Origin of the sequence: Streptomyces sp. NPDC050448, assembly GCF_040655295.1 — a bacterium.
Lineage (GTDB): Bacteria > Actinomycetota > Actinomycetes > Streptomycetales > Streptomycetaceae > Streptomyces.
In genome coordinates, this window is the sequence record NZ_JBFAJR010000017.1 from 55,977 (window position 1) to 111,226 (window position 55,250).

The following is a 55,250-nucleotide window of genomic DNA, read 5'->3' on the forward strand; positions in this document are numbered from 1 at the left end:
CCGCGGGCATGATCGCCGCCCATGCCGGGGCCGACGCGCGGCTGCACCACCTGGTCGCCGCGCTCGCCCTGACGGCGGCCGGCCTGGTCGCCGTACGGGGAGTGCTGGATCTGCACAGCGCCGCGGAGGCCGAGGCGCCGCCGCATTTCGCGCGGCCCCCGAAATCCGCGCTGCTGATCGGCGCGATCGGGTTCTGCGCGGTCTTCGCGGAGGGGGCGAGCCTGGACTGGTCCGCGGTCTACCTGCGGGACGTCCTGGACACGGACGCCGGGCCCGCGGCCGCCTCCACCACCGCCTTCGCGCTCACCATGGCCGCCGCCCGGCTCGCCGGGGACCGGGTGGTGGACCGGTTCGGGCCGGTGCGCACGGTCCGGGCGGGCGGGGCGCTGGCCACCGCGGGCGGGCTGCTCGTGGTGACGGTCCGCCAGCCCGCCGCAGCGATGGCGGGCTTCGGGCTGATCGGGCTCGGCATCGCGGTGGTGGTCCCGCTGGCCTTCGCGGCGGCCGCGCGCAGCGGGCCGGCCCCGGCGCAGGCCATCGCCGGCGTCGCGACGATCACGTATGCCTCGGGGCTGATCGCGCCGTCGGCGATCGGCGTGGTGGCGGACGCGACCTCGCTCGTGATGTCCTTCGGGCTGGTCACCCTGCTCGCCTTCGCGCTGGTCGCGGGGGCTGCCGTACTGCGGCAGAAGCCGGTGGCCGCGGGGCCCGTGCCCGCAGGTCGGGACGAACCAGCAGGTATCCGGCCGTAATCAGGTATCCGGCCGCAATATGGCGTCGGCCCGTGCCCGAAGTGCCGCCGGTCGCGGCCGCGATCCCGGGCGGGTTGCCGGGCCGCATCACCGTGATCCTCTGCGGGACGATCGGCCTCCTCGGCGCCCAGATCCGGATCAACGGCGGGGTGGACCTGCGCAATCCGCTGAACCCGGTGCCGGCCGCGGCGGGCACCGTCATCGGCATCGGCATCGGCATCGGCATCGGCGGGGTGAACAGCCCGCGCGGGACACGCGTTCCCGAGCCGGGTTCGCCCGAACCGGCGAAGGACACGGCCAAGTTCCCCGGATCCGCTCCGCCGGCTGCGACGCTGCCTCCCATGGAAGCGGTGCTCGCGCGGATGCGCGCCATGGACGAGCGGCTCCCCGCGCAGGACGGCGTCGCCGTCTTCAACCGGGTGTACCTGACGGTGACGGAGACGCTCCACGCGCGCATCTCCCACGGGGAGTTCCCGGCGCCGCGGCGGGCGGAGGCGCTGAGCGTGCGGTTCGCGGAGCGGTACCTGACGGCGGTGGAGGCGGACCGGGCCCCGGCCTGCTGGCGGCCGCTGCTCCAGTACCGCCGCCACCCGGGGGTCCGGCCGCTCCAGCACGCGCTGGCCGGGATCAACGCGCACATCGGGCACGACCTGGCGCTCGCGGTGGTGGCCACGTGCCGGGCGCTGGACTGCGAACCGCGGGCCCTGGAGGCGGACTTCGACCGGGTCGGCGACACGCTGGTCTCCCTGGAGGAGCACATCCGGGAGGATCTGATGCCGGGCCCGGACCTGTTGGAGGTCGCGGACCCGCTGACGCACCTGCTCGGTTCGTGGAGCCTGGACCGGGCCCGGGGCGCCGCCTGGTCCGCGGCCCGCCTGCTGTGGACCCTGCGCCGCTCCCCCGAACTGGTGGAGGAGTTCACCGACTCCCTGGATGCGGGCGTGGGCCTGGTCGGCCGCTGCCTCCTGACCCCGACGGGCTGAGGGCCGGGGCCCGATGGTCCGGCCCCATGCCCCCATGCCCCATGCCCCATGCCCCCATGCCCCATTCCCCGCCGCCCCGCCGCCCCGCCGCCGGCGGGCGGATCGGCCGCGCCTAGGGTCGTGCGCATGACCAGCTTCGCCACGCACCGGCGCCGCGTGCACGACGTGTCCCGTCCGCCGTACCGGCGGCTCTCCGCCCTGCGGACCTGCCTGACGGAGTTCGCCCCGTACGGGCTGCGCGCGACCTATCACCACCTGTGCCGCAGCGCGGGAATCCCCTCGGACCTGGAGCGGGATCCGCAGGCGCTGGTGCGGGCAGTGGAGGAGCTGCACGGCGCCCGCCAGGTGTGGCTCGCCGAGTTCCTGCCCTGGCAGGAGCGCCGCCTGGCCCAGAAGGCCGCCGGTGTCCGCGTGGCCGTCCCGCCGGAGCCGTGGCGGCTCCTGTACTGCCCCGACCCGGAGTCCCACCCGGACCTGCCGCTGCCGGCCGCGGCGGCGCTCATCGCACGGGCGGCCGGTCCGTGGCCCCCGCAGGTCTGTCCCGTCTGCGCCGAGGACCGGGGCACCACCCGGTGGCGTACCGGACACTCCGTCGAGCGCCTCTGCGCCGGGTGCGGCGTCGGCCTCGGTTCCCGGCCCACGGGGCGGGAGGGAGCCGTACTGGCCGCCCGGGCGGAGCGGTGGAAGCTGATCTGGCGGCGCCGGGCATGAAAACGGGCCGCCGCCGCGCTGTGTACGCGGGGGCGGCCCGTGGTCACGGGGCCGGAGCGGCCGGGGGTGGGGCCGCTCCGGGCGGTAGCCGGGGGAGGTCAGTCCTCCGGGAGTTCGACCGGGGCGATCTCGTCGTAGACGTCGCCCGGGCCCGGGTTGGTGCCGTCCGTGGAGCCGCCCAGGTGGTGCATGACGCCCCAGACCGCGTTCAGCGCGGTCTGGACCGCGCCCTCGGCCCAGCCCGCCGTCCAGGAGATGTCGTCGCCCGCGAGGAAGATGCCGCGCTTGTCCTCGGGGAGGCGGTCCTGCATGAAGTGGGTGAACAGGCGCCGCTGGTAGCGGTAGTGGCCCGGCAGGTTGGCCTTGAACGCGCCCATGAAGTAGGGCTCGTTCTCCCACGACACCGTCACCGGGTTGCCGATGATGTGGCGGCGGATGTCGACCTTCGGGTAGATCTCGCCGAGGGACTTCAGCATGACCTCCATCCGCTCGTTCGCGGACAGCGGCAGCCACTTCAGGCTGTCGTCGCACCAGGTGTACGAGAGGCAGATGACGGCCGGCTGGTCCGGGCCGTTGTCCAGCAGGTAGGTGCCGCGGGTCATGCGGTCCGTGAGCGTCATCGACATGACGTCGCGGCCCGTCTCCTCATCCTTGTCCAGCCAGAACGGGCGGTCCACCGGGATGAAGAGCTTCGAGCTCTCCATGTAGTGGGTGCGCTCCATCGCCGTCCAGTGGTCGATCGGGAACAGCGAGTCGTCGCACTCGATCTTGGACAGCAGCATCCACGACTGCGCGGTGAAGATCGCCGCGCGGTACGTGCGGATGTCGCCGGAGGCGTCGGTGACCGTGATGCGGTTGCCGGCCGTGCGGTGCAGGCGGGTCACCGCCGGGCGCGGGGCGCCCTCGTGCAGGGAGGACAGCGAGGTGCCCTGGGCCCAGTGGACGATCTTCTCGGGCTCGCGCTCCCACAGGCGCAGGGGCAGCTGCTGCGAGCCGCCGACAATGCCGCGGTGGTGGTCGTCCGCCTCGGTGTAGACGACGCGGAGGATCTCCAGGATGGAGTTCGGGAAGTCGGTGTCCCAGCCGCCGGTACCGAAGCCGACCTGGCCGAAGATCTCGCGCTTGCGGAAGGACTGGAAGGCCTCGGACTTGCAGAGGAAGCCGTAGAAGGTCTCGTCGTCGAGCTTCTCGACGAGCTTGGCCCAGATCTCGCGGATGCGCGGGACGTCCCGCTCGCGCATCGCGGTGTTCATGTCGGAGAAGTCGGCGCCCTCGTCGAGGCAGGCGTTCCACGCGTCGGCGACGTCGCGGTAGACCTGCGGCAGGTCGGCGATCGTCTCGGCGTAGTGGGTCTCGCCCTTGAGGTCCACGACCGTCGAGGGGGTGGCCTCGGCGAGCGGGTTCGGGAAGGGCTCGGTGACCAGGCCGACGAGGTCGATGTAGTGCTGGAGCGCCGTGGAGGAGGGCGGGAAGCGCATGGCGCCCATCTCCGCGGTCAGGCCCTCGGTGCCGGTGCCCTCGAAGCCGACGGTCCGCAGCCGGCCGCCGATCTGGTCCGCCTCGTAGACGACGGGCTTGAGGCCCATCTTCATCAGCTCGTACGCGGAGATGATGCCGGACAGACCGCCGCCGATGACGGCGACCTCGGTGCCGTGCTCGGTCGCCGGTATCTGGCCCAGGCCCGCCGGGTGGGCGAGGAAGTCGTCGTACGCGTACGGGAAGTCCGGGCCGAACATGGTGATCGGCGGCTGTCCGTCGCTGTGCGGGACGGCGGTCGTGGGCACCGTGGACGTCATGGGGTACGGCTCCTTGCGGGGGCGGGGCAGGGGGGAGGGCGCTGGCAGGGCTCAGACGAGGGAGGCGTAGAGCCCGGGGCGGCGGTCGCGCAGGTACGGGTTGGTCTCGCGCGACGCGTGCAGCAGCTCGGGATCGGCCTCGCCGATCACCAGCTCCTCGCCGCGGCCGGCCCGGGTCCGGGTCACCCCGTCGGGGCTCGCCAGGCAGCTGAGTCCGACGAACTCGAACTCGCCTTCCGGACCGGTGCGGTTGACGTACGCGATGTACATCTGGTTCTCGAAGGCCCGTACGGGGACGAGCTGTTCGGCGACGAACTGGAACGGGTGCATCTGCGCGGTCGGCACCAGGAGGAGGTCGGTGCCGGCCAGCGCGTGGGCCCGGACGTTCTCCGGGAACTCCACGTCGTAGCAGATCATGACGCCGATGCGGAGGCCGTTCAGGTCCGCCTGGACGACGGGGGTGTCGCCGGGCGTGAAGGCCTCCTGCTCGAAGCAGCCGAACAGGTGGGTCTTGCGGTAGTTCGCCAGCCGGACCCCGTCCGGGCCGACGAGCTGGGCCGCGTTGTACACGGTGTCGCCGTCCCGCTCCGGGTAGCCGTACAGGACGGCGACCCCGTGGCGGCGGGCGATCTCGCCGATGGCGCGGGCCGACATGCCGTCGGCCGCCTCGGCGAGGGTGGCGATGTCCCGGACTTCCAGCGCGTAGCCGGTCAGGAACATCTCCGAGGTCACGAGGAGCCCGGCCCCCGCCCGTGCGGCGCGGGCCGCGGCCTCGTCGAGCGCCTTCAGGTTCTCGGCGGTGTCGCCGAGCCGTCCGGAGCTCTGGAGGAGGGCGGTGCGCAGCGGGGGCATGGGCGTACCTCTGTGACAGGAGTGCTGGGGGTCCTCTTGAAGGTACGTTCGGGCGTTCGACCCCGACAAGCCGTGACCGTTGCGCTCCGCGCATCGATTCGTTGCGTGTTTCGGGGCGCGGCCGGAGATTCGTTGCGCGGGGCCCCCGTGGTTCCGTTTGCCCGGGGGTCTACGTGGCAGCGCGGAAGGCCGGGTGGGCGCGCAGTCGCCGCAGGTCGTCGAGGATATCGCCCGTGTCGTTGCCGACGATGCGGCCGCTCCAGGTGTCGCACAGGGCGGGGACGGCCAGCGTGCCGTCGTAGTGTCCGGCGGACTCGTAGGCCCGGCGCAGCGCGGTGTACGAGGCGGGCGGGCCGAGCAGGGTGGTGGCCACGGAGCGCTCCAGGCCCAGCCGGGCGAGGGCGGCCGAGACGCGCACGGAACGCGGACAGCCGGCGGACAGGTAGAGGCGGTAGCGGTGCGGTACCGGGGAGAAGCCGGAGCCGATGCGGCCGCGCAGGACGGGGGCCGGACCGGTACGGGGCAGGACCATGTGGAGCATGACTCTCCTGGGGCAGGCGCGCGAAGGCGTGGCGGACGTCCCGGCGGCGCGGCGCGCGCCGGGTCACAGGGGCCGTGCGGGAAGTCGTACGCGGCGTGGGCGGCGTGCGGCGGCGGATGCGGCGTGCGGCGTGCGGCGGCGGATGCGCCGGCGGCGCGGGCGCTGCGGGGAGGCCGTGCGCGGCGTACGGGAGGATCGGTCAGGCGCTCGGGCGCGATGCGCTGCACACGCGCAGGAGGTCGATGTGCAGGCGCCGGGTCAGCCACCAGCGGCGGAGGATCTGCGCCTCCGCGACCGCCGTCCTGGCCATCACCACCGGCTCCGTCCCGCCCTTGGGGCATAAATCCGCCCGCGACGGACGCTGACTCGGGTGACCGTCGTCACCAGCAGTCTCGTGGCGGTGCGCTGGGCCGTCAAGAAGGTGGTGGACGGCGGCCTGTGCCCGCTGCCGAGGGAAGGAGTTCGCCACCCCATGTCGCCCGACACCGACACGGCCGCACCCGGCCGCGTACTCGACGTACTCGACAATCCGGTCTGGGCCGCGCTGAACGGCCCGAGCAGTGCCTTCGCCGAGACCGGGCCCCGGGGCCTGGCGGCCCGCTACGTCGCGGCGGCCTCGCCGTTCGCCGCGCTCGCGGACCCGGACGACCCGCACGCCTGGGCCGATCTGGCCGCGCTGGCCGGGCCGGGCGCGACCGTCTGGGTCACCGGGCTGCCGACGCCGCCCGCGGGGTGGACGACGGAGGCCTCCGTACCGGGCGTGCAGTTGGACGGCGGGGCGGTACGGGCCGAGGCCGCGCCCGAAGCGGTCCTGCTGGGGCCTGCCGACGTACCGGAGATGCGGGAGCTGGTCGACCTCACGAAGCCGGGGCCGTTCCTGCCGCGCACCGTCGAGCTGGGCACGTACCTCGGGATCCGGCACGAGGGCCGGCTCGTCGCGATGGCGGGGGAACGGATGAGGCCGCCGGGCTGGTCGGAGATCAGCGCGGTGTGCACGCACCCGGACCACCGGGGCAAGGGGCTCGCGGGCCGGCTGGTCCGGGCGGTGGCGGCCGGGATCCGGGAGCGCGGCGAGCGCCCGTTCCTGCACGCGGCGGCGGACAACACGGGAGCCATCGCCCTCTACGAGTCGATGGGATTCACCCTCCGCCGCCGCCCGTACTTCATAGGCGTGCGTACCCCGGAGCAGCAGGTCTGAGGGTGCGCCGGTGCCCCGCACCGTGGGGTGAGGGCGGTCCGTACGGGCCGCCCTCACCGCGCTGTCGCTAGCCGCCCGCCGGGGCGCCCGAGTGGTGGCGGGCCGACTCCAGGGCGCGCCGGAGCCCGCGCTTCAGGAGTGCGGAGAGGGGGCGTTCGAGGAAGCGGTGGACCAGCCAGGCGGCGAGGACCATGCCGAGTGTCATCACGGTGACCAGCGCCCACGGCGAGAGGTGGTGGCGGAGCAGCCGGATGCCCGTCCAGCCGATGTGCTCGTGGAGCAGGTAGAGCGGGTAGGTCGTCGCTCCGGCCACGGTCAGCCACTTGCCGCGCACCCAGGAGAGCCGGCCGAGGGCGAGCAGGAGCATCACCAGGTAGCCGAGGGTCATCAGTGCGATCGCGGGCTTGGCGTCCATCGTCCGGCCGAGGCTGCCCGCCAGGTTGTCGTTGTACAGGCTGACCTGGCGGACCGAGAACAGCCACGAGATGCCGACGATGCCCCACAGCAGCAGGGTCGGCCGGAAGCGGTGCATCAGGTACATCGCGACACCGGCGATGAAGTACGGCGAGTACTCGGGCATGACGATGTAGTCGGCGAAGGGTGCCCGCCCGGCCGTCACCAGTACCGAGGCGATCGTCCACAGCGCGCAGAAGAGGACCACCCGGCGGTAGGTCACGCCCTTCCACACCACCAGGGCGAAGAGCAGGTAGAAGCGGATCTCGACCCAGAGCGTCCAGTACACGGCGTCCACCGAGCCGACGCGGAACGACTCCTGCAGCATGGTGAGGTTGAGCAGTACGTCCTTCATGCCCAGCGGGTGCAGGACCACCGGCCAGAGCGTGACCACCGCGGTGGTGGCCAGCACGGCGAACCAGTACGCGGGATAGAGACGGACCACGCGGGACGTGAAGAAGTCGCCCAGGCTCCGCCCCCAGCTGCTCATGCAGATCACGAAGCCGCTGATGACGAAGAAGAACTCGACCCCGGTCCAGGTGTACGAGGCCAGCCACGATGCGGTGGGGAAAACCACGTCGACCGGCTTGGCCCAGGCGTTCTTCGCTGCCTCGGAACTGCCGCCGAACCCCACGTAGTGGTGGAAGACCACCATGAGCGCGGCAAGCAGGCGCAGCCCGTCCAAGGCCTCCAGCCGTGGGCGGGGCGCGGCGGACGCGGGGGGCGGAGCAACCTCGCGCCTCGGGCCGGGTACGAGGTGGTTCAGCATGCGGCAGATGCTACTGAACGCCATCGCGCGGCAGCGGCCTGCACTTGGGGATCGCCCGGTTTGGGGTTGTTCGGGGCGCTGTCCGGTGGCCGGATTCACAGAACGGATCGCCTCCGGCTCGGCAGCGGGGATTACACGGGCGGGGAGCGGTCAGACGCGTGGGTAATCCACGGAAAGGAAATGCCATGACCGACGTCTCACATCTGCCCGGCGCAGCACACCATCACTGGCAGTGGCAGCTGCGGGCCGCCTGCCGGGATCTGGGCACCGGCCGGTTCTTCCATCCGGCCGGTGAGCGGGGCGAGGAGCGGGAGGACCGCGACGAGGCCGCGAAGCGGGTCTGTGCGGTCTGCCCCGTGCGCGCCGCATGCCTGGAGCACGCGCTGCGGACCCGCGAGCCGTTCGGGGTGTGGGGCGGGCTGACGGAGGAGGAACGCCGGGCCCTGCTGGGGCCGGCCGGCCGCACCGATGCGGCGCGCGTGAGCGCCGGGCACCGCTGAACGCCGCCCGCGGGTCCCTGTGAGCCGGCCTGGTAGGGCCTGCGACGCGGCCGGGCGGGCCTCCCGTACGTGCCCGGTGTGCGGGCCTCGCTTACGGCCCCGCCGTGGCGGGCCCTTGCGGCGGTTCTGCCGTGCGCGCCCGTACGGCAGAACCGCCCGTGGACGCGGCTGCGCCCCGGCATCGTGATGCCGGGGCGCAGGGTTGTCCGGGGTGTGCGGTCAGGCCGGCGCGCCCGAGGTGAAGCGGCGGAGCAGCGGGGAGAGCACGAGCACCGACTTGGTGCGCTCCACGAAGGGCTCGCCCGCGATGCGCTCGAGCACCCGCTCGAAGTGCCGCATGTCGGAGGCGAAGACCTGGACGAGTGCGTCCGCGTCGCCGGTGACGGTCGACGCGGACACCACCTCGGGATACCGCTCCAGCCCCCGCCGGATGTCGTCCGGCGAGGTGTTGTGGCGGCAGTAGATCTCGATGAAGCCCTCGGTCTCCCAGCCCATGGCGGCGGGGTCGACACGGACGGTGAAGCCGGTGATGGCTCCCTCGGCCCGCAGCCGGTCCACGCGCCGCTTCACGGCCGGGGCCGAGAGTCCGACCTCGGAGCCGATGTCCGCGTAGGAGCGGCGGGCATCCTCGGCGAGGGCGTGCACGATGCGTTCGTCGAGATCGTTCAGTCGCACTGCGGGTGGATCACTTCTCTGCCGTGGCCAGTCGGGAGCGGCGAATGCCGTACAGGAAGTAGACCACGAGGCCGACGGCCATCCAGACACCGAATGCGACCCACGTCGCGGCCGGCAGGCTGTACATCATGTAGGCGCAGGCGAGGAAGCCGAGGATCGGCGTGACCGGGAACCAAGCCACCTTGAAGGTGCGCGCCATGTCGGGCTTGGTGCGGCGCAGGATCACGACGGCGACGTTGACGAGGGCGAAGGCGAAGAGGGTGCCGATGCTGGTCGCGTTGGCGAGCTCACCCAGGGGGATGAACGCCGCGAGCGCGCCGCAGAACAGGGAGACGATCACCACGTTGGCGCGGGGGGCGCCGGTCTTCTCGTCGACCTTGGCGAAGACCTTGGGGACGAGGCCGTCACGGGACATCGCGAAGAGGATGCGGGTCTGGCCGTAGAGGACGGCGAAGACGACGGAGAAGATGGCGACGACGGCGCCGGCGGCGAGGACGACGCCCCAGAAGCTGTCACCGGTGACGTTGGTCATGATCTGGGCCAGCGCGGCCTCGGTGCCCTCGAAGTCCTTCCAGGGCAGGGCGCCGACGGCGACGAAGGCGACGAGCACGTACAGGATGGTGACGATGCCCAGCGAGAGCATGATCGCGCGGGGCAGGTCCTTCTTCGGGTTCTTGGCCTCCTCGCCGGCGGTGGAGGCGGCGTCGAAGCCGATGTACGAGAAGAAGAGCGTGGAGGCGGCGGCGCTGATGCCGGTGACGCCGAGCGGGGCCAGCGGGGTGTAGTTGCCGGACTTGATGCCCATGACGCCGATGCCGATGAAGAGCAGCAGGGTGACGATCTTCACCCCGACCATGATCGAGTTGACGGTGGCGCTCTCCTTGGCGCCGCGCATCAGGAAGACCATGGCGAGCAGGACGACGACCAGCGACGGCAGGTTGATGAAGCCGCCCTCGCCCAGCGGCGCCGAGACGGCCTGGGGAATCGTGACGCCTATGGTCCCGTCGAGCAGCTCGTTGAGGTACTGGCCCCAGCCGACGGCGACCGCCGCGACGGACACGGCGTACTCCAGGACCAGGCACCAGCCGCAGATCCAGGCGATGAACTCGCCCATGGTGACGTACGAGTACGAGTACGAGGAGCCGGAGACCGGCACCGATCCGGCCAGCTCGGCGTAGGAGAGGGCCGAGAAGAGCGCGGTCAGGCCCGCGATGATGAAGGAGATCGTCACGGCCGGGCCGGCCTTGGGGGCCGCCTCGCCGAGCACGACGAAGATGCCGGTGCCCAGGGTGGCGCCGACGCTGATCATGGTCAGCTGCCACATGGTGAGCGAGCGGCGCAGGGTGCCGCCCTCGCCCTGACCGCCCTCCGCGACCATCTGCTCGACCGGCTTGCGGCGCAGCAGAGGGTTCACGGGCTTGCGGGGCTCGGTGGCGAGCGGTGGCGCCTGGCCGGTTTCGAGCACGAGGGGACTCCTTTGACACTGCGGATGGGGACTGAGGCATCGACCGCAGCGGTCCGGAGCAGGACACAGACATGAGCCTGGGCATGGGGAGGACCGCCGAGCAGGCGGTCCACGCCACTCCACGTACAGCGAGTGAGCCTACGAGCTGAGTGATACCGCCCGTAATGCACCATCCTTGCACATTGCCGCACGATCGTTGCGCGGATCTGTCCTGGATGGTCCTTTGTTGCGCACGGATGATCGATCAGTGCGCACGACGCCCTGACCTCCACCATTGACACTTCGTCAGATCCGCCGCAGCATGCCGCCGGGGCCGGCCCGATCGCACAGGTGCACCCCGCGGCGGTGGAACCGGGCCCGCGCGGGGTACGGGTGAACGCGGTGGCACCGGGGGGCTGCGGACCCCCCTCCGGCACCGGCTCCCCACCTGACGACCGGAGGCGCGCAGTGAACGCCGAGAGCACCGCCACGCACTGGCTGGACCCGGGGCCGTTCCTGCGCGGAGTCGCCTGGCTCGACAAAGGGCGCCCGGTACGGGCCGACCCGGCGGACAGCATGCGGCTGCCCTGGGACACCGGCGAGCGGGCCACCCTCCCGATAGGGGTGCGTCTGGAGTTCACGGCGCACGCGGCACACGCGGTGGAAATCCGCTACCGGGCGACCGTGCCCGGCCCCACCGACGCGCTGCGCGACCTCGCGCACGGCTTCGCCCTGTGGGACCGCCACGGGGTGGTCCGGGAGGTGTGGACCGAACCGGCAGCGGAAGCCGTCGTACGCATCGAACTCCCGGGCGGGCCCGGCCCGTTCACCCTCCACCCGCCCGAGGGGCAATCCCCGCTGATCCTCGGGCTGCGCGGGGTCGGCGGGGCCGTGGCCCCGGCGCCGCCCGCACCCCGCTGGGTGGTGCACGGCGATTCGATCACCGAGGGCTGGTGGTCCACCCGGCCCGCCCACGGCTGGCCCGCGGTCGCCGGCCGGGCGCTGGGCTGGGACACCGTCAACCTCGGGTACGCGGGCGCCGCCCGCGGGGAACTCGCCACCGCCGAGCAGCTCGCCGGGCTCCCGGCCGATGTCCTCACCCTCGCCTTCGGCACCAACTGCTGGTCCCGCGTGCCCTTTTCGGCGCCCCTGCTGTACGAGACCACGCGGGCGTTCCTCGACCTGGTCCGCCAGGGGCATCCCCGGACCCCGCTGCTGCTGGTCTCCCCCGTGCTGCGGCCCGACGCCGAGCGCACCCCGAACCGGCTCGGCGCCACCCTGGGGGCCCTGCGCGATGCGATGGAGCGGGCCGCCCTCGACCGGATCGCCGCCGGGGACGACCGCCTCGCCCTGCTGCCGGGCCGCGACGTGCTGGGTCCGGAGCACCTGGCGGACGGACTGCACCCCGATGACACCGGACACCAAGTACTCGGCCTCGCTGTGGTCACGGCTCTGCGGCGCGCCGGGTTCGGTACGGGATGAGTGAAACAGCCCACACGAATCTCCTTGAACAGATCGACCCCAACAGGGCGTGTCCTTCACACAGTTGCCGACGCACCGGGGACGGGCGGCGGACACGGAGACACCACACGTGGGAGAGATCAAGATGGGCATCAAGCGCGGAACCACCCTGGCCGCCGTGGCAGTCGTCGTCACCCTCACCGCGACGGCCTGCGGCGGCGGGGACTACGCCAAGGGAGGGGACGCGAAGCCGGCCGGGGCCGCGTCCGCGGCCCCCGCTTCCGGAGCCGGCGACTACGGCTCCGACTACGGCGCGGGATCCACGGCCGGTGCGGGAGACGCCGCCGGTGCGGGTGCCAAGGGCGCCGGGCAGCTGGCGATCGCCCAGAACGAGCAGATCGGCTCCGTCCTCGCCGACAGTGCCGGCTTCACCCTCTACCGCTTCGACAAGGACACCGCCAAGCCGCCGAAGTCCAACTGCGACGGGGACTGCGCGAAGGCCTGGCCCGCCGTCCCGGCCGGCGACGCCACCGCTGCCACGGGCATGGACGCTGCGCTGCTGGGCGAGGTCGTCCGCACCGACGGCAGCAAGCAGCTGACCGTCGCCGGCTGGCCGGTGTACCGCTACAGCAAGGACACCAAGGCCGGCGAGACCAACGGGCAGGGCGTCGGCGGCACCTGGTTCGCCTTCGCCCCCGACGGCAAGAAGGCCGCGAAGGCGGCGGGAGGCTCGGGCGCCGCTCCCGCGACCGGCGCCACGCCCGCGACCGGCGCCGCTCCCGCAACCGGTGCCACGCCCGAGGCGGGCGGCGCGCAGCCGGCCCAGGGGGCTCTGACCGTGGCCAAGGACCCCAAGCTCGGCGAGCACATCGTCGACGGCAACGGCATGACGGTCTACCGCTTCAAGAAGGACACCGCCTGGCCGATGGCCTCCAACTGCACCGGCGACTGCGTCGCCAAGTGGCCGGTCGTGCCCCCGGTGGACAAGGCGAACGCCAAGGGCATCGTCGAGAAGGGCTACTCGGTGCTCAACCGCCCCGACGGCATGAAGCAGCAGGCCATCGACTGCTGGCCCGTCTACACCTTCACGGGTGACAAGAAGGCCGGCGACATCAACGGGCAGGGCGTCGGCGGCACCTGGTACGCGGTCTCCCCCGACGGCAAGCTGATCACCACCTCCTGATCGCCACCTCCTGATCCCTCCTCCCCCACTCTCGAGCCGCGCGGCCCCCTGCCCCCTCCCCCCGGCAGGCGGGCCGCGCACCGTTTCGCCGCGGCGCACTCGTCCATAGACTCCACCGCATGCTGCGCGTACTGGCCGTCGACGACGAGAAGCCGCTCCTCGAGGAACTGCTCTACCTGTTGCGCTCCGACCCCCGGGTGCTCAGCGCCGAGGGCGCCTCGGACGCCACCGAGGCCCTGCGGCGGATCACCCGGGCCCTGGAGACCGGCCCGGACGGGCCCGAGGGCATCGACGTGGTCTTCCTCGACATCCACATGGCGGGGCTGACCGGCCTCGACATCGCCCGGCTGCTGGCCGGCTTCGCGCAGCCGCCGCTGATCGTGTTCGTCACCGCGCACGAGGGGTTCGCCGTACAGGCCTTCGACCTCAAGGCCGTGGACTACGTGCTCAAGCCCGTCCGTCCGGAGCGGCTGGCCGAGGCCGTCCGGCGGGCCTGCGCCCAGCTCGGCCGGGCCGCCGCGCAGCCGGCCGAGCCCGCGGAACCGGCCGGCCCGGCCGTCCCGGTGCAGCGCCGCCCCGCCCCCGAGGTCACCGTCGCCGACCGCACCCCGGACCAGATCGCCGTCGAACTGGGCGGCGTCACCCGGTTCGTGGCGATCGCCGACATCGCGTACGTCGAGGCCCAGGGCGACTACGCCCGGCTGCACACCGACGAGGGCAGCCACCTGGTCCGCATCCCGCTCTCCACGCTGGAGGAGCGCTGGGCGCCGCGCGGGTTCGTCCGCATCCACCGCCGCCACCTCGTGGCGCTGGGCCGGATCGACGAGCTCCGGCTGGACGCCGGCACCACCAGCGTCCGTGTCGGATCCGCGGAGCTCCAGGTCAGCCGCCGCCACGCCCGGCAGCTGCGGGACCTGCTGATGCGCCAGGCGACCGGATAGCCACTCGGCCGACCGGTGGCCGCGGCGACCGTCCGGCGTGCGGGGGCGCCGTTCGTCGCACCGCGAGGGGCGTACGGCGCCCCACCGCTGCCGTCGGTCGCAGGGCGGGCGTCAGCGCCCGCAGCCGGCCCGGCCCGCACCTATCGTGGAGCCGCCGGTCCGGAAGGAACAGGCCGGAACGAGCAGGGGGTGCGGATGGCCGAGATCCAGGCGCTGCTCGACGCGCTGGCCGTACTGCCCCGGACCCGGCCCGCCGGCCCCGCCGAGGCCGAGGTGCTGCTCGCCCGGCTGCGCAGCGCCGCCGCGCGCTGGGCCGACGTACTGTACGAGGCCAACGAGGGGGTCCGGCAGCAGCTGCCGCCCCGCGCGGAGGCGGCCCTGACACTGGCCTTCCGGCGCGCCGAGGACTCGTACGTGGAGCTGGAGATCGCCCTGCGGGACTGCGCCGAGCATCGCGACCCCGCGCGCTGACCCACCTGTTTCGGCCGGTGGGAGCCCTCGGGATCGGCCGGGATCACGCCTGTTGCCCGGTCCGCGGGCGTGCGTAGACTCCGGTACCCCCTCCTCCCCCGTGCCGAAGGGACCGACCGTTGAACCAGACGTACGCGCTGACCGCGGTCACCGTCGTCGTCCTGGTCACGGTGCTGGTCGGCGCGCTGGGCCTGCGGATATCGCGGACCACCTCCGACTTCTACGTCGCCTCGCGGACGGTGGGTCCCCGGCTCAACGCGGCCGCGATCAGCGGGGAGTACCTCTCCGCGGCCTCCTTCCTCGGAGTGGCCGGGCTGGTGCTGCTCCAGGGGCCCGAGATGCTCTGGTACCCGCTCGGCTACACCGCCGGATACCTGGTGCTGCTGGCGCTGGTGGCGGCCCCGCTGCGGCGCTCGGGGGCCTACACGCTGCCCGACTTCGCCGAGGCCCGCCTGGAGTCGCAGGCGGTGCGCCGGATCGCGGTGCTGTTCGTGGTCGGGGTGGGCTGGCTGTACCTCCTGCCGCAGTTGCAGGGCGCCGGGCTGACCCTGGAGATCCTGACCGGGGCCCCGCACTGGGTGGGCGGGGTGGTCGTCGCGTTCGTGGTGACCGCGGCCGTCGCGGCCGGCGGGATGCGGAGCATCACCTTCGTGCAGGCCTTCCAGTACTGGCTCAAGCTCACCGCGCTGCTGGTGCCCGCCTTCTTCCTGCTCGCCGCCTGGGCCGGGGACGGCGCGCCCCGCGCCTCCTTCGACGCCCCGGCGGTCTTCCGCGAGCACACCGCCGTCACGCTCGCCGAGGATGTACGGCTGTCCCTGGACGCGCCCTTGGCGCTGAAGGTCACCGGGCAGGTGGACGGGCGGACCTACACTTCGGCCCCGCTGACGCTGGAGCCGGGGGAGCACTCCGTACGGGCCCGGGCGCGGCTGGAGTTCGCCGCGGACACCCGGGTCCCGCAGACCCGGGCGATATCCGGGCCGGGCGCGTCCCGCTGGTCCGAGCCGCTGGACGGGGGCCGGCCGGCGCTCGGCCTGTACGCGACGTACGGGCTGGTGCTGGCCACCTTCCTCGGCACCATGGGCCTGCCCCACGTGGCCGTGCGCTTCTACACGAGCCCCAACGGCCGGGACGCGCGGCGCACCACGCTGGTGGTGCTCGGGCTGCTCGGCTGCTTCTACCTGCTGCCGCCGGTGTACGGGGTGCTCGGCCGGACCTACGCACCGGAACTCGCCCTCACCGGGGACGCGGACGCGGCGGTGCTGGTGCTGCCGGAGCGGATGCTGGGCGGGGTGCTCGGCGACCTGCTGGGGGCGCTGCTGGCGGGGGGCGCGTTCGCGGCGTTCCTGTCGACGGCTTCGGGGCTGACCATGGCGGTGGCCGGGGTCCTGCACCAGGACGTGCTGCCGGCGCGCGGGGTGCGGACGTTCCGGATCGCGGTGCTGGTGGCGATGCTGGTGCCGCTGGCCGGGAGCGTGGCGCTGACCGACGTGCCGGTGGCGGACGCGGTGGGGCTGGCCTTCGCGGTGTCGGCCTCGTCCTTCTGCCCCCTGCTGGTGCTGGGCATCTGGTGGCGCGGGCTGACCCCGCCGGGTGCCGTGGCGGGGCTGGTCACCGGCGGCGGGGCGGCGCTGGGCGCGGTGCTGGCGACGCGGGCCGGGCTGCCGGCGGCGGGCTGGGCGCACACGCTGCTGGCATGGCCGGCGGCGTGGTCGGTACCGCTGGGGTTCCTGACGATGGTGTTCGTGTCGCTGGCCACCCGGTCGCGGATCCCGGCGGGGACGGCGACGACGCTGGCCCGGCTGCACCTGCCGGAGAGCGTGACCGGGGCGGGGGCGGGACCCGCGACCGGCTCCGGGCCCGGTTCCGGATCCGGTTCCGGATCCGGCGCCCGCGCGGGCGGTGCTCCATGACCGGAGCGGTGCTCGCGGTCCTCGCGGCGGCGGGCGCGGTCCTGCTGCCGGCCCTGGGCTGGGCCGGCGGCCGGTGGCACGCCCGGCGCGGCGAACGGGCGGCCGGCCTCGACCTCGGGACCCCGGTGGAGCGGGCCACCTTCCACACCCTGCACACCGCCTCGCTCGCCGCTCCCCCGCTGCGCGCCGGGCTCACCGAGGACGCCGCCCGCAAGGCCGCCAGACGGCTGCGCTCCCTGCTGGGCACGGAGGCCCTGTGCCTCACCGACCGGGAGGCCGTGCTGGCCTGGGACGGGCCGGGCGCCGACCACCACCAGCGGCGGGCGATGGCCCGGGTCGCCGTCATGCTGGACTCGGGGCGCAGCCAGAGCGTGCGGACCGAGTGCACACGGCCGGACTGCCCCCTGAAGTGGGCGGTGTTCGCCCCGCTCACCGGCGAGGACGGGGTGCTCGGCGCGCTCGTGGCCTACGGTTCACGGGAGTCGGCGGTGCTCGTGCGGGCCGCGACGGAGGTCGCGCGCTGGGTATCCGTCCAGTTGGAGCTCTCGGAGCTGGACCGTTCGCGGACCCGGCTGATGGAGGCGGAGATCAAGGCGCTGCGGGCGCAGATCTCCCCGCACTTCATCTTCAACTCCCTCGCCGCGATCGCCTCGTTCGTCCGCACGGATCCGGAGCGGGCCCGGGACCTGCTGCTGGAGTTCGCCGATTTCACGCGCTACTCCTTCCGGCGGCACGGCGAGTTCACCACGCTCGCCGAGGAGCTGCGCTCCATCGAGCAGTACCTGGCCCTGGCCGGGGCCCGGTTCGGGGACCGGCTGAAGGTGACCCTCCAGGTGGCGCCCGAGGTGCTGCCGGTGGCACTGCCGTTCCTCTGCCTGCAACCGCTGGTGGAGAACGCCGTCAAGCACGGGCTGGAGGACTCCACCGAGGAGTGCCTGATCACGATCGCCGCCCGGGACGCGGGCGCGGAGGCCGTGATCACCGTCGAGGACAACGGGGTCGGGATGGATCCGGCCCTGCTGCGCCGGATCCTGGCCGGGGAGCGGGGTGGTTCCTCGTCGGGCATCGGGCTGACGAACGTGGACGAGCGGATCCGGCAGGTGTACGGGGACGCGTACGGCCCCGTGATCGAGACGGGGGTCGGCGCAGGCATGAAGATCACCCTGCGGATCCCCAAGTACCGTGCGGGCGTGCACAGTTCACCGCCGGGGGAGCAGCTTCCCCGCCACTGATCGCCCCCCGGGCATGCCATCCTGGCGCGGACCGGCCGGTGAGGGTACCCCCTGGCAGCAGCCCGGGGACAGTCTGGGGAGGATCGCCGAGGTGCGGGTCGGGCGTGAACGACTGCGTGACGACTTACGGGACTGGGTGCGCGGCGGCGCACGGGGCCGCGGGGGCCGCCTGATCGTGGAGGGCGAGCCCGGCGCCGGCCGGACCGCCCATGTGCGCGAGGCGCTGGCCGAGGCGGCCGCGCTGGGCTGCCGGGTGCGCTACGGGGCCGCCGACGCCTTCACGGCGGGGCTGCCGCTGCGGGCCGCGCTGGACTGCCTGCACCCCGAGGGGGCCCGCCGGGCGGCCGTGGTCGCCCTGCTCCGGGAGGCCCGGGAGGCGGCGCAGCCCGGCGGGGCGTGGCTTGCGGCCATGGAACTGCTGGTGTCCGGGGTCGAGGAGTGGTGTGCCCAGCGCCCGCTGCTGCTGGTGCTGGACGACCTGCACTGGGCGGACCCGGCCAGCCTGCTGCTGTGGCAGCGCCTGGCCCGGGCGGTGGACCGGCTGCCGCTGCTTCTGGCGGCGACCCGGCGGCCGCTGCCCCGGCGGCCGGAGGCGGAGCAGCTATGCGTCGAGCTGGGCGCGGGGCCGCGCGGGCGCACGGTCCGGCTGGAGCCGCTGACCGGGGCGGAGTCGGCCGAGCTGCTCCGCGGAATGCTGGGCGCGCCGCCCGGGCCGCGGCTGCGGGAGGCCGCCGAGCAGGCGGGCGGCAATCCCCGGCTGCTGCGGGAGCTGACCGCGCTGCGTTCGCGGCCCCGGCGGCCCGCCGCTACAGCGGGCACCTGCTCCTGGCCCGGGCCCTGCTGGCGGAACGCGCGGGCCGCCCGGCCGACGCGGTGCGCGAACTGCTGCCCGCGCTGGCGGACAGCCCGGACGAAGCGGGGGCGTACGAGCGCCCCTGGGTGCTGTCGGAGATCGTCCGCGTGGCCCTGGAGAGCGGGGACACCGCCACGGCCCGGGGGGCGGTGGCGGCCTGCGGGCGGACGGCGGCGGCGCTGCCCGAGTACCCGGGCCCGGCGCTGGCGCTGCTGCGCTGCCGGGGCCGCCCGCGACCTGCGCCGACCGGTCGAACGGCACGCCGAACGGTCCCCGGGTGCACGGGTGACCGTCCCCGGGAACGCCGGTGGCCCCGGGCTCGTCCGCGGAGGACGGGCCCGGGGCCACCGGAAGGGGGAGCTAGCTCCAGCTGGCGTGCAGCGGCTTGCCCTCGGCGTAGCCCGCCGCGGACTGGACACCCACGACGGCCTTCTCCTCGAACTCCGCCAGCGAGCCCGCGCCCGCGTACGTGCACGAGGACCGCACGCCCGCGATGATCGAGTCGATCAGGTCCTCGACGCCCGGACGGGCCGGGTCCAGGAACATCCGCGAGGTGGAGATGCCCTCCTCGAAGAGCCCCTTGCGCGCCCGGTCGTACGCCGACTCCTCCGACGTGCGGTTCTGCACGGCGCGCGCGGACGCCATGCCGAACGACTCCTTGTAGAACCGGCCGTCGGCGGTCTGCTGGAGGTCGCCCGGGGACTCGTACGTCCCGGCGAACCAGGAGCCGATCATCACGTTCGCGGCACCGGCGGCCAGCGCCATCGCCACGTCGCGCGGGTGGCGGACACCGCCGTCGGCCCACACGTGCTTGCCGTACTTCTTCGCCTCCGCCGCGCACTCCAGCACCGCGGAGAACTGCGGGCGGCCCACGCCGGTCATCATGCGGGTGGTGCACATGGCGCCGGGGCCCACACCGACCTTGATGATGTCGGCGCCGGCGTCGATCAGGTCCTTGACGCCCTCGGCGGCCACGATGTTGCCGGCCACGATCGGGACCTGCGGGTCCAGCGCGCGCACGGCCTTGATCGCGCTGATCATCGACTCCTGGTGGCCGTGGGCCGTGTCGATGACGAGCGTGTCGACGCCCGCGTCGAGCAGCTGCTTGGCCTTGCCCACGAAGTCGCCGTTGATACCGACGGCCGCCGCGATGCGCAGCTTGCCGTTGGCGTCGGTGGCCGGGGTGTACAGGGTCGCGCGCAGCGCGCCCTTGCGGGTGAGGAGGCCGACGAGCCTGCCGTCCTCGTCGACGGCCGGGGCCAGCTTGCGGTGGCCTGCGTCGAGCTTGTTGAAGGCCTCGCGGGGGTCGATGTCGGCGTCGATGAGCAGGAGCTCCTTCGACATGACCTCGGAGAGCTGGGTGAAGCGGTCCACGCCGGTCAGGTCGTGGTCGGTGACGACACCGACCGGGCGGCCGTCGGCGTCGACGACGACACCGGCGCCGTGGGCCCGCTTGGGCAGCAGGGACAGCGCGTCGGCGACGGTCTGGGAGGGCGCCAGCGTGATCGGGGTGTCGAGCACGAGGTGGCGGGTCTTCACCCAGGAGATGACGTCGGTGACGACCTCGATCGGGATGTCCTGCGGGATGACCACGATGCCGCCGCGGCGGGCGACCGTCTCGGCCATGCGGCGGCCCGCGATGGCGGTCATGTTCGCCACGACGAGGGGAATGGTGGTACCGGTGCCATCGGGCGAGGAGAGGTCCACACCCTGGCGGGAACCGACCGCGGAGCGGCTCGGCACCATGAACACATCGTCGTACGTCAGGTCGTACGGCGGCTTCTGGTCATTGAGGAAACGCACGTGCTGAACATCCCAGTCGATCGAAGGGTCCGTCTACGGCCTCGACAGGCGGGGCAGCCGAGGAAACGCACGTACTTCATTCTCCCATGGCCCGGCATTAATGCCGCCCGGGCCGATCGTCCAGGACATACCGGGCCCCGTGGTCTGTTCCTACGGGACTTTGGTCCTCTCGCGGTGCACCGGACCGCGGCGCTGCGCCAGGGGGACGACGGATCCGCCGTACCGGACCGCCGTGAACTCGGCGGCGATGGACAGGGCCGTCTCCTCGGGGGTGGCGCCGCCCAGGTCCAGGCCGATGGGTGAGCGCAGCCGGGCGAGTGCGGCCCGCGGCACCCCCTCCTCGCGCAGCCGCTGCTCGCGTTCGGCGTGGGTGCGCCGCGATCCCATGGCTCCCACGTAGCCCAGCGGCAGCCGCAGGGCGAGTGCCAGCAGGGGTACGTCGAATTTGGCGTCGTGGGTGAGGACGCAGACCGCCGTACGGGAGTCCACCCGGCCCGCCTCCCATTCCGCGGCCAGGTGCCGGTGCGGCCAGTCCACGACCACCTCGTCGGCGTCGGGGAAGCGGGCCGGCGTCGCGAAGACGGGCCGGGCGTCGCAGACGGTGACCCGGTGCCCCAGGAAGGCCCCGATCCGGGCCAGGGCGGCGGCGAAGTCGATGGCCCCGTAGACGATCAGTCGGGGCGGTTCGGCGGCCGATTCGACGAGCAGTGTCAGCGGCTGCCCGCACAGCCCGCCCGCCGTGCCGAGTTCGGCGGTCCCGGTGCGCCCGGCCAGCAGCAGGTCCCGTATGCGGCCGGCGGCGGCCCGGTTCAGGGCCGGGCCCCCGCCCAGGCAGCCCTCGTAGGATCCGTCGGGGTGGACGGCGAGGGCCCGGCCGAGCTGCGGCGGCGGGCCGGAGACCACCCGGGCCAGCGCGGCTCTGGCCCCTCCGGCGGCGGCCTCGAGGACGGAGCCGAGGACGGGCCGCACCGGGTCGTGCCCGCGCACCGGGGTGACGAGCACGTCCAGGACTCCCCCGCAGGTCAGGCCGACGGCGAAGGCGTCGTCGTCGCTGTACCCGAAGCGGTGCACGCCCCCTTCGCCGGAGGCGATCGCGTCGAGGCAGAGCTCGTGCACGGCGGATTCCACGCAGCCCCCGGAGAGGGAGCCGAGCGCGGTGCCGCCGGCGTCGACGGCCAACGAGGCGCCCGGGCCGCGCGGCGCGCTCCCGCTGACGGCGACCACGGTGGCCAGGGCGAATTCGCGGTGCGCGGCGCACCACGCGCGTAGTTCCTCGGCGATGTCGAGCATCAGCGGATGTACTCGCGTCTCGCGCTCTGGCCGGGGATCAGCGGCCGCGGCGACAGCACCGGCGGGCCGGTGCGCGCCACGGGACCGGGCGCTCCGGTACGGGACACGGGACCGGCCGTCCCGCCGATCGCGGGCCGTCCGTGGCCGGGGAATCCGTCGGGGACCCGGCCGCGCGCACCGAGCAGCATCGAGGCGTGGGCGACACTCGCGAGCGTGGCGTGGTGGTGCCAGCCACGGAAGGAGCGGCCCTCGAAATCACGGATGCCTACGGGTTCGCAGGTCTCGGTGAAATCGAGGGATACCCGGTCGGTGAGTTTGGCGAGCAGGAAGAGCTGGGCCAGCGGCCGGTCTCCGATGTTGGTGATCCAGAACTCGGAGGGCAGCAGGGCGGCTTCGCTCCAGGCGCCGACGAGCAGCAGCGGGGTGGGCGGCAGGGGTGCGAGCCGGTCCTCGCCGGGGGTGGCGAGGATGGCGGCCGAGGTCAGCAGGGTCACTGCTCCTTCGGCGCGGCCGTGCCGGGTCCATTCGACGACGCGCCGCTGGGAGCGCAGGGAATCGATGAGTTCGCGGGCGGGTGCGGTGTGCGGCCCGGGCTTGTGGCGGCCGGCGCCGCCGAAGGAGACGGGCAGCGAGCCGTCGACCTTGAAGACGAAGGGGATGTCCTGCAGGGCGAAGGACTCGATGCTCTGCGGGATGTCGGTGTTGGCGACCTCCATCACCACGGGCCGGCGCTGGAGTTGCCAGGTGGCGGCCATCCGCTGGACGGCGTGTACGGCGTCCTGGGCGGGGGTGAGCGAGCGGGCGGTGTCGGGGATGCCGGCCCGCCGGCGGCGCAGCAGTTCGCTCGTCCAGGGCCCGGGGAGGGTGAGGGTCCATTCGACGGGGAAGCTGGCCTCGCTGGAGGCGAGCCAGATGCCACTGGCCTGCTGGCAGTTGGCGGTGCGGCCGAGCTGGGGGACGAACTGCCGGCCGACGCCGACCGAGCGGTCACCTGCCTTCTCTATGACCATGGGCTGGACCACCCAGGCCAGCGGGCGCTGGGCAGTGCGCTCGAGGTACTGGGCGAGGGAGCGGCGTACGGGGGTCCAGTCCCAGGGGGACTTGCTGATGAACTGCTGGAGGCTCTGCTCGACGGAACTGGCCCCGGTTCCGGCGATGTTACGGATTGTTTTCTTCCCACTGGTCCGCACCAGGCCGTTGAGATAAACACGGGCCCAGTTGCGCTGGTCCCGCCGGGGTAAGGATTCGAAGAAAAGAGAGATCAGGACGTCGATCAATTCGGAGATTTCCTTGGTGGAATCCTCCGGCAGAACTACGCGAGCCATCTGGGCCTCCCCCGCGACCACTAGATCCAATACCCTACTTGACCGTACAGAACGGCCGTAGGCCCCGGCGGCTACTTCCTGAGGTCGCTGGCAGATTCGAGCCGCTCTTCCTCTACCACGAGGGGGATGGGGATCTGGTTCGCCGCATAGTAGAGCGCGATGAGGAAGTGTGCGGCGAGAGTGAGCGGTGCGGAGAAGAAGGACAGGAGAACGGTCATGGGGTACGCCACGGCGCCGAGGCCGAAGCGTACGCGGGTGGCCCGGGCGCCCTCTTTGTCCACCCGTTCGTGGAAGAGGTGGCCGACGCGGGTGACGTACCACCAGAAGGCCAGGAACGCCAGCGCGTAGGCGACGGTGACCGAACTGTAAAGGATCGCGGCGGCGTTGGCGGAGCCGCCCTCCTCGACGAGGTGCTCGGCGAGCACGGTGGTGGTGTACGGAATCACCGATACCACCATCAGCACCAGGAGATTCAGGAACAACAGCGGCCGGTCCACCCGCTTGAGGTGACTGAAGATGGTGTGGTGGTTCACCCACATCACGCCGATGATGAGGAAGCTCACCACGTATGCGGCATAGTGCGGCCACTGTTCCCACACCCCGTGCCAGAAGTCCGATCCCGTTTCCTTCGGAACCTTTAGTTCCAGGACCAGAATCGTAATGACGATGGCGAATACACCGTCACTGAATGCCTCGACACGCCCGGTTTCGTGTTCCATGACCTCCCCTTTGCCATTCCACCAGCCCCGCCTCGATCTCCGGCGGGGCTTGCACGTGCGGGGAGGGCGCTGCCCTCGCCCTCCCCGCACACGCTACCCAGATATCGGTGGTCAGCCGCCGAAACCGGCGGTCTGGCGCCAGATCCGGCCATCGCGGACCACGAGCGTCCCGAACGCGTGCTCCGGTTCGCCGTTCAGGTTCATGATCGCGCGGTAGAAGATCGTGTCCTCGGTCTCGATGTACTCCTGGAGTTCCACCAGCGTCGGCTTCACCGTCAGGTAGCCCGTGAACGTCTCGCGCACGGCGTCGATCCCGACCGAGACCCCCTCGAAGCGCAGCAGCACGGCGTCGTCGGTGTAGTTCTTCATCACCGCCTCGATGTCCAGTGCGGCCAGGGCCTCCATCTGACGGACGAACACCGGGTGCAGGGTGGAGATGTCGTACTTGGCCATGTCGACTCCATTCTTTCAACTGGTGGTGGAGCGGGTGGAGGTGGGTTCATCAGGTGTTTCGGCGCAGGCGGCGGCCGCGGTGAGCGGCAGCCGGACGACCATCCGGGTCTCGCCGGGACGCGAGCGGGCCGTGATCGAGCCGTGGTGGCGCTGGGTCACGATGCGGTAGCTGAGGTGCAGGCCGAGGCCCGTGCCCTTCCCCACGTCCTTGGTCGTGTAGAAGGGCTCGAAGATCCGCGGCAGGGAGTCCTCGGGGATGCCCCGGCCGGTGTCGGCGATCTCCACGACCAGGCACACGCCCTCGGCGCGGACCCGCAGGGTGAGGGTGCCGGCGCCCTCCATGGCCTCGGCCGCGTTGTCGACCAGATTGGTCCACACCTGGTTCAACTCGCTCGGATAGCCCGTCAGTTCGGGCAGGCCTGGCTCGTACTCACGCACGATGGTGATGCCGGAGAGCTTGGCGCGCAGCACGACCAGCGTGTTCTCGAGGCCGTCGGCCACCGCGAAGCGCTGTTCGGGCGCCCGGTCGAGATTGGCGTAATCCCGGGTGGCGGCGACGAGTTGGGAGATCCTCGGACCGGCTGCGCGCAGTTCCGCGGCGAGCGAGCGGATCTCCAGCAGGGCCGCCAGGTGGTCGAGGGCCGCGGGCAGGGCCGGTTCCCCGACCCCTTCCAGCCGCTCCAGCAGCCAGCCCAGTTCCAGCCCGAGGTCCGAGATCCCCGAGCCGAGCAGCCCGGGCCGTTCGGTGCCCGCCTCCTCGGCCCAGTCGGCGATCTCCTCCTCGGCGTCGGCCTGGGCGAGCGGGTCGGTGGTGGCCGGCGGCGGCAGCTTGTCGAGCTCCTCGGCCAGCCGGTCGAGTACGGAGCGCTCCGCGCCCGTCGCGGCGGCGCCCCAGGCCTGGGCGGTCCGGGTGAGCCCCTCCAGGGCCGGTGTCAGCTCCTGTGCGGCCCGGGCCACGGCGGCCGCCGGGTTGTTCAGCTCGTGCGCGAGGCCGGCGGCCAGGGTGCCGAGCGCTTCGACGGTGGCCCGTTTGCGGGCCTGTACCTCGGAGGACTTGATCCGCCAGGCCAGCACCGGGATCAGGACGGCCGCCACCCCGTGGCAGCGGGTCAGCATCTCGAAGAACACCGGTTTCGGGTACGCGACGACGGTGGTCGCCGGCCCGCTCGCGGCGGCGGTGGCCACGTACGCGCCGTCCGTCAGCAGCGGCAGCTCGCCGGTGAAGCGGTGCGCGGCGGAGGGCTTTCCGTCGTGCTCCTCGGCGGCCGCGCTCTCCTCCTCGGTGGAGTGCCGGGTGAGCACCTCCTCCCGGCCGTCGACGACCTTGGTGACGACCAGCCCGCCCGCGAGCAGGACGTGGAAGCCGGTGGCCTCCTCGCCGTCCCGGAAGAGGACCTCCCCGTCGGCGAGCACCCGGGGCTCGGAGACGGAGACCAGCCAGTCCAGCTGGTCGTCGGTGAGCCCGGCGAAGATCTCCAGCCCGATCAGGGCCGACCGCAGCTCGGCGGTGCTCATGTCGGCAGCCTTCATGTGGTGCTCCCTTCGGCCCGGGTGCGGGCGGCCAGCCGCAGCGTGACGAGGAGGGCCAGTGCGCACACCCCGGCGACGGCGGCCATGAAGCCGACCGAGGTGCGGTGCAGGCCGTGGATGTTGGTGAGCATTCCGGCGAGCACGGCCGGCACGCTCATCGCGAGGTACGCGAAGACGTAGACGGCGGCGGTCAGTTCGCCGCGGTGCGCCGGGTCGGCCAGCGCGCTCAGCGCCCGGAAGGAGCCGAGGAACGCCGCGCCCCAGCCACCGCCGAGGACGGCCGTGCCCACGAGGAACACGGGGGCCGAGCCGAGGCCCAGCGCGAGCAGGACCAGGCCGAGCCCGGCCAGCAGCCCGCACAGGCCGAGGACGGCGGTGCGCAGGGCCTCGGTGCGGCCCAGCAGCAGCTGGGCCGCGGTGGCGGCGCCCGCCAGCAGGGCCACGGTGGCCCCGCCGACCAGGTAGTTGGTGCTGCGGAGCAGCGAGAGGGCCAGGTGCGGCCCGAGCGAGAGGTAGAAGCCGCCGACCGACCAGACGGCGACGATGGTCAGGACGAGGATCGCGAACCGGCCCCGCACGGCGGCCGGGACATGGATCCGGCGTGCGGTGATCCGCAGCCGGCCGCCGGAGCGTGCGCCGGGAGCGCTCTCTTTCATCCGGACCACCCCCACCAGCGTGACCGCGAAGGCGGCGACCAGCAGCAGGTAGCTGAGCACGGTCGGGGCGGGCGCGTACTGGACGAGCAGCCCGGCCCCGATCCCGCCGAGCCCGATCCCCACCGTCGGCCCCGCGCTGTTGACCTGGGCGCCGAGCGCCGGCCGCGAACGCGGGGTGAGTTCGAGCAGGGCGGCGCCCATCGCCCCCGTGGCCAGGCCCACCGCGAGCCCCTGCACGGCGCGGGCGGCGAGCAGCAGTCCGAGCCCCTGGGCCCCGGCGAACAGCCCCATGGAGACGATCGCCAGGACCAGGCCGACGCCCAGCACGGGGCGCCGGCCCAGGGTGTCCGAAAGGGACCCGAACAGCAGGAGCCCGATCAGCACGGTGACCGCGTACAGCGCGAAGACCACCGTGATCATGCCGGAGGACAGGCCCCATCTCTCCTGGTAGAGCACGTAGAGGGCGGACGGTACGGAGGAGGAGAGCATCAGCAGGACGAGGACCGCGCCGACCACCCAGAAGCCGGAGCCTCTGGGGGCCGCGGCCGCCTGCGCGGCCGGTTTCGCCGGAACCCCCGTGGTCGTCCTGGACAATTCGGCCACTGCGTCAACTCCCCGTGGTGGGCGGTCAGGCGAGGGCCTGGTCTGCCCTCTGCAGCGCGCGGGCGGTCAGCACCCCCGCGAGATGGCCGAGGTACTCGGCCGAGGTGCCGCGCCCGGGGACGAACAGCTCCCTGGGCTCGGCGCGGAAGGCCGCGAGCACGGCCTCCGTCGTGTACGGGCCACCGCGCAGCCGGTCCTCGACCCCGCGCAGCCGCAGCGGGCGGGCGGTGGCCCCGGTGACCGCGATGCGCGGCCCGTCGGGGGTGATCCGTACGGCGGTGGCGCACACCGGGTAGCGCGTGGCCCGGTCGGCGGTCTTCTCGAAGGCGCCGGCCCCTCCGGCGGCGGGCACCAGCAGTGCGGTGACCACGGACCCGGCGGGCACCCCCGAGGCCGCGAACTCCTCGGCGGTCACGGCCGACCGCCCGCCGGGACCGGCCAGTTCGACCCGGGCGTCGGCGGCGATGGCCGCGACCGGCAGGTCGGTGGCGTCCCCGCCGGCGGCCAGGTTCCCGCCCGCGGTGCCGAGGTTGCGGACCTGGGGGTCCCCGTTGGCCCGGGCGGCGGCCGCCAGTTCCGGGGCCTCGGCGAGGACGACCGGGTGGGCGGCGAGCTCGGCGAGCGTGGTCAGCGCGCCGATCCGGATCCCGTCGGCGGTCCGCTCGATGCCGCGGAGCTCCTCGAGGTGGCGCACGTCGACGAGCAGCCGGGCCGTGGCCTCTCCGGTGCGCAGCCCGGGCAGCAGGCTCTGGCCGCCGGCCAGCACGCGGGCGCCCCGGGTGCCGGAGAGCAGCGTGAGCGCTTCGGCGAGGCCGGCGGGCCGTACGTAGTCGAACTCGGTGAGGATCACTGGGCTTCTCCTCGCAGGCGGCGCCAGACCTTCTCGGGGGTGAGCGGCATGTCGATGTGCTGCACGCCCAGGTCGGACAGGGCGTCGACGACCGCGTTGACGACGGCCGCGGCGGGCGGCACGGTGGCGATCTCGCCGGCGCCCTTGGCGCCCAGCGGGTTGTGCGGGCTGGGCGTGGTGGTCTTGTCGAGCGTGAAGAACGGCACGTCCGCGGCGCGCGGCAGGGCGTACTTGGTCAGGTCGGAGCTGACGAGCAGGCCCTGTTCGTCGTACACGGCGGCCTCCATCAGCGCCTGGCCGAGGCCGTGCGTGATGCTGCCCTCGATCTGGCCGAGGACGATCTTCGGATTGCCGATGTTGCCGGCGTCGTCGACGGCGGTGTACGCCACCACCTCGGTCTCGCCGGTGAGTTCGTCTACCTCGACGACCGCGACGTGCGTGCCGAAGGGGTAGTTGAAGTCCGGCGGGTCGAAGTGGGTGGTCTCGTCGAGGGCGGGCTCGATCTCCGGGGGCAGCCCCCAGCCGTACCACATGGCCATCGCCAGCTCGGCGAAGGTCTTGGTGTTCTCCTCGTTGCCCTCTTCGTAGACCTTGCCGCCCGCGTAGACGACCTTGTCCTCGGGGATGCCGAGGAACACCGCCCCCGCCTTGACCAGCTTGGCCTTGAGCTTCCGGGCGGTGAGGGCGACGGCGGGCGCGGCCATGCTGTAGGAGCGCGAGCCGTAGGTGCCCTGCCCGTACGGGGCCTTCAGCGTGTCGCCCTCGTACACCTGGACCTGGGCCGGGTCGATGCCGAGCTCGTCCGCGGCGACCTGCGCGAAGACCGTGTGGTGGCTCTGGCCGGTGGAGGCGGAGCCGACGGTGACGGTGACCTCGCCGGTCGGGTGGACGCGGATGTTCGCGCTCTCCCAGGTGCCGCCGAGCATGCCCTCCTTGGACATCCGGGTGGAGGGGCCGACGCCGCAGATGGCCACGTAGGTGGCGAGGCCCACGCCGAGCCGCTTGCCGCGGGTGCGGGCCTCGGCCTTGCGGGCGGGCATGTCGGCGTAGCCCGACAGCTCCATCGCCTTGTCGAAGTTCAGCCGGTAGTCCCCGGAGTCGTACGTCCAGCCGAGGCCGTTGTCGTACGGGAACTTCTCGTTCGGCACCAGGTTCTTGCGCCGGACGGCCGCCGGGTCCATGCCGATCTCGGAGGCGTACCGGTCGACGAGCCGCTCCATCAGGAAGGCGGCCTCGGCGCGCCCGCTGCCGCGCTGGGCGCCGAGCGAGACGGTGTTGGTGAAGGCGGCGTACACCTCGCAGAAGGCGGCGGGGATGTCGTACATGCCGCTGATGGAACGTCCCATCAGGGCGGTGGCGACACCGGGGCCGATGGTGGAGGGGTACGCGCCGAGGTTGGCGTAGCTGGTGGCGCGCACGGCGGTGATGCGGCCGTCGCGGGTGCCGGCGAGCACCACGTGCTGGCGGTGGTCGCGGCCCTGGACGGTGGAGTTCATCAGGCCGGTGCGGGTGTCCACCCATTTCACGGGCCGGCCGAGCGCCTTGGAGAGCAGCAGGACCAGCGCCATGTCGGGGTAGAGGTAGCCCTTGGTGCCGAAGCTGCCGCCGACGGTCGGGGCGATCACCCGGAGCTTGTTGAACGGGATGCCGAGGACCAGCGCGGCGAGCAGGAAGCGGTGGTTGTGCGGGCCCTGGGTGGACGCGTAGAGGGTGTACTCGTCGGTGGCGGCGTTGTAGTCGCCGACCGCGCCGCGCGGCTCGATGGGGCTGTTGATGGTGCGCTGGTTCACCAGATCCAGCTCTACCGTGACCTCGGCCCCGGCGATGGCCGCGTCGGTGCGGTCCTTGTCGCCGCAGGTCCAGTACGCGTTCAGGTTGCCCGGTACGGCCTCGTGCAGCTGGGGCGCGCCCTCGGCGAGTGCCTCGTCGGCCCGGGTGACCACGGGCAGCGGTTCGTACTCGACGGCGATGGCGGCCAGCGCGGCGGCGGCCTGGCGCGGGGTCTCGGCGACGACCACGGCGATCGGGTCGCCGACGTGCCGGACGGCGTCGCCGGTCAGGACCGGGCGGGCGCCGGGAAGTCCGTAGGGGTGGGGCGGGAAGTGGCTTTCGACGCCGCCGGGGATCCAGATGCAGGGCAGCGGCATGACGTCGGCGTAGTCGGCCGCGGTGGCCACCTTCAGCACGCCCGGCATCTGCTCGGCGGCCTTGGTCTCGATGGAGAGGATCTTCGCGTGGGCGACCGGGCTGCCGAGGATCGCCATGTGGGCGGTGCCCGGGAGGTCGATGTCGGCCACGTACGTGGCCTCGCCGCGCAGCAGCTGCGGATCCTCGCGGCTGTCCAGCGGCTGTCCGAGCACGCCCGATCCCTGGAGGGGAGCCTCCCCCGTCACTGCGGTCATGTCCCTCACACCTCCTTGCCGGACGCGGACGCCGCGGCGGACCCGGACCCGGACGCGGCGGCGGAGACCGCGGCGCTCTCGCCGATCTCCTCGGGGATCTCGGCCCGGGCGGCGGAGCAGGCGCGCTGCACGCCCCGTACGACGCTGTGGTAGCCGGTGCAGCGGCACAGGTTGCCGGTGAGCCACTCGCGGATCTCGGGCTCGGAGGGCGCCTCGCGGTCCGCGGTGTTCTCGACGAGCTCGCCGAGGGCCATCACCATGCCGGGGGTGCAGAACCCGCACTGGGTGCCGTGCTCCTGGCGCAGGGCCTCCTGGAGGCCGGTGAGTTCGCCGCCCCGTGCGGTGACCCCCTCGATGGTGGTCACCCGGGAGCCGGCGGCCGACGCGGTGAGGATCAGGCAGCTCTTGACGGACCGGCCGTCGAGCTGGACGACGCAGGTGCCGCACTGGCCGGTGTCGCATCCGACCTTGGTGCCGGTCAGCCCGAGGCCGTCACGGAGCCGTTCCACCAGCAGTTCGTTCGGCTCGGCCGAGAACTGCTCGGGTCTTCCGTTCACGTTCAGTGAGAGATCCATGCCAGCGCCTGCGCTTCCGTGAGCGGCCGGTTGAAAAGGGGCCCGCCGGGCTGCTGGAGAATTCCTCCGGAGTGCAGCGAGCCGGTGTCGACGGGGGCGAATCCCAGATCCGTGATGATTCCCGCGACGATTTCCTTGGCTTTCTCGTCGTCGCCCGCCGTGAAATGGGCCAGGCGTTCGCCTCCCGCGGTGCCAGCGACGGCGAGAGTCTCGAAATGCATGGTGTTCAGGGATTTCACGACCCGGGCGCCGGGATACCACTCGGCGACCAGTTCGCTGGAGCTGCGCCCGCCCAGATCCGCGGGCGCGTCCGGGCCGCTGAACGCGTTCGTGGCGTCCACCAGCACCTTGTCCTGTACGGCCGCGGGCGCAAGGAGCCCGCGGATGCTCGCATAAGGCACCATCAACACCAGCAGTTCGGCCTGGTCGGCCACCTCGGCGGGGTGCGCCGCCGAGGCCGCCGGGCCCAGTTCGGCCAGTAAGGGGCCGATGGAACGGGGGCCGCGGGCGTTGGCCAATAAGACCTCGTGCCCGGCCGCCACCAGGATCCGCGCGAGGGTGGAACCGATCCGCCCGGTGCCGATGATGCCTGTGCGCATTGCCGCTCCTACTCGGTTCTTGGGTCGGTCGCTGAGTCGGTCAGTCGGCCGTCGCTCAGTCCGCCGTCGCTCAGTCCATGCCGATCCAGACCGACTTGGTCTGGGTGTAGCTCTCGAGGGATTCCGGTCCGCACTCGCGCCCGTATCCGGAGGCCTTGTAGCCGCCGTACGGCACGGAGGGGTCGTACTGGTTGTAGCAATTCACCCAGACCGTGCCGGCCTTGATCTGGGAGGCCACCCGGTGGGCGCGCCGCAGGTCCTTGGTGTGGACGCCCGCGGCGAGGCCGTACGCGCTGTCGTTGGCGATCCGGATCGCGTCGTCCTCGGTGTCGAAGGGGATGATCGACAGGACCGGCCCGAAGATCTCCTCCTGGGCGATCCGCATGCTGTTGTCGACGCCGGTGAAGACGGTCGGCAGGAAGTACAGGCCCTGGCTGGAGGCCCCCTCCGGGGTCCAGCCGGTGCCGCCGGTGCGCAGCACGGCGCCTTCCTTCTCGCCGACCTCGATGTACGAGCTGACCTTGTCGAACTGGCCGCGGTGGGCCAGCGGCCCGAACAGGGTCTCCGGGTCGCGCGGGTCGCCGGGCTTGAGGGCGGCGGCGCGCCGGACCAGGCGCTCGACCAGCTCGTCGTGGATGGGGCGCTGCAGCAGCAGCCGGGAGCCGGCGGTGCAGATCTCGCCCTTGTTGTAGTAGATGCCGAAGAAGGCGAGCTCCTCGGCGGCGTCCAGGTCGGCGTCGGCGAAGACGATGTTGGCCGACTTGCCGCCGAGCTCCATCGTCACCTTCTTCAGGGTCCCGGCCGACTTGCGGATGATCGACTGGCCGACCGCGGTGGAGCCGGTGAAGGCGATCTTGTCGATGCCCGGGTGGTCGGTCAGGGTCTCGCCGAGCTCCACACCGGGACCGGTGATCACGTTCAGCACACCGTCCGGGATCTCCGCCTCCTGGAAGAGCTCGGCGATCTTCAGAGCGGTGAGCGGGGTGGCCGGGGAGGGCTTGTGGACGACCGTGTTGCCCGCCGCCAGCGCCGGCGCGATCTTCGTCATCGACAGCAGCAGCGGGAAGTTGAACGGGGTGATCGCGCAGACCACGCCCAGCGGCTCGCGCAGGGTGTACGCGAGCTGCCCGCCGGCCGGGGCCCGCGAGGAGCCGTCGACGCGGGTCACGGCGCCGGCGTAGTAGTGCATGAGCTGGGCGGCCATGGGGGCGTCGACCGTGCTGGAGAAGGCGAACGGCTTGCCCATGTCCACCGTCTCCAGCAGGGCGATCTCCTCCAGGTCGCGCTCGATGAGCTCACCGACCCGGTTCAGCCGCAGCGCGCGCTCCTGGGCGGACAGTCTGCTCCAGGGACCCTCCTCGTACGCATGGCGGGCGGCGGCCACGGCCGCATCCGCGTCCGCGGCGGTGGCCTGGGCCACCGGTACGATTTCCTGTCCGTCCACGGGACTGATGTCCGGCTCGGTACGGCCGTCCTGGGCCGAGACCCATGTGCCGCCGATGAACAGCTTCCCGGGGTTGGCCAAGGGCTGGTCGCTGAGCGCGCGCTTGGTCATGGCTGCCTTTCGGGGGTGTCGGGGGCGGGGCGTCGTGCTAGCCCTGCGCGAGCTGCCGTAAGAACGTCTCGGCAAGGGCCTTGGAGGAGTACGGGTTCTGGCCGGTGGTGAGCTTGCGGTCCACGACCACGTGCGAGTCCCAGATCGCCTCGGCCTTCTCGTAGCGCGCGCCGAGCCGGGTGAGCTCGGCCTCGAGGATCAGCGGGAGCCGGCCGGCCATGTTGGTGACCATCTCCTCGCTGTGGGAGAAGGCCGTCATCCTGTAGCCCTCGAACGGCCAGTGGCCTTCGCCGTCGCGCAGGGCGAGCAGCGAGGTGTGGCCGTGGCAGACGGTGGCGAGCGGTTTGTCCGCGGCGATGGCCCACCGCAGGATCTGGGCGAGCTCGTCGGACTTGGGCAGGTCTCCGATCGCGCCGTGGCCGCCGCTCACGTAGATGCCGTCGTAGTCGGCGATGTCCTTCTCGGTGAGGGATTCCACCGCGATGGGGTTCTTGAGCTGGGGGGTGTTCTCGATGACTCTGACGTACTCGGCGGCGTTGGCGGCGTCCTGGTCCGGCGAGCCCTGGGGGCGGACCCACTGGAGGAACTGGGGGTCGATGCTGGTCTGGTCGACTGTGGGGGCCTGTCCCCCGATCGTCGCCACCTCCACGGTGTGGCCTGCGGCCTTGAAGAGGGTGTAGGGAACGACGAATTCCTCGGCCCAGAATCCCGAGGGGTGCTGTTCCCCGTCCAACAGATGGAGCGTTGCCTTGGCCGTCATGACGACGAGAATCTTCATGACTGTTCTCCTTGTTCTGGAATCGCTGCCGATTCAACACGCCCCCCGCAGGGGGCGTAAGGGGGGAGCGTCAGGCGCGCGATACTTCGTGAGGTGCGTCCAACGCGGAGATGATGGTGCGGAATTCACCGACCAGGGGGTGGTCGGGATGAGCTTCGGCGAATATGCGCTCGCCGTACAGGGCGGCCATTTCCGGCACATAAGGAAGGATTCCGGCCAGGGGGGCGCCGTACACCTCCTCGGCACGCCGGCGGACCCGTTCCCCGTCGATGCCTTCGGGGGCCATGCTCATGACCAGAGCCCGCCGGCAGGCCAGCCGCCCGGCCAGGGCGATGGTCTCCTCGACTCCGGAGAGGTCGATCCGGTCGGCCCGGGCCATGATCATCAGTACGTCGGCGCTCGCCATGGCGGTCACCGACTCGTTGTTCAGCCCGGCGTGGGTGTCGAGCAGCAGCACGTCGAGTCCGTAGTGCCCGGCCAGCCGGTCGAAGCCCTCCGGCAGCAGCCCCACGTCGTAGCCGCTCGTCATGAGCTCGCGCAGCGCCGCCGTCCCGGTCCGGGCCGGTACGACGTACAGCCCGGGCACGCCGACCTGTTGGGCCGTGGCCTCGATCTCGCAGCGCCCGAGCAGGTAGTCGGCCAGGGAGGGGCCCGGGCCGAGCCGGAAGAGCAGGTCCAGGGTGGGCGACTGGATGTCCGTGTCGACCACCCCCACCCGGCGTCCCTCGCCCGCGATGAGCAGGGCCAGGTTCGCCAGTACCGAGGACTTCCCGGTGCCGCCGCGGTGCGAATGCACCACGATGGTCCGGGTCATCAGGCCACCGCCGTACGGGCCGCCGTGGTCCGGTCCGCGTGCGGCCCCCGCGCCGCGCGTGGCCGGTGCAGGGCCAGCATGGTGACGTCGTCGTGCTGCTCGGCCGTTCCCGTGTGCTCCCGTACGGCGGTGTCCATCCGGTCGACCACCTCCCTGCCGCTCACCGGGGGGCCGGCGAGCAGCTCCAGCATCCGCTCGTCACCGAGGAAGCTGCCGCTGGGGCAGCGGGCCTCCGGCACCCCGTCGGTGAACACGAACAGGGTGTCGCCGGGGTTCAGCTGGGCGTAGCCGAGGGTGTACACGCAGTCCGGCAGCACCCCGACGGCCGGGCCGGTGACCTCCAGGGCGAGCGGGTCGCCGCCGTCGGCGCGCAGCAGCAGCGGCGCGTTGTGGCCCCCGTTGATGTACACGAGGCTGCCGGTCAGCGGGTCGAGCACACCGAAGAACAGGGTGGCGAAGTAGCCCTGCCTCAGATGGTTGCGGGTCAGGTAGCCATTGGTGGCGGTGACCGCGTTGAGCAGCGGTGTCGCGCCGACCACCGGAATCCGCCGGCTGCCGCCGGCCCGTCCGGCTGCCACCAGGTGCTGCAGTCCGCTGTTCTCGGCGGTGTGCCGCAGCAGCGAGCGGATCAGCGCCATGAACAGCGCGGCGCCGACCCCCTTGTCGCAGACGTCGGCGACGACGAAGGCGAGGCGGCGACCGCGGGAGATCTCGAAGACGTCGTAGAAGTCCCCCGCGACCTGGCGGGCGGGCCGGAACCGGACGTCGATCTCCCAGCCTTCGGGGACCGGCAGCGATTCGGGCAGGAAGCCGGCCTGGATCTCCCGGCCGATCTCCAACTCCTTCTCATAGCTCATGAGTTCGGCGCGGGCATCGGCTTCGCGCAGGGTGCGGCCGAGTCCGGCGCGCTCCGAGCAGCTGTGCAGCCGGGCCCCGACGAGGGCGGGCAGGAAAGGCGGAACGAGGTAGTCGTGGCCGAGCCGGACGTGTTCCTCGAGGGCGGCGAACTCCGTCACCGTCCAGACGACCACGATGGGGGCTCCGGCCCAGCGGCGCAGCCGCCGTACCGCGAGGCGCACCGACTCCCCGTCGGCCTCGGCCGGGGCGAGGAGCACGTCGGCGACGGGAAGCCCGTCCGGCGGGTCGTTGAGCAGCTCCGTCAGGGTGCGGGCGACGAGTTCCGCGTCCATCGACCGCAGCGCGTCGAGCAGTTCGAGCGGAGGCGGCGGGTACTCGTCGAGGATGATCACGGTCGTGGAGGGCATGGGTCCGTCCCCTCAGCCTTCACAGTCAGCGTGCTGATGTTGCGGCCGTCCCTGCGTACGTAGCTGAATTCGTCCACGCTGGTCAGCGCCAGGTGGATGCCGAGTCCGCCGACCCGCCGCCGCTCGGGGGGAACCCCGGGGGCGGGGGGCAGGCAGCCCTCGACGGGGTCGAAGGCCGGTGCGGAGTCCGCTATGGAGATCTGCACCCGGCCGGGACCGGAGCGGCCGCGGACGGTGATCCGCCCGTCGCCGCCCCGGTACCCGTGCATCACGATGTTCGTGGCCAGCTCGTCCACGGCCAGCCGGATCCGGTACGCGGCGCCCTTGTCCAGGGCCGCCCGGCCGGCCAGCCGCAGGACGAACGAGGCGATCTCGCCCAGTGCCCCCATGGTGGCGGGCACCTCCAGTTCGGCGGGCGTCCTCGCCAGTTCGACCATGTCACTCATGCGATTCACTCATCGGAGAGCACGATGCTGCGGTCCAGCCCGGCCGTCCGGATGGTCCGGGACACGGGCTCGATCGCGCCGACCACCTTGATGGTCACGTGGTTCGCCACCTTCTGCTGGGCGAAGACCAGGGACCGCAGTCCGGCACTGGCCATGTAGCCGACACCGGCCATCCTGATCTCGACCGTGCCGGTGCCGTGCCCGGCGGCCTTCTCGATGGTCTGGTGGAAGTCCGGCGCGGTCTTGGCGTCCAGCTCGCCCGCCAGCTCGATCACGGTGGTGTCGCCCTCGATGCTCAGGGACACGGAAAGCGGCATGTCAGGTCTCCTTCGGCCGTACGGTTGGAGCGTTCGGTCAGAGCAGTGCGGCTGATGCGGCTAGAGCTCGGGATCGGGCGTCCGGCCGACCAGGATCACGACCGAGCGCGGACCGATCAGGTACTTCCCGTCGTTCTCCAGCTCGGCCTCGCCGCCCGGGGTGCGGATGTCGTGCGGGGCCTCGGCCCCCGTGTCCGCGAACAGGTGCCAGCTGCGCCCGTGCGGCAGCGCGGGCAGTTCCAGGTCGTGCGCCTCCCAGTGCGAGTTCATGGCCACGTACACCACGTCGTCGTCCCCGATGCCGCAGCGGGCCACCGCGAGCAGCCGGCTCTGCGCCGACCAGTCGGGCTGCCAGGCCCGCTCGCCGTGCCAGCTGATGTCCGGCAGTCCGAGGCTTTCGCGGACCTGGCCGGTGGGGTGGGAGGTGGAGCGCAGTTCGCGGTGGTGCCCGCGGAACGCGATCATCTCCCGGGTGAACCGGAGCAGTTCGGCGTTGCCGTCGACCTGGTCCCAGTCGAACCAGGACAGCTCGTTGTCCTGGCAGTACGTGTTGTTGTTGCCCTGCTGGGTACGCGCGACCTCGTCGCCGGCCAGCAGCATCGGGATGCCCTGGCTGGTGAAGAGGATGGCCAGGGCGTTCTTCATCTGCCGCAGCCGCAGCCTGTTGACCTCGGGGTCGTCCGTCGGTCCTTCGGCCCCGCAGTTCCAGCTGTTGTTGTCGTTGGCCCCGTCGTTGTTGCCCTCGCCGTTCGCCTCGTTGTGCTTGTCGTTGTACGAGACGAGGTCGGCCAGGGTGAAACCGTCGTGGGCGGTGAGGAAGTTGACCGAGGCGGAGGTGCCGCGGCTCGAGTACAGGTCGGGCGAGCCGGCGATCCGGGTGGCCAGCTCCCCGGTCACCCCGGGGTCGCCCTTGAGGAAGCTGCGCACGGTGTCGCGATACTTCCCGTTCCACTCCGCCCAGCGGCCGTACGCCGGGAAGTTGCCGACCTCGTAGAGGCCGCCCGCGTCCCAGGCTTCGGCGATGAGCTTGGTGTGCCGCAGGACCGGGTCGTAGGCGAGCAGCTCCAGCAGGGGCGGGTTGGGCAGCGGAGTGCCGTCCAGGTCCCGGCCGAGGATGGCCGCGAGGTCGAAGCGGAAGCCGTCGATGTGGTAGTCGGCGACCCAGTGGCGCAGGCAGTCGAGCACGTAGTTGCGCACGACGGGGTGGTTGCAGTTGACCGTGTTGCCCGTGCCGCTGAAGTTGAAGTAGTACCCCTCCGGCGTGAGCATGTAGTACGTGGCGTTGTCGAGCCCCTTGAAGGAGATCGTCGGGCCCTGCTCGTTGCCCTCGGCGGTGTGGTTGAAGACGACGTCGAGGATGACCTCGATGCCGGCCGCGTGCAGATCCTTGATCAGGGTGCGGAACTCGTCGCCCTGCATCCCGTAGCGTCCGGTGGCCGCGTAGCCGGCCTTGGGCGCGAAGAACGAGACGGTGTTGTAGCCCCAGTAGTCGAAGAGCCGCTCCCCCGTCTCCGGGTCGGTCCGCGGGTTGTCGCTCTCGTCGAACTCGAACACCGGGAGCAGCTCGATGCAGTTGATCCCGAGCTCCTTCAGGTACGGGATCTTCTCGCGCAGCCCCGCGAACGTACCGGGGGCCGTGACCTGCGAGGAGGGGTGCCGGGTGAAGCCGCGCACGTGGGTCTCGTACACGACGAGGTCCTCGGCGGGGAGCCGCAGCGGCGTGTCGTCGCCCCAGTCGAAGTCCTGGAGGCAGACGCGCGAGCGGTACTGGTAGCCACGGCTGCGGTCCGGCTCCACGCCCCACACGTCGCGGCCGGCGATCAGCCGGGCGTACGGGTCGGAGAGGACCTGCCGGGCGTCGAAGCGGTGACCGGTGACCGGGTCGTAGGGGCCGTCGGCCCGGTACCCGTACTCGATGTTCTCGTGGTCGAGGCCGAAGACCGTCATGGCGAAGACGCTGCCGGTACGGAACTCCTCGGGGAATTCCAGCTCGGCCATCGGCTCGGGCTCTCCGCGCTTGAAGATGACCAGGGTCATGGAGGTCGCCTGGTCGGAGAAGACGGAGAAACTGACCCCGCCGGGGACCACATTGGCCCCGAAGGGGAACGGCTTGCCCGCGCGGACGCGGTACCCGCCCACTTCGTGGGTCGGGTACGCGTCGACGCGCAGGACCTGCTCGGACTGGGCCTCGGTCATCGCGCGACCGCGCTCTTCACGGTCTTGGCCTTGGACTTGGCCTCCGCGGCCGCCGCCTCGCCGGTCTCGAAGAAGTCGAGGAAGCCGGTGGCCGACATGACGAACCGGACTTCCTCGCTCACCCCGTACAGGGTGACCGCGACCCCGGCGTGCTGGGCCTCGCGGTAGACGACGAGCAGGGTGCGCAGGCCCGCGCTGGACACGTACGTGACGGCCGTGAGGTCGATGCGCAGCGGCCGGCCCTCGCGGACCAGCGGCAGCAGGGCCTGCAGCAGCTGTCCGGAGGTCTCACTGTTGATCTCGCCGGTGGCGACGAGGACGGTACCGCCCTTGTTGCGGCGTTCCTTGACGTTCAGAGACATTGCTTTCCCCTCTTGTCGGGGCGCCCCCCGTTGAGCGCTATGAAGTCACCGGGCGCAGCCGGACCTTGACCTTGACCCGCCCCTGGACGTCGGGCAGCCGGACGGTGAGGCCGTCGGCGTCGAAGTCCCGGTACGGCTTCTCGTCGATCTCGACGGACGCGATCTGCACCGAGCCCGCGGGAAGCAGGTCGGGCGAGACGCGCAGCACGCGGTCGGGCAGGTTGGTCGGGTCGGGCTTGAAGTGGAAGTCCATTTCCCGCCCGTTGATGAGCAGGTTGTTGTAGACGGCGGACAGGTAGCAGAGCTCCGCCGAGTGGTACATGGACATCGAGTGGCTGCCCTTGAGCCGCTCCGTGCCGAGCAGGTACGGCGTACCGCTGGCGAGCACGTTGAAGTAGACCGCTCCCTCGTCGTGGTCGAGGAAGAAGGTGTTGTAGAAGGCCTCCGCCTGCCGGGCCTCGCGCAGGAAGGCGTCGTCGCCGACCGTGCCGTTCAGGATGAGGTAGGCGAGGATCGCCTGCTCCTGCTGCCACCAGGCCTTGCGGTCGTGCCAGGCGAAACGATACGTCTCCTGGTTCCCGTCCTTGACCCGCTCGACGACGTCGTACCAGCCGCCGCGCTGCACGTCGCTGCCGACGGCCGGCATGATCTCGCCGATCTTGCGGGCGAGCTCCTCGTAGGCCGGCTTCGGCTTCAGCGAGTTCATCCGCATCAGGTTCCAGGCGATCTTCAGGTTGTGCCCGACCACCGCGCGGTTCTGCTGCCAGCTGTGCGCGGTGTCGTGCGACCAGTCGCGGAAGAAGCGCTCCTGGACGAAGGGGCTGTTCTTGTAGTCCGGGAACTTGTCCGCGATGGTGTCGAAGGTGTACTCGAGGAAGTCGGCGTACTTCTGGTCGCCGGTCGCCAGGTACAGGTTGATCAGGTACGCGGGCGCGTGGTCGCCGACCGAGTTCCAGTTCTTGCGCTCGGCGTTCTCGCCGAGGGACTCGTGGTCCGCGCTGAACAGGATCGGGTCGATGTGCGAGTAGTAGCCGCCCTGCTCGCGGTCGAGGAAGAACTTGTCGAAGAGCCGGATGGTGGCGTCCGCGTCGTTCTTGATCCGGATGTCACCGGTGACCCGGTAGGTCTGGATCGGGCCGGCCAGCGCGTAGATCTGCTCGTACATCGGGATCGCGTCGTAGTCGTCGGAGAACTCCGAGGTGAACAGCTTGCGCTCACTGTCACCGTCGACGCTGATGCCGTGGTACCAGAAGACCACGTCCTCCTCGCTGTCCACGACCCGCATGTGCTTGCGCAGGTACTCGGTGCCGCGCTCGGCAACCTCCAGGTACTCGTCCTTGCCGGTCAGCAGGTAGGCCGAGGCCATGCCGTAGACCAGGCGGGAGATCGTGTCGGTCTCCTGGACGTGGCTGGCGGTCTTGTCACCGCCGAGCCGGATCTCGGTGCGGTACTCGGTGAAGTCCACCGGGCCCTCGCCGAACTGCGCCCGCTTGTAGAAGTCGGCCAGCGACTCGATCTGCTTGACCCACCAGCTGGGCTCCTCGAAGCGGTAGTCCTCGGCGCCGCGGCCCAGGAACACCAGGCGCTTGGCCTCGAAGCGGCCCCCGTGCTCCGGGTAGTGGACGCCGTACACGAAGAGGAACCGGCCCGGCGAGAGCATCTCGTCGATGTGCCCGGAGGCGTCGATGTACGGCTCGTCCAGGTTGCGGACCAGCTCGGCACTCGGGTCCCCGGCGAGGGAGACGTCGAACTCGCGGCCGTCCGAGGTCTTCAGCCGCAGCAGGCGGGACTCGGAGTCGAAGCGGCCGACGTAGCCCGCGATGGTGTCGGAGAAGGAGAAGCTCACGGCGTCCGCCATGTCATGCACCGTCCTTGTCGTGTGAGCGGTCGTCCTCGAATCCCTGACTGACCTCGACGATCACCCCGTCGGGATCGCGGACCCACACGGTCCGCCAGCCGCAGATGAAGTCGTCGAAGTCCAGCGGCCCCAGGGTCACTTCGGCCGCGTCCCCCAGCTCCGCCAGGAACGCGTCCACGCTGTCGGTCTGAAAGGCCAGGTGGCGCATCCGGCCCGGGGCCTGCGGCCCGTCCTCGTGCGCTTGCCGGGCCGGTTCGGTGCCGGCCGCGAAGAGCTCCAGGTACGCGTCCCCGCGGCGCAGGAACACGATCTGGGCCTCCCCGAGATCGACCACCCGGGCCCGGGTGAAGCCGAAGTACCGGGTGTAGAACTCCTCGGTGGTCTTCTGGTCCGTGCAGTTCAGGCCCACGTGCGACCAGACCATTGCGGCCATCAGCCGGTCCTCCGGCCCCGCCCCGCCGCGATCAGCTCGATGATCCGGCGGGCGAAGAGGTGGTGGTGGGCGCCGGTGCGGCCGGTGACCAGGTCCCCGTCGACCACCACGTCCTCGTCGACGTACTCGGCGCCCATGTTCCGGACGTCACCGATGAGGTTGTTGTGGCAGACCACCTTGCGGCCGCGCACCTTGCCCGGGATCGAGGAGGCCAGCCACATGCCGTGGCAGATGATCCCCTTGAGGACCGTCGGCTCCTCGAAGGCCCGGCGCAGCAGCTCCGTAGCCGGCGCCAGGACGTCGACGTCCTCGGTGTAGCGCAGCCGGTCGGCCACCATGCCCGAGGGCACGATGATCGCCGCGTACCGGCGCAGCTCCTCGTCGCTCAGCCCCTCCAGGGACTTGTCGGCGGTGAACGGCGCCCGGTACTCGTGCCCGGAGAAGGTGATGGAGTCGTTGCCCCACAGCCGGGTCAGGAAGTCGACCTCGGCGCCCTCCTCGGCGAACCGGTGCTGGTAGTAGAAGATCTCCGGCTCGTAGAAGTCGCTCTCGACCAGGACCGCGATCCGGGTCCCGCTCAGCGCACCCTCGCGCAGCACGGCGTCAGGCACGGGACACCCCCCTCAGGAAGTCCGCCGCGCGCTCGGCGATCATCGCGATGGCGGTGTGGCAGTTGCCCGACGGGACCGCGGGCATCACGCTGGCGTCGACGACGCGCAGGTTGCGTACGCCGTGCACCCGCAGCTCGGGGTCGACGACGGAGAGGTCGTCGATGCCCATGCGGCAGGAGCCGGCCTGGTGGTGGTAGCTCTCCGACTTCTGCTTCGCGAAGGTCCGCAGGTCCTCGTCGGTGCCGTAGCCGGGGCCGGGCTGGAGCTCCTGCTTGTACCAGGGCGAGAAGGCCGAGGTCGCGAAGATCTCCCGGGCCAGCTTGACGCCCTGCACCATCCGCTCCAGGTCCCACCGGTCGCCGAGGTAGTTCGGGTTGATCAGCGGGTGGGCCAGCGGATCGGCGCTCGCGAGCCTGATCCAGCCGCGCGAGACGGGGCGTACGACACCGGGCAGGATGCTCACCGTGTTCGGGTGGTCCTTGCCGACGATCACGTCGAACGGCACATGGACGAAGGCGATCTGCAGGTCGGGGGCGGGCAGGCCGGGCTGGGACGAGAGGAACAGAGCGCTCTCCGACAGGTTCTGCGCCGGCGGCGGGAGCTCCTGGGTGACCTCGGCCATCAGCCCGGTCAGGACGTGGTTGTGGAAGTTCTCGCCGACCCCGGGCAGGGCCGCGGTCACCTCGATGCCGTGCGCGCGCAGCTGCTCCGGCCCGCCGATGCCGGAGAGCAGCAGCAGCTTCGGGGACTCGATCGCCCCGGCCGCCACGATCACCTCCCGGCGGGCCCGTACGGAGTGCAGCCCGGGCTCGGCGGCGGCGCTGTGGCCGTCGCGCACGGTCCGGCCGGGGAACTCGGCGGGCGGTGCGAGCTGTACGTACTCGACGCCCGTGCAGGTGTCGCCGTCGAAGAGCAGCCGGGTGCTCTGGGCGCTGGTGCGCAGGGTCAGGTTGGAGCGGTCGAGCGCCGGCTCCAGATAGGCGGCGAGCGTGCCCTGGCGGCGGCCGTCGGCCACGTCTATGTGGTGCCAGCCGGTGCCGAAGAGGCCGCGCCGGGGCCCGTCGGTGTTGAAGTCGGCGATCTCCTGGTGGCCGAGCTCGACGGCCGCGTCGATGAAGGCGCGGGAGACCGGGTTGGGGCCGTGCTGCCCGGCGTTGGTGATGCGCTGCGGGCCGCGGGTGCCGGTGGTGGCGGCGGTGGCGTCCTCCTGGCCCTCCAGGAGCGCGAAGTACGGCAGGACGTCCTCGTAACCCCAGCCGGCGGCGCCCTGGTAGGCCCAGTTGTCGAAGTCCGAGGCGTGGCCCCGGATGTGCATCATGATGTACAGGTTGCTGCTGCCGCCGGGGGCCTTGCCGCGCGGTTCGTACGTACGGCGGCCGTCGAGCCCGGGCTGCGGGACGCTGGTGTAGCCCCAGTCGACGGGCCCGCCGAGCAGCTTGTACCAGGAGGACGGGTCGTCCACCTCGGGCGGGATGCGGTTGCCGCCCGCCTCCAGGACCAGGACGGAGACGTCCGGGTCCGCGGAGAGCCGGTTCGCGAGGACGCTGCCCGCGGTGCCGGATCCCACGATGACGTAGTCGTACTCATCTCTCTCGGCGATCGCCACGAGTCGGCCTCCCTCAGCCCTGGCTCAGCACCTGGAAGGGGACGGTGTCGTGGTAGTTCGCCATGTAGGCGATCTTTCCGTCCACGATCCGGAAGAAGTTCATGACCTCGGCCTCGATCGCCTTGCCGGAGGGGCTGACGGCGCTGATGTGGGAGACGGCCGCGGCCTTCTCCCCGTCGACGAGGAAGTGCACGGGCTTGTTCTGGAAGACCCGGTACATCGTCCCCATGCCCTTCATCATCGAGCGCAGGACCTCCAGGCCCTCGATGTGTCCGGCGAGCTGCTCGTCCATGACCTGGTCGTCGGCGAACAGGTCGCACCAGCGGTCCCAGTCCCCGGCGTTGGCGTACTCGTAGTACTTCTCAAGGATCTGTCGTGCGTCCACAGCGCTCATCGCGCTCCTCCCCCTATCGGTCCCGGCGGGTTCCGTCCGGCGCGAACGGCGCCCAGAACTGGCTGAAGGCGGTCGCCGAGTCCCCGAAGAGCCCGTCGCGGCCCTCGACGATCCGGCCGTCCCGCCACCGCATGAAGTGGAAGACCGGGTAGTCCATCCGCTCGTACGGGGACTGGCTCTCCTGGTCCGCGCCGTCGCGCACGGCGACGTTGCGGCAGACGTCGGCGCTGCAGTCCTCGCCGACGAGGACGGCCTGGATGTCCATGCGGAACGTGCCGCCCGTGAGCTTGTGGGTCTGCCCCATCAGCTCCAGGAAGGCGTCCAGGCTCTCGTACCAGCCGGCCAGCGGGTGGCTGCCCGGCACCAGCCAGCGCAGGTCCTCGGAGTAGTACTCCAGGATCCGGGCCCGGTCGCCGGAACCGAGGGCGGCGTAGGCCGCCTCGACCCGCTCCCGTGTCACTTCGGTCATCGTCGCTTCTCCTTCGCCGGCGCTCAGAGCGAGGCGGAACCGGGCATCGGGGCCAGGTCGTTGACGGTGTACTGCTTGATCAGCGGTCCGTCGGGACCGGCCACGACCGTCCACGTCTGGTCGGCGTCGAAGCCGAGCCACTGGCTGCGGGCGGCCGGCGGGTCCCAGATCTTGGCCTGCCAGTTGACGAGGACGCGGACGATCGCCCGGTCGCCCTCGATGACGGGCTCCACCTTGGTGACGGTGTGGACCTCGTCGAAGAAGCGGTTCGTGACCGCCGCGTACCAGCGGCCGAAGCCCTGGTGTCCGAGGAAGGTGTCCTCGGGGACCTTGAACTCCAGGTCCTCGGTGATGAGGGCGAGCACCTGGTCCGGCGGAAGGTGCTGGTCCAGGGCCACGTACCAGTTCTCCGCGAAGGTGCGGATCGCGTCCTCGGTCAGCCGCTCGGCGGGCATGCGGTCTCCTCCTGTCCGTGGTGGTGTGCTGTGCGGTGGGTCAGATCTGTACGTCGACGAGGAACGGTCCGGGGTGCTCGAGCATCCGGGCCACGGCGGCGACCGCCTCGTCCGGCTTCTCCACCCGCATCCCCTCGGCACCGAGCGCCCGCGCCAGCCCGGCGAAGTCGATCTCGGGGTGGGAGAGGTCGAAGGAGCCCGGGAAACCGTGCTCCGGGATATCCCGCTCCCGCCAGTACTGGGCGATGTTGTCGTCCAGCAGCCGGTACTTGCGGTTGTTGCAGACCACGAACTTGGCGTCGATGCCGTGCCGGACCGCGGTCCACAGCGCCTGGTACGTGTACATCGACCCGCCGTCGCCCGCGAAGCCGACGACCAGGCGGTCCGGCCGGGCCAGCTTGGCCCCGACCGCCCCCGGGAAGCCCACGCCGAGCGAACCGCCCCGGGTGAGGTGGTAGTCGCCCGGCCGCTCCGCCGGCAGGTACCGGGTGACCAGCGGCGAGGTGGTCAGCGCCTCGTCGAAGACGATCAGGTCCCCGCCGGTCCGCTCGGCCAGGGTCCGCAGGAAGACGGCCATCGGCGTGCCGTCCTGGTCGGCCTCCTCGGACCGGGCGGACAGCGCCCGCTCCCGGGTGCGGGCGTCGAGCCGGGCGGCCGCGGCCGCCCGCCTCTGCGGGGTCAGCCGGTGTTCGAGTACGCCGGCCAGCGCGCGCAGCGCCTGTTTGGGGTCGGCGGCCAGGCCCAGGTCCACCGGGTGGTTCTTGGCGATCTCGTACGCGTTCAGGTCGATGTGGACGACCTTGGCGCCGACCCGGAAGGGGCTCTCCAGCTCGGGGAACACCTCCGGGAAGACGTAGGTGCCGACGATCAGCACCCCGTCCGCGTCGGCGACGAGCTCCTTGCTGTGCGGGCCGAACATGTGGCCCGTCTGGCCGCGGCGCAGCGGGTGCGAGGCCGCGATGTTCACCTCGGAGGAGTCCACCTCGTACACGTCGGCGCCCAGCAGCTCGGCGACGGCGGCCAGTTCGCGCTGGGCCCCGGAGAGCGAGACCCCGTCACCGACGAGGACCACGGGCCGCTCCGCGGAGGCGAGCAGCTCTGCCGCCCGCCCCACCGACGCCGGCGAGGGCGCCACGTCCGTGAGGGGCACCGTCGCGGGCAGGACGGGCTCGGAGTTCAGCTCGTCCAGCACGTCCATCGGCAGTGCCACGAACACCGGGCCGCGCGGCGGGGTCAGGGCGATCTTGACCGCCCGCCGGATGGTGCGCAGTACGGAGTGCCGGTCGGTGACCCGGGTCGCGTACTTCGTCACCGGCTTCGCCATCGCCACCAGGTCGGACGCCATCTGCGCGTCCATGGCGTCGTAGCGGACCCCGGCGTCGCCGGCGACCACGACGAGCGGGGTGTGGCCGCGCAGCGACTGGTAGAGCATCCCGATGCCGTTGCCCAGCCCCACCCCGGAGTGGAGCTGGAGCAGGGCCGCGCCGCCGGTGGCCCGGGCGTAGCCGTCGGCGATGCCGGCGGCCACGGTCTCCTGGAGGGCGAGGACGTAGTGGAAGTCCTCCGCCGCGTCCACCGCGTCGAGGAATCCCTGTTCCACCGTCCCCGGATTTCCGAACATCACATTCAGGCCGTCGGCCTTGAACTGCTCGATCAGCCTTTCCCGTCCGGGAGTGGCTTCCATGAATTCCCCCTCATCCTCACGGGTTTCCGGATCACCACCCGTAGCGGGTGAGGCCTTCCTCCAGGACTTCCACGATCTTCTGACCCGTGAGATACGAGTCGGGGGTGGAGCGGCCGGTCACGAACGGGTAGTCGACAATCACCGAGAGCGGGTGGCCGAAGTTCCCGTGGTACGCCCCGCGCGGGCCGGTCGCATCGCGCAGGATGTATTCCAGCGGGTACGGCGGCGGGCCCATGTTGAAGTCGGTACCGAGGAATCCGGTGCCGTCCTTGTAGTCGTACTCCTTGCAGTGCCCGGTCACGTGCTTGCCCCAGATGATGCTCTTGCGGTCGCCCCAGTCCCGGGCGAAGGCCAGGCAGGCCACCCCGTAGCACTCGGCCGCCACGACCTTGCCCGCCTTCTTGAAGGCCAGGATCAGGGCGTGCACGCGCTCGTTGTTGGCGAGGTCGACGATGGGCCCGCTGCCGCCGACGATGAGGATCGCGTCGTAGCCGGCGATGTCGGACTCGAGCTTGTCCAGATCGCGGTGGTACTGCTCGAGCTTGCGCAGGTAGCCCTCGTCACTCGTGTACGGACGCTCGGGGACCCACGCCTCGATGTCGAGCGGCGAGTCCAGCCGGCTCGACTGCTCGAACTCCCGGCCCAGCCGGGCGTTCTCCTCGGTGGTGACCGAGCGTCCCAGCGGAGGGTCGATGAAGTTCGCGTCGAGGCTCGGCGGAAGAGCGTGCGCACGCTTTCCGGTCGGCGTGGCGAATACGACTTCGTAGCCCCGCTCATCGAACTTCGATACGGGGCCTATCAGTTCTTCGGCCCAGTAACCGTGTTCGGAGACAATGACCAGAATCTTTCTGCTCACGGATTCCTCCAGGCGCCGCCTGTTGTCGTTGGCGTCCACCACACTGCTTGTGCCCGGGGCCTGCGTCAAAGCGCCCGTATGCGACTTCGTGAGGTAGGAGGGCAGGTCGCAGGGGCACCTCAGGTAGTCACTCCCGGAGGTCATGAAGTAGCCGCGGGACTTCATGACTTCGGCCGAATCACTGAACCATTACAGGGGCACCGCCCTATGGTCTGGACGCGCCGTGAATCACGGGTGCGCGAAGGACTGAGGAGAGGGACGGGGACGATGACGACGGACCTGTTGTGCACACACATCGATCAGATACGTCCGGTGAAGCCAGGCACCGAGGGCTGCGAGGAGTGCCTCGCCCTCGGCGACACCTGGGTGCACCTGAGGATGTGCCTCAGCTGTGGGCACGTCGGGTGCTGCGACTCCTCCAAGAACCGCCACGCCACCAAGCACTACCGCACCACCGAGCACCCCATCGCCGCCTCGCACGAGCCCGGCGAGGCCTGGGCCTGGTGCTACGCCGACCAGCTGATGCTGGAAGCGGCATGAGCGCGGCCCCCGAGAGCGCCACCGCCCCCGCCACGGCGGCCGCGGCCGAGCGCGCGGAGACCCGGAAACCCGTCATCCTGGCCGTGGACGACGATCCGCAGGTACTGCGGGCCGTACGCCGCGACCTGCGCAGCGCCTACGGCGACCGCTACCGGGTGCTCGGCGCCTCCTCGGCCGCCGACGCCCTGAAGATCCTCGACTCCCTCGACGAGCGCGGCCACGACCCGGCGCTGTTCCTCGTGGACCAGCGGATGCCCGACGTGACCGGCGTCGAGTTCCTCCTCGAGGCCGTCAGCCGCTTCCCGGACGCCCGCCGGGTGCTGCTCACGGCGTACGCGGAGACGGACGCGGCGATCACCGCCATCAACCGGGTCCGGCTGGACTACTACCTGCTCAAGCCGTGGGACCCGCCGCACGAACGGCTCTTCCCGGTCCTCGACGACCTGCTCTCCGACTGGCTGGCCACCTACCGCCCCGCGTACGACGGCATCATCGTCGCCGGCCACCTCGTCTCCCCCGGCACCCACGCCGTCCGGGACTTCTTCACCCGCAATGGCCAGCCGTTCCGCTTCCTGAACGTCGAGCGGGATCCCGAGGCTCTGACCCTGATCGCAGCCCAGCCTGATGCGGCGCTCCCGCTCGTCCGCTTTCCGGACGGGGCGGTGCTCTCTGCGCCCTCCGACACCGTGCTGGCCCAGCGGCTGGGGCTGGCCACCACGGCCTCGCGCCCGCACTACGAGTGCGTCATCGTCGGTGCGGGTCCCGCGGGCTTGGCGGCGGGCGTGTACGCGGCCTCGGAAGGCCTCTCGACCCTGATGCTGGACTCCCGCGCCCCGGGCGGCCAGGCGGGCACCTCCAGCCTGATCGAGAACTACCTCGGCTTCCCCTCGGGCCTCTCCGGCGGCGACCTGACGCGCCGGGCCACCATCCAGGCCTCCCGGTTCGGCGCCGAGATCCTGCACCCGGTGGAGGTGGTCTCGCTGACCCGGGACGATCCGGCGAAGATCCTGACCCTGGCCGACGGAACGGAGATCAGCGCCGAGACGGTGCTGCTGGCCACCGGGGTCTCGTACAACCGACTGGAGGCCCCCGGCGCGGACCGCTTCGAGGGCGCCGGGCTCTACTACGGCGCGGCCACCACCGAGAGCTCGGCCTGCATCTCCCAGCACGTGTTCATCGTGGGCGGCGCGAACTCGGCCGGCCAGGCGGCGGTGCACTTCGCCAAGTACGCGGCCCGGGTGACCATCCTGGTCCGGGCCGACTCCCTGGACGCGAGCATGTCCCGCTATCTGATCGACGAGATCGACCGCACCCCGAACATCGAGGTCAGGGTCCGTACGACGGTGGTCCGGCTGGACGGGGACGAACACCTGGAGAAGCTGACCCTCCACGACGCGACGACGGGCGGGGACACGGAGGTGCCGGCCCGCTTCATGTTCACCTTCATCGGCGCCCGCCCGCACACCGACTGGCTGTCGGGCGTGGTCGAGCGCGACGAGTACGGCTTCGTGCTCACCGGGTCCGACCTGATCGCGAACGGCGGCGAACTCCCGGCGGAGTGGAGCCTGGAGCGCGCCCCGTACCCGCTGGAGACCAGCGTCCCGGGCGTCTTCGCGGCGGGCGACGTCCGGGCCCACTCGGTCAAGCGCGTGGCGTCGGGCGTGGGCGAGGGCGCGATGGCGGTCTCACTGATCCACCGCTACCGCTCGATGGGGTGAGACGCCGAACTGAGAGCGCCGAACCGAGAGCGCTGGGCTGAGAGCGCTGGGCTGAGAGCGAACGCGAATCGCTTGCGATCAAGCTGCCGACGGATGCAACGTTGATTACATGATTACATCCGAGCAGAGCGAGCAGCTTCGCAAGTGGTTCGCGGACCGCCTTCCGGTGGACGTGTACGAGTCCCTGGTCGACGTGGCGGTCGACCGCGAGGAGATCACGGTCGTCGGCGCCATACCGGCGACCGAGTCGGTCAAGGAGTTCCGCGAGCGCACCCGCGAACAGCGCATCGAGGTCGCGCGGGAGGCGGAGGAGCTCTACCGCCGCAAGGTCGCCTGGGCCGTCCAGGCCGGAGACGACCGCGTCCTGTTCACGCACCTGGCGGTCCCGGTGATGACGCGCCTGCGCCAGCCGGAGCGCCAGGTCCTCGACACCCTGGTCGCGGGCGGCGTGGCCCGCAGCCGGGCCGACGCCCTCGCCTGGTGCGTCCGCCTCGTCGGCCGCAACACGGACGAGTGGCTGACCGAGCTCCGCGACTCGCTGGCCAAGGTTCAGCAGGTCCGCGCGTCGGGCCCGGACGTCTCCGACGCCACCGACTCCCAGAAGTCTGAGTCGGAATGACGAAAGACCTCCCCACCCGCGCATGATCACGCAAGTCTGACTGCGACCGGCACCCGATCACAGGGAGAGGCACGCACCATGACCACCACCGTCGAATACATCCGCTACCGGATCGCATTGGACGACCAGCAGGCCTTCGAGGACTCGTACCGGCAGGCCGCGGAGGCCCTGGCCGCGTCACCCGAGTGCATCGACTACGAGCTGGCCCGCTGCGAGGAGGAGAACGACCGCGAGCGCTACATCCTCCGCATCCGCTGGACCTCGGTCGACGCCCACCTCAACGGATTCCGCAAGGGCGAGCACTTCCCGGCGTTCTTCAGCGCGATCCGCCCGTACGTGAAGGCCATCGAGGAGATGCAGCACTACCGCGTCACCGACGTGGCCGGCCCCGGAAAGGCCGCACCCCAGTCATGAGCACCACACCCGGCACCACTCCCACCATCTACGAGTGGATGGGCGGAGCGGAGGCGATGAACCGCCTCACGGACGCCTTCTACGCGCACGCCCTGCAGGACGAGATCCTGGCCCCGGTCTTCGCGGGCATGGACTCGGAGCACCCCCAGCACGTAGCGGTCTGGCTGTCGGAGGTCTTCGGCGGCCCGGCGCAGTACACGGCCCACCACGGCGGCCACCAGCACATGGCCACCAAGCACCTGGGCCGCGGCATCACCGAACGGCAGCGCCGCCGCTGGGTGGACCTGCTGATGGACACGGCCGACGAGGTCGGCCTCCCGACGGACCCCGAATTCCGCGCGGTGTTCGCCTACTACATCGAGTGGGGCACCCGTATGGCCCTGATCTACTCGGGCCCCAACCCCCCGCCGGTCGACGCGGCGAAGATCCCCGTCTGGTCCTGGGGCCAAACACCCCCGTGGATCCCGAAGAGCTGACCCCGGACGGGGCGGCGGGCCAAGCCTCCCGCCCCGCCCACCACACGGCCCCGCCGCCCCACCCGGGGCGGCGGGGCCGTCCCGCGCAGCGGCACACCCCACCCCCGGCTCACCCCCCGGACGGGCTCCGCGGAACATCCTCACCCGGCGGCTCCGCAAGGAGTACGGTCAACGCCCCTTCACCGGCGTCCCGCCAGTACTCCACCGCCCCCTCCACGACCTCCTGCAACGTCTCCCAATCCCCCGGCCGCGCCCCCGCGTACGACTGCCAGGACGTCACCACCACCAACCGCCCCGGGGCCTCCGGCAACCACGACAGGTCGATCAGCGCATCGGCCAACGCGTCCCAGTTCCCGCCGAACCACGCCGGCACCTGCAGCGCCGCCCCCCAGCGCCGCATCAGCTCGGCCTTGCCGCGCACGCCGGCCAGGTCCACCCGCAGGGTCGTCCAGCCCGCCTCCTCGGCGGCGGCCAGCGCCGGGGCGAGCGGCTGCGGATCCAGGGTCATCGCAGAACCGCCTTGAAGGTGTCGTAGTGGTCGTCCGTGTAGAAGAACTCCCCACCCTCACCGGTCACGATCCGCCGGGCCCCGCGGTCGTGCTCACCCGGCGTCTTCACCGTGAACTCGTGGTAGTAGCCGCGCTTCTGCCGGGGCAGGACCTTCTCGAAGTTCCCGAAGACGGTCCCGTCCTGCCGGTACGCGTACGGCCCGCCCTTGTCGATGAGCACGAGCACGTCCCGCGCCTGCGACGGCAGCGCATCGGCCCGTACGACCGCCATCCCCTTGGCCCAGCCGGGCACAGTGGCGCGGGCCCCGGAACTCGCTCCGGCCGCGGCGGACGGCGCGGACTTCTCCCCGCCACATCCCGCCACGCCGGCCAGCGCAACGCAAAGGAACACCGCCCCCGCGAAGCGCAGCAACGACCGGGGCACGTCCCTGAAGATCATGCACCGATCGTGCCAAGCATCCGATTCGCTCGCGAATCGCGCGGTGTCCGCGATGACCTCAGAGCGCGGCCATCTTGGTGTAAGGACTCAGAATTCTCTTCTGGACCGACCCGAAGTCGACCAGGACTGCGATCCCCTCCTCGATACCGACGACACGGCCGAGGCCGTGCTCATCGTGAGAGACCCGGTCGCCGACGCTGAACTGCCGGAGCGGCGGTTCCACGGGGGCCTTGAACGGGCTGGACGGCAAATGGCGGCGAGGTACTGCTGACTTTGTCATTGAGACCAGTATGCGCCCCACAGGCCGCCGCACGGCCCGCCGTTCGGATCTCAATTGCGGCACCATCCACCCCAGGACCCACTCCGCAGTGCGCTCCGCACCCCCGGGCGCCCCGGATCAGTCGTCCGGGTCGGCCCGATCCAGCGCCGGACGCAGCCCCGGGGCCGACTCGGTGAGCAGGTAGTCCGCGACCGCCGTGTCCGTGACCAGGCTGGTCACCAGCCCGGACCGGAGCACCGCCCCGATCGCGGAGGCCTTGCGCAGCCCGCCCGCGATCGCCACGACCTCGGGGATCCGGCGCAGCCGGTCCGCCTCGACGGTGATGCAGCGCTCGCCGAGGTCCCGTCCGACGCGCCGTCCCTCGGAGTCGAACAGATGTGCGGACATTTCGGCGGCGACACCCAGCGACGCGTAGTGCGCCCGCTCTTCGTCCGTGAGCATGTCGTGGACGGTGGAGATCCCGGGCTCCCACGACCCGATCGACACCGCCGCGACGGTCACCTTGTCGAAGTACTCGAAGGCCCGGGCGATCCCCGTCTGGTTCCGCAGCGCAGCCGCGGTCGCCGGGTCGGGGAGCAGCATCGGCGCGTAGATCGGGTGCGCGTCGCCCCCCGAGACCTGGGCGGCGCGCCGTACGGCCTCCACGGACCCGCGCTCGGCCGTACCGGCGTCGTACACGCCCGTCAGCTGCACCACGGTGCACTGCGGGAGCCGGTGCAGGGAGGCGGCCATGTGGATGGTCGAGCGCCCCCACGCCAGACCCAGTACGTCGCCCTCGTTGACCAGCTCGCCGAGCAGGTCGGCCGCCACCGCGCCCAGGTTCTCCGGATCCGGCGCGTCCTCGGTCGCATCGGCCGGGGACTCGACCACCACCGCGTGCCGGAGCCCGTACCGGGCCCGCAGCGCGTCGGACCGCTCCGCATCGAGCTCGGCGGGCACCCGGATCTCGATCCGTACCAGATCGCGCTCGAGGGCGGTCTCCAGGACCCGGGCCACCTTGAAGCGGCTCACGCCGAATTCCTCGGCGATCTGGATCTTGGACTTGCCCTCCAGGTAGAAGCGGCGGGCCATGGCCGCCGCCTGCACCAGCTCCGCGGGTCCCATCCGCAGGGCTGACCGTCCCGCCGACATTGCAGACACCGCGTTCTCCTCACTGCTGTTCACACTCTCGACTCGCCGTTCATCCTGTCAGATCCGGCGGCCGTTGATCAGCCTGGACAGCTCCCGTTCACCGAGCTGTTCACCAACCTTGCTTCAGTGGTCGCAGGCCCAGGGCGCCGCGGCGATCGCGACGTCCGCCTGCTCTCGCAGGGTACGTACGGCGGCGGCCGGTTCGACCGCCCCGTAGACCGCGCTTCCGGCGACGAACACGTCTGCGCCGGCCTCGGCACACCGTTCGATGGTCGAGGCCGAGACCCCGCCGTCGACCTGGAGCCACAGCTCCAGACCGTGCTTGGCGATCAGCTCCCGGGTACGGCGGATCTTGGGGAGCATGATGTCCAGAAAGGGCTGGCCGCCGAAGCCCGGCTCGACCGTCATGATCAGCAGCATGTCGAGCTCGGGGAGGATGTCCTCGTACTGCTCGATCGGCGTGGCGGGCTTGAGCGCCATCGACGCCCGCGCCCCCTTGGCCCGGATCTCCCGCGCGAGCCGCACGGGCGCGGCGGCGGCCTCGGCGTGGAAGGTGACCGACCCGGCGCCGGCCTCGACGTACTGCGGGGCCCAGCGGTCCGGGTCCGCGATCATGAGGTGCAGATCCAGCGGGATGTCCGTGGCGCGGCTCAGCGACTCCACGACGGGCATTCCGAGGGTGAGGTTCGGGACGAAATGGTTGTCCATGACGTCGACATGCAGCCAGTCGGCTCCCTCCACGGCCTTCACCTCTTCGGCGAGGCGGGCGAAGTCGGCGGACAGGATGCTGGGATAAATCTGAGCGGCCATGCCCCAAGCGTGCCATGCCCTCGCGCACTTCCGGCCACGACCCCGGAACTCGAGACCGGCGTAGCGATGCTTAAATGATCATGGAGAACGATTTATTTGTTCTTCGAGATCGTCCTCCGGCACGGTTTCTGACCATGCCTCCCGCCACCGCGACCGGGACCACCGGCCCCTCGCCCTGGCGCACCAAGGACTTCCGCACCCTCTTTTCCGCCTCCACCCTCAGCCAGCTCGGCACCAACACCGGCCACGCGGCCATCCCGCTGCTCGCCCTCACCGCCCTCGACGCCACCGCCGGTCAGGTCGGCACCCTCGCGCAGCTGTACGCCATCGTCCTCCTCGGCGGCCGCGCCACCGTCTTCCCGGAGGTCGGCGCGCAGAGCGTACGGCCGCGCCCTGGTCCTGAGCCTGGCCCCGGCGACCCTGCTGGTACCGCTGCTCGACTGCGGGGGCGGATCCCCGGGCGGGCCACCGGCTCCGGGCCGAAGGGACCCCGCACCCAGTGCAGGCGTACACGCAAGTACCGCTCGGTCCGGAACGGACGGCCCTGCAAATCCGGCCGAACGGGCTGTCCGCCGGGCGGGCCCCGAATGCCCGTAGGTGCACACGGCACCGTACGATCACGGGGTTCCACAACCCCGAAAAACACACCGGTGTCGCGGACACCCCAGGACTTCCAGAGGTGTCA

The 55,250-nt window shown here is 71.6% G+C and carries 56 protein-coding genes and 1 pseudogene (2 of these 57 cut by a window edge); 18 read left to right on the forward strand and 39 right to left on the reverse strand.

All coding sequences use genetic code 11. From position 1 onward, the window contains the following. The 3 genes from AB0I68_RS21025 to AB0I68_RS21035 all read left to right on the forward strand — a co-directional run. On the forward strand, positions 1-752 hold the 3' portion of the coding sequence (locus AB0I68_RS21025; RefSeq protein ID WP_363178841.1) for an MFS transporter. 463 nt of this gene lie to the left of the window's left edge; the window shows 752 of its 1,215 coding nt (coding positions 464-1,215); its start codon lies off the left edge, out of view; its stop codon occupies positions 750-752. A gap of 341 nt (positions 753-1,093) precedes the next feature. Beyond that, positions 1,094-1,735: a DUF5995 family protein gene (locus AB0I68_RS21030; RefSeq protein WP_363178942.1), complete on the forward strand. Its 642-nt coding sequence runs from the start codon at positions 1,094-1,096 to the stop codon at positions 1,733-1,735. A gap of 126 nt (positions 1,736-1,861) precedes the next feature. Next, positions 1,862-2,446 (forward strand): hypothetical protein, encoded by a 585-nt coding sequence (locus AB0I68_RS21035; RefSeq protein WP_363178842.1) that lies wholly within the window; start codon positions 1,862-1,864, stop codon positions 2,444-2,446. A gap of 98 nt (positions 2,447-2,544) precedes the next feature. On the opposite strand, the gene AB0I68_RS21040 is transcribed toward AB0I68_RS21035, so the two are convergent. From AB0I68_RS21040 to AB0I68_RS21050, 3 genes are all read right to left on the reverse strand, one after another. Continuing rightward, positions 2,545-4,242, reverse strand: a complete 1,698-nt coding sequence (locus tag AB0I68_RS21040) for an NAD(P)/FAD-dependent oxidoreductase (RefSeq protein ID WP_363178843.1) — start codon at positions 4,240-4,242, stop codon at positions 2,545-2,547. 51 nt (positions 4,243-4,293) lie between these two features. After that, the gene (locus AB0I68_RS21045; RefSeq protein WP_363178845.1) at positions 4,294-5,094 is read right to left on the reverse strand and encodes a carbon-nitrogen hydrolase family protein; all 801 of its coding nucleotides are present in this window, start codon (positions 5,092-5,094) and stop codon (positions 4,294-4,296) included. A gap of 169 nt (positions 5,095-5,263) precedes the next feature. Beyond that, positions 5,264-5,635: a hypothetical protein gene (locus tag AB0I68_RS21050; protein WP_363178846.1), complete on the reverse strand. Its 372-nt coding sequence runs from the start codon at positions 5,633-5,635 to the stop codon at positions 5,264-5,266. Between the two features lie 472 nt (positions 5,636-6,107). Here AB0I68_RS21050 and AB0I68_RS21055 point away from each other — a divergent pair, with 472 nt between their 5' ends. Continuing rightward, positions 6,108-6,833, forward strand: coding sequence for a GNAT family N-acetyltransferase (locus tag AB0I68_RS21055; protein WP_363178943.1), 726 nt, complete (start codon positions 6,108-6,110; stop codon positions 6,831-6,833). A 67-nt stretch (positions 6,834-6,900) separates the two neighbouring features. Here AB0I68_RS21055 and AB0I68_RS21060 read toward each other — a convergent pair whose 3' ends face one another. Next, the gene (locus tag AB0I68_RS21060) at positions 6,901-8,055 is read right to left on the reverse strand and encodes an acyltransferase (RefSeq protein ID WP_363178847.1); all 1,155 of its coding nucleotides are present in this window, start codon (positions 8,053-8,055) and stop codon (positions 6,901-6,903) included. Between the two features lie 185 nt (positions 8,056-8,240). On the opposite strand from AB0I68_RS21060, the gene AB0I68_RS21065 reads away from it, so the two are divergent. Then, the gene (locus AB0I68_RS21065; protein WP_363178848.1) at positions 8,241-8,555 is read left to right on the forward strand and encodes a WhiB family transcriptional regulator; all 315 of its coding nucleotides are present in this window, start codon (positions 8,241-8,243) and stop codon (positions 8,553-8,555) included. 219 nt (positions 8,556-8,774) lie between these two features. Here AB0I68_RS21065 and AB0I68_RS21070 read toward each other — a convergent pair whose 3' ends face one another. Further along, positions 8,775-9,230 (reverse strand): Lrp/AsnC family transcriptional regulator, encoded by a 456-nt coding sequence (locus tag AB0I68_RS21070; RefSeq protein WP_007262967.1) that lies wholly within the window; start codon positions 9,228-9,230, stop codon positions 8,775-8,777. Between the two features lie 10 nt (positions 9,231-9,240). Continuing rightward, entirely contained in the window at positions 9,241-10,695 is a 1,455-nt protein-coding gene (locus AB0I68_RS21075; RefSeq protein WP_363178849.1) for an amino acid transporter, read from the reverse strand. Between the two features lie 447 nt (positions 10,696-11,142). On the opposite strand from AB0I68_RS21075, the gene AB0I68_RS21080 reads away from it, so the two are divergent. The 7 genes and pseudogenes from AB0I68_RS21080 to AB0I68_RS21110 form a co-directional block, all read left to right on the forward strand. Then, a complete protein-coding gene (locus AB0I68_RS21080; protein ID WP_363178850.1) occupies positions 11,143-12,156 on the forward strand; it encodes a GDSL-type esterase/lipase family protein in 1,014 nt (337 codons plus the stop codon). A 109-nt stretch (positions 12,157-12,265) separates the two neighbouring features. After that, on the forward strand, positions 12,266-13,318 hold the full coding sequence (locus AB0I68_RS21085) for an SCO0930 family lipoprotein (protein WP_363178851.1): 1,053 nt from the start codon (positions 12,266-12,268) through the stop codon (positions 13,316-13,318). Between the two features lie 119 nt (positions 13,319-13,437). Next, positions 13,438-14,259, forward strand: a complete 822-nt coding sequence (locus tag AB0I68_RS21090) for a LytTR family DNA-binding domain-containing protein (protein ID WP_363178852.1) — start codon at positions 13,438-13,440, stop codon at positions 14,257-14,259. A 195-nt stretch (positions 14,260-14,454) separates the two neighbouring features. Then, positions 14,455-14,730, forward strand: a complete 276-nt coding sequence (locus AB0I68_RS21095; protein WP_327282445.1) for a hypothetical protein — start codon at positions 14,455-14,457, stop codon at positions 14,728-14,730. A 119-nt stretch (positions 14,731-14,849) separates the two neighbouring features. Further along, complete coding sequence (locus AB0I68_RS21100) at positions 14,850-16,640, forward strand: cation acetate symporter (protein ID WP_363178853.1); 1,791 nt, start codon at positions 14,850-14,852, stop codon at positions 16,638-16,640. Beyond that, positions 16,637-17,872 (forward strand): histidine kinase, encoded by a 1,236-nt coding sequence (locus tag AB0I68_RS21105; protein WP_363178854.1) that lies wholly within the window; start codon positions 16,637-16,639, stop codon positions 17,870-17,872. The genes AB0I68_RS21100 and AB0I68_RS21105 overlap by 4 nt, the downstream gene beginning before the upstream one ends. Positions 17,873-17,885: 13 nt before the next feature. After that, positions 17,886-18,368, forward strand: a pseudogene (locus AB0I68_RS21110) (ATP-binding protein); the annotation flags it as partial. Between the two features lie 717 nt (positions 18,369-19,085). On the opposite strand, the gene AB0I68_RS21115 reads toward AB0I68_RS21110, so the two are convergent. From AB0I68_RS21115 to AB0I68_RS21250, 28 genes are all read right to left on the reverse strand, one after another. After that, positions 19,086-20,528 carry a GuaB1 family IMP dehydrogenase-related protein gene (locus AB0I68_RS21115; RefSeq protein WP_363178855.1) on the reverse strand — a complete coding sequence of 481 codons (1,443 nt, stop codon included), beginning with the start codon at positions 20,526-20,528 and terminating at the stop codon, positions 19,086-19,088. A 150-nt stretch (positions 20,529-20,678) separates the two neighbouring features. Beyond that, positions 20,679-21,818, reverse strand: a complete 1,140-nt coding sequence (locus AB0I68_RS21120) for an XdhC/CoxI family protein (protein WP_363178856.1) — start codon at positions 21,816-21,818, stop codon at positions 20,679-20,681. Further along, a complete protein-coding gene (locus AB0I68_RS21125) occupies positions 21,818-23,143 on the reverse strand; it encodes a transposase (protein WP_363178857.1) in 1,326 nt (441 codons plus the stop codon). The genes AB0I68_RS21120 and AB0I68_RS21125 overlap by 1 nt, the downstream gene beginning before the upstream one ends. 71 nt (positions 23,144-23,214) lie before the next feature. Next, on the reverse strand, positions 23,215-23,862 hold the full coding sequence (locus AB0I68_RS21130) for a TMEM175 family protein (protein WP_363178858.1): 648 nt from the start codon (positions 23,860-23,862) through the stop codon (positions 23,215-23,217). 111 nt (positions 23,863-23,973) lie between these two features. Beyond that, complete coding sequence (locus tag AB0I68_RS21135) at positions 23,974-24,315, reverse strand: nuclear transport factor 2 family protein (protein WP_363178859.1); 342 nt, start codon at positions 24,313-24,315, stop codon at positions 23,974-23,976. Between the two features lie 15 nt (positions 24,316-24,330). Further along, positions 24,331-25,845 (reverse strand): ATP-binding protein, encoded by a 1,515-nt coding sequence (locus tag AB0I68_RS21140; protein ID WP_363178860.1) that lies wholly within the window; start codon positions 25,843-25,845, stop codon positions 24,331-24,333. After that, positions 25,842-27,104 carry an MFS transporter gene (locus tag AB0I68_RS21145; protein WP_363178861.1) on the reverse strand — a complete coding sequence of 421 codons (1,263 nt, stop codon included), beginning with the start codon at positions 27,102-27,104 and terminating at the stop codon, positions 25,842-25,844. Before AB0I68_RS21145 ends, AB0I68_RS21140 begins: the two co-directional genes overlap by 4 nt. A 25-nt stretch (positions 27,105-27,129) precedes the next feature. Beyond that, entirely contained in the window at positions 27,130-27,954 is an 825-nt protein-coding gene (locus tag AB0I68_RS21150) for an FAD binding domain-containing protein (protein WP_363178862.1), read from the reverse strand. Continuing rightward, on the reverse strand, positions 27,951-30,356 hold the full coding sequence (locus tag AB0I68_RS21155) for a xanthine dehydrogenase family protein molybdopterin-binding subunit (RefSeq protein WP_363178863.1): 2,406 nt from the start codon (positions 30,354-30,356) through the stop codon (positions 27,951-27,953). The genes AB0I68_RS21150 and AB0I68_RS21155 overlap by 4 nt, the downstream gene beginning before the upstream one ends. A gap of 5 nt (positions 30,357-30,361) precedes the next feature. After that, complete coding sequence (locus tag AB0I68_RS21160) at positions 30,362-30,931, reverse strand: (2Fe-2S)-binding protein (protein ID WP_363178864.1); 570 nt, start codon at positions 30,929-30,931, stop codon at positions 30,362-30,364. Then, the gene (locus AB0I68_RS21165; protein WP_363178865.1) at positions 30,916-31,530 is read right to left on the reverse strand and encodes an NAD(P)-binding domain-containing protein; all 615 of its coding nucleotides are present in this window, start codon (positions 31,528-31,530) and stop codon (positions 30,916-30,918) included. The genes AB0I68_RS21160 and AB0I68_RS21165 overlap by 16 nt, the downstream gene beginning before the upstream one ends. 70 nt (positions 31,531-31,600) lie before the next feature. Beyond that, the gene (locus AB0I68_RS21170) at positions 31,601-33,085 is read right to left on the reverse strand and encodes an aldehyde dehydrogenase family protein (RefSeq protein ID WP_363178866.1); all 1,485 of its coding nucleotides are present in this window, start codon (positions 33,083-33,085) and stop codon (positions 31,601-31,603) included. Positions 33,086-33,122: 37 nt separating this feature from the next. After that, positions 33,123-33,863, reverse strand: coding sequence for a type 1 glutamine amidotransferase domain-containing protein (locus AB0I68_RS21175; RefSeq protein ID WP_363178867.1), 741 nt, complete (start codon positions 33,861-33,863; stop codon positions 33,123-33,125). 70 nt (positions 33,864-33,933) lie between these two features. After that, entirely contained in the window at positions 33,934-34,677 is a 744-nt protein-coding gene (locus tag AB0I68_RS21180; protein ID WP_363178868.1) for a MinD/ParA family protein, read from the reverse strand. After that, the gene (locus tag AB0I68_RS21185; RefSeq protein WP_363178869.1) at positions 34,677-35,942 is read right to left on the reverse strand and encodes a PP2C family protein-serine/threonine phosphatase; all 1,266 of its coding nucleotides are present in this window, start codon (positions 35,940-35,942) and stop codon (positions 34,677-34,679) included. Before AB0I68_RS21185 ends, AB0I68_RS21180 begins: the two co-directional genes overlap by 1 nt. Continuing rightward, positions 35,924-36,388, reverse strand: a complete 465-nt coding sequence (locus AB0I68_RS21190; protein ID WP_363178870.1) for an ATP-binding protein — start codon at positions 36,386-36,388, stop codon at positions 35,924-35,926. The genes AB0I68_RS21185 and AB0I68_RS21190 overlap by 19 nt, the downstream gene beginning before the upstream one ends. Before the next feature lie 5 nt (positions 36,389-36,393). Beyond that, on the reverse strand, positions 36,394-36,705 hold the full coding sequence (locus AB0I68_RS21195) for an STAS domain-containing protein (protein ID WP_030157520.1): 312 nt from the start codon (positions 36,703-36,705) through the stop codon (positions 36,394-36,396). A 60-nt stretch (positions 36,706-36,765) separates the two neighbouring features. After that, positions 36,766-38,901, reverse strand: a complete 2,136-nt coding sequence (gene glgX / locus AB0I68_RS21200) for a glycogen debranching protein GlgX (RefSeq protein ID WP_363178871.1) — start codon at positions 38,899-38,901, stop codon at positions 36,766-36,768. Further along, a complete protein-coding gene (locus tag AB0I68_RS21205) occupies positions 38,898-39,263 on the reverse strand; it encodes an STAS domain-containing protein (protein WP_363178872.1) in 366 nt (121 codons plus the stop codon). Before AB0I68_RS21205 ends, glgX begins: the two co-directional genes overlap by 4 nt. 37 nt (positions 39,264-39,300) lie before the next feature. Further along, on the reverse strand, positions 39,301-41,121 hold the full coding sequence (locus AB0I68_RS21210; protein ID WP_363178873.1) for an AGE family epimerase/isomerase: 1,821 nt from the start codon (positions 41,119-41,121) through the stop codon (positions 39,301-39,303). 1 nt (position 41,122) lies between these two features. Further along, positions 41,123-41,554 carry a VOC family protein gene (locus AB0I68_RS21215; RefSeq protein ID WP_363178874.1) on the reverse strand — a complete coding sequence of 144 codons (432 nt, stop codon included), beginning with the start codon at positions 41,552-41,554 and terminating at the stop codon, positions 41,123-41,125. Then, entirely contained in the window at positions 41,554-42,165 is a 612-nt protein-coding gene (locus tag AB0I68_RS21220; protein ID WP_363178875.1) for a DJ-1/PfpI family protein, read from the reverse strand. Before AB0I68_RS21220 ends, AB0I68_RS21215 begins: the two co-directional genes overlap by 1 nt. Continuing rightward, positions 42,158-43,771 (reverse strand): GMC oxidoreductase, encoded by a 1,614-nt coding sequence (locus AB0I68_RS21225; RefSeq protein ID WP_363178876.1) that lies wholly within the window; start codon positions 43,769-43,771, stop codon positions 42,158-42,160. Before AB0I68_RS21225 ends, AB0I68_RS21220 begins: the two co-directional genes overlap by 8 nt. A 13-nt stretch (positions 43,772-43,784) precedes the next feature. Further along, on the reverse strand, positions 43,785-44,165 hold the full coding sequence (locus AB0I68_RS21230) for a nuclear transport factor 2 family protein (protein WP_363178877.1): 381 nt from the start codon (positions 44,163-44,165) through the stop codon (positions 43,785-43,787). A 13-nt stretch (positions 44,166-44,178) separates the two neighbouring features. Beyond that, positions 44,179-44,634, reverse strand: coding sequence for a nuclear transport factor 2 family protein (locus AB0I68_RS21235; RefSeq protein ID WP_363178878.1), 456 nt, complete (start codon positions 44,632-44,634; stop codon positions 44,179-44,181). Between the two features lie 23 nt (positions 44,635-44,657). After that, positions 44,658-45,089 (reverse strand): nuclear transport factor 2 family protein, encoded by a 432-nt coding sequence (locus AB0I68_RS21240; RefSeq protein WP_363178879.1) that lies wholly within the window; start codon positions 45,087-45,089, stop codon positions 44,658-44,660. 40 nt (positions 45,090-45,129) lie between these two features. Next, positions 45,130-46,773 carry a thiamine pyrophosphate-binding protein gene (locus AB0I68_RS21245; protein WP_363178880.1) on the reverse strand — a complete coding sequence of 548 codons (1,644 nt, stop codon included), beginning with the start codon at positions 46,771-46,773 and terminating at the stop codon, positions 45,130-45,132. Positions 46,774-46,804: 31 nt separating this feature from the next. After that, the gene (locus AB0I68_RS21250) at positions 46,805-47,629 is read right to left on the reverse strand and encodes a type 1 glutamine amidotransferase domain-containing protein (protein ID WP_363178881.1); all 825 of its coding nucleotides are present in this window, start codon (positions 47,627-47,629) and stop codon (positions 46,805-46,807) included. Positions 47,630-47,896: 267 nt separating this feature from the next. Here AB0I68_RS21250 and AB0I68_RS21255 point away from each other — a divergent pair, with 267 nt between their 5' ends. The 5 genes from AB0I68_RS21255 to AB0I68_RS21275 all read left to right on the forward strand — a co-directional run bounded on the left by AB0I68_RS21255 (position 47,897) and on the right by AB0I68_RS21275 (position 51,396). Then, entirely contained in the window at positions 47,897-48,169 is a 273-nt protein-coding gene (locus AB0I68_RS21255) for a UBP-type zinc finger domain-containing protein (protein WP_363178882.1), read from the forward strand. Next, the gene (locus AB0I68_RS21260) at positions 48,166-49,887 is read left to right on the forward strand and encodes an FAD-dependent oxidoreductase (RefSeq protein WP_363178883.1); all 1,722 of its coding nucleotides are present in this window, start codon (positions 48,166-48,168) and stop codon (positions 49,885-49,887) included. The genes AB0I68_RS21255 and AB0I68_RS21260 overlap by 4 nt, the downstream gene beginning before the upstream one ends. Before the next feature lie 109 nt (positions 49,888-49,996). Then, positions 49,997-50,506 (forward strand): hypothetical protein, encoded by a 510-nt coding sequence (locus AB0I68_RS21265; protein WP_363178884.1) that lies wholly within the window; start codon positions 49,997-49,999, stop codon positions 50,504-50,506. 78 nt (positions 50,507-50,584) lie between these two features. Beyond that, the gene (locus AB0I68_RS21270) at positions 50,585-50,920 is read left to right on the forward strand and encodes an antibiotic biosynthesis monooxygenase family protein (RefSeq protein WP_030157498.1); all 336 of its coding nucleotides are present in this window, start codon (positions 50,585-50,587) and stop codon (positions 50,918-50,920) included. Further along, the gene (locus AB0I68_RS21275; RefSeq protein WP_327282480.1) at positions 50,917-51,396 is read left to right on the forward strand and encodes a group II truncated hemoglobin; all 480 of its coding nucleotides are present in this window, start codon (positions 50,917-50,919) and stop codon (positions 51,394-51,396) included. The genes AB0I68_RS21270 and AB0I68_RS21275 overlap by 4 nt, the downstream gene beginning before the upstream one ends. A gap of 109 nt (positions 51,397-51,505) precedes the next feature. Here the strand turns inward: AB0I68_RS21275 and AB0I68_RS21280 are convergent, their stop codons facing one another. The 5 genes from AB0I68_RS21280 to rpe form a co-directional block, all read right to left on the reverse strand. After that, on the reverse strand, positions 51,506-51,904 hold the full coding sequence (locus AB0I68_RS21280) for a barstar family protein (RefSeq protein WP_363178885.1): 399 nt from the start codon (positions 51,902-51,904) through the stop codon (positions 51,506-51,508). Beyond that, positions 51,901-52,344, reverse strand: a complete 444-nt coding sequence (locus tag AB0I68_RS21285; protein WP_363178886.1) for a ribonuclease domain-containing protein — start codon at positions 52,342-52,344, stop codon at positions 51,901-51,903. Before AB0I68_RS21285 ends, AB0I68_RS21280 begins: the two co-directional genes overlap by 4 nt. 58 nt (positions 52,345-52,402) lie before the next feature. Further along, entirely contained in the window at positions 52,403-52,624 is a 222-nt protein-coding gene (locus AB0I68_RS21290; RefSeq protein ID WP_053788968.1) for a CarD family transcriptional regulator, read from the reverse strand. Between the two features lie 117 nt (positions 52,625-52,741). After that, complete coding sequence (locus AB0I68_RS21295; RefSeq protein WP_327282483.1) at positions 52,742-53,788, reverse strand: sugar-binding domain-containing protein; 1,047 nt, start codon at positions 53,786-53,788, stop codon at positions 52,742-52,744. 90 nt (positions 53,789-53,878) lie between these two features. Continuing rightward, entirely contained in the window at positions 53,879-54,565 is a 687-nt protein-coding gene (gene rpe / locus AB0I68_RS21300; RefSeq protein WP_363178887.1) for a ribulose-phosphate 3-epimerase, read from the reverse strand. A gap of 684 nt (positions 54,566-55,249) precedes the next feature. Between rpe and AB0I68_RS21305 the strand changes: the two genes are divergently transcribed. Continuing rightward, position 55,250, forward strand: partial view of an acyltransferase gene (locus tag AB0I68_RS21305; RefSeq protein ID WP_363178888.1) — a 1-nt sliver only. The gene runs 1,166 nt beyond the window's last position; just 1 of its 1,167 coding nucleotides falls inside the window; only part of the start codon is in view: it crosses the right edge, with 1 base visible at position 55,250; its stop codon lies beyond the right edge, outside the window.

What these genes read in the sequence shown, in the direction of transcription:
- AB0I68_RS21170 (WP_363178866.1), bottom strand. Translation starts at nt 33,085, where the DNA reads ATGACCAAGCGCGCGCTCAGCGACCAGCCCTTGGCCAACCCCGGGAAG.
- AB0I68_RS21180 (WP_363178868.1), bottom strand. Translation starts at nt 34,677, where the DNA reads ATGACCCGGACCATCGTGGTGCATTCGCACCGCGGCGGCACCGGGAAG.
- AB0I68_RS21255 (WP_363178882.1), top strand. Translation starts at nt 47,897, where the DNA reads ATGACGACGGACCTGTTGTGCACACACATCGATCAGATACGTCCGGTG.
- AB0I68_RS21140 (WP_363178860.1), bottom strand. Translation starts at nt 25,845, where the DNA reads ATGAAGGCTGCCGACATGAGCACCGCCGAGCTGCGGTCGGCCCTGATC.
- AB0I68_RS21195 (WP_030157520.1), bottom strand. Translation starts at nt 36,705, where the DNA reads ATGCCGCTTTCCGTGTCCCTGAGCATCGAGGGCGACACCACCGTGATC.
- AB0I68_RS21175 (WP_363178867.1), bottom strand. Translation starts at nt 33,863, where the DNA reads ATGAAGATTCTCGTCGTCATGACGGCCAAGGCAACGCTCCATCTGTTG.
- AB0I68_RS21105 (WP_363178854.1), top strand. Translation starts at nt 16,637, where the DNA reads ATGACCGGAGCGGTGCTCGCGGTCCTCGCGGCGGCGGGCGCGGTCCTG.
- AB0I68_RS21205 (WP_363178872.1), bottom strand. Translation starts at nt 39,263, where the DNA reads ATGTCTCTGAACGTCAAGGAACGCCGCAACAAGGGCGGTACCGTCCTC.
- AB0I68_RS21030 (WP_363178942.1), top strand. Translation starts at nt 1,094, where the DNA reads ATGGAAGCGGTGCTCGCGCGGATGCGCGCCATGGACGAGCGGCTCCCC.
- AB0I68_RS21275 (WP_327282480.1), top strand. Translation starts at nt 50,917, where the DNA reads ATGAGCACCACACCCGGCACCACTCCCACCATCTACGAGTGGATGGGC.
- AB0I68_RS21235 (WP_363178878.1), bottom strand. Translation starts at nt 44,634, where the DNA reads ATGACCGAAGTGACACGGGAGCGGGTCGAGGCGGCCTACGCCGCCCTC.
- AB0I68_RS21265 (WP_363178884.1), top strand. Translation starts at nt 49,997, where the DNA reads ATGATTACATCCGAGCAGAGCGAGCAGCTTCGCAAGTGGTTCGCGGAC.
- AB0I68_RS21165 (WP_363178865.1), bottom strand. Translation starts at nt 31,530, where the DNA reads ATGCGCACAGGCATCATCGGCACCGGGCGGATCGGTTCCACCCTCGCG.
- AB0I68_RS21090 (WP_363178852.1), top strand. Translation starts at nt 13,438, where the DNA reads ATGCTGCGCGTACTGGCCGTCGACGACGAGAAGCCGCTCCTCGAGGAA.
- AB0I68_RS21155 (WP_363178863.1), bottom strand. Translation starts at nt 30,356, where the DNA reads ATGACCGCAGTGACGGGGGAGGCTCCCCTCCAGGGATCGGGCGTGCTC.
- AB0I68_RS21065 (WP_363178848.1), top strand. Translation starts at nt 8,241, where the DNA reads ATGACCGACGTCTCACATCTGCCCGGCGCAGCACACCATCACTGGCAG.
- AB0I68_RS21240 (WP_363178879.1), bottom strand. Translation starts at nt 45,089, where the DNA reads ATGCCCGCCGAGCGGCTGACCGAGGACGCGATCCGCACCTTCGCGGAG.
- AB0I68_RS21050 (WP_363178846.1), bottom strand. Translation starts at nt 5,635, where the DNA reads ATGCTCCACATGGTCCTGCCCCGTACCGGTCCGGCCCCCGTCCTGCGC.
- AB0I68_RS21215 (WP_363178874.1), bottom strand. Translation starts at nt 41,554, where the DNA reads ATGGCCGCAATGGTCTGGTCGCACGTGGGCCTGAACTGCACGGACCAG.
- AB0I68_RS21160 (WP_363178864.1), bottom strand. Translation starts at nt 30,931, where the DNA reads ATGGATCTCTCACTGAACGTGAACGGAAGACCCGAGCAGTTCTCGGCC.
- AB0I68_RS21120 (WP_363178856.1), bottom strand. Translation starts at nt 21,818, where the DNA reads ATGCTCGACATCGCCGAGGAACTACGCGCGTGGTGCGCCGCGCACCGC.
- AB0I68_RS21125 (WP_363178857.1), bottom strand. Translation starts at nt 23,143, where the DNA reads ATGGCTCGCGTAGTTCTGCCGGAGGATTCCACCAAGGAAATCTCCGAA.
- AB0I68_RS21285 (WP_363178886.1), bottom strand. Translation starts at nt 52,344, where the DNA reads ATGATCTTCAGGGACGTGCCCCGGTCGTTGCTGCGCTTCGCGGGGGCG.
- AB0I68_RS21210 (WP_363178873.1), bottom strand. Translation starts at nt 41,121, where the DNA reads ATGGCGGACGCCGTGAGCTTCTCCTTCTCCGACACCATCGCGGGCTAC.
- AB0I68_RS21290 (WP_053788968.1), bottom strand. Translation starts at nt 52,624, where the DNA reads ATGACAAAGTCAGCAGTACCTCGCCGCCATTTGCCGTCCAGCCCGTTC.
- AB0I68_RS21135 (WP_363178859.1), bottom strand. Translation starts at nt 24,315, where the DNA reads ATGGCCAAGTACGACATCTCCACCCTGCACCCGGTGTTCGTCCGTCAG.
- AB0I68_RS21095 (WP_327282445.1), top strand. Translation starts at nt 14,455, where the DNA reads ATGGCCGAGATCCAGGCGCTGCTCGACGCGCTGGCCGTACTGCCCCGG.
- AB0I68_RS21260 (WP_363178883.1), top strand. Translation starts at nt 48,166, where the DNA reads ATGAGCGCGGCCCCCGAGAGCGCCACCGCCCCCGCCACGGCGGCCGCG.
- AB0I68_RS21270 (WP_030157498.1), top strand. Translation starts at nt 50,585, where the DNA reads ATGACCACCACCGTCGAATACATCCGCTACCGGATCGCATTGGACGAC.
- glgX (WP_363178871.1), bottom strand. Translation starts at nt 38,901, where the DNA reads ATGACCGAGGCCCAGTCCGAGCAGGTCCTGCGCGTCGACGCGTACCCG.
- AB0I68_RS21035 (WP_363178842.1), top strand. Translation starts at nt 1,862, where the DNA reads ATGACCAGCTTCGCCACGCACCGGCGCCGCGTGCACGACGTGTCCCGT.
- AB0I68_RS21245 (WP_363178880.1), bottom strand. Translation starts at nt 46,773, where the DNA reads ATGGAAGCCACTCCCGGACGGGAAAGGCTGATCGAGCAGTTCAAGGCC.
- rpe (WP_363178887.1), bottom strand. Translation starts at nt 54,565, where the DNA reads ATGGCCGCTCAGATTTATCCCAGCATCCTGTCCGCCGACTTCGCCCGC.
- AB0I68_RS21190 (WP_363178870.1), bottom strand. Translation starts at nt 36,388, where the DNA reads ATGAGTGACATGGTCGAACTGGCGAGGACGCCCGCCGAACTGGAGGTG.
- AB0I68_RS21230 (WP_363178877.1), bottom strand. Translation starts at nt 44,165, where the DNA reads ATGAGCGCTGTGGACGCACGACAGATCCTTGAGAAGTACTACGAGTAC.
- AB0I68_RS21060 (WP_363178847.1), bottom strand. Translation starts at nt 8,055, where the DNA reads ATGCTGAACCACCTCGTACCCGGCCCGAGGCGCGAGGTTGCTCCGCCC.
- AB0I68_RS21055 (WP_363178943.1), top strand. Translation starts at nt 6,108, where the DNA reads ATGTCGCCCGACACCGACACGGCCGCACCCGGCCGCGTACTCGACGTA.
- AB0I68_RS21040 (WP_363178843.1), bottom strand. Translation starts at nt 4,242, where the DNA reads ATGACGTCCACGGTGCCCACGACCGCCGTCCCGCACAGCGACGGACAG.
- AB0I68_RS21185 (WP_363178869.1), bottom strand. Translation starts at nt 35,942, where the DNA reads ATGCCCTCCACGACCGTGATCATCCTCGACGAGTACCCGCCGCCTCCG.
- AB0I68_RS21130 (WP_363178858.1), bottom strand. Translation starts at nt 23,862, where the DNA reads ATGGAACACGAAACCGGGCGTGTCGAGGCATTCAGTGACGGTGTATTC.
- AB0I68_RS21280 (WP_363178885.1), bottom strand. Translation starts at nt 51,904, where the DNA reads ATGACCCTGGATCCGCAGCCGCTCGCCCCGGCGCTGGCCGCCGCCGAG.
- AB0I68_RS21045 (WP_363178845.1), bottom strand. Translation starts at nt 5,094, where the DNA reads ATGCCCCCGCTGCGCACCGCCCTCCTCCAGAGCTCCGGACGGCTCGGC.